This window comes from Bradyrhizobium sp. MI1.7, from assembly GCF_055811795.1.
In genome coordinates this window covers 55,876-102,205 of the sequence record NZ_JBVVPO010000031.1, presented here as the reverse complement: position 1 = coordinate 102,205, position 46,330 = coordinate 55,876, and the positions used below count along the sequence as shown (strand labels likewise).

At 63.9% G+C, this 46,330-nt stretch carries 47 protein-coding genes and 2 pseudogenes (1 of these 49 cut by a window edge); 22 read left to right on the top strand and 27 right to left on the bottom strand.

The annotated features are described in order from the left end of the window. Positions 1-119 precede the first annotated feature (119 nt). Both AC0L3X_RS26055 and AC0L3X_RS26050 read right to left on the bottom strand, forming a co-directional pair. Positions 120-848 carry a glutathione S-transferase family protein gene (locus AC0L3X_RS26055; protein ID WP_028157342.1) on the bottom strand — a complete coding sequence of 243 codons (729 nt, stop codon included), beginning with the start codon at positions 846-848 and terminating at the stop codon, positions 120-122. 68 nt (positions 849-916) lie between these two features. Further along, positions 917-1,189 carry a hypothetical protein gene (locus AC0L3X_RS26050; RefSeq protein ID WP_063980923.1) on the bottom strand — a complete coding sequence of 91 codons (273 nt, stop codon included), beginning with the start codon at positions 1,187-1,189 and terminating at the stop codon, positions 917-919. A gap of 112 nt (positions 1,190-1,301) precedes the next feature. Between AC0L3X_RS26050 and AC0L3X_RS26045 the strand changes: the two genes are divergently transcribed. Continuing rightward, positions 1,302-2,000: a helix-turn-helix transcriptional regulator gene (locus tag AC0L3X_RS26045; RefSeq protein ID WP_063980922.1), complete on the top strand. Its 699-nt coding sequence runs from the start codon at positions 1,302-1,304 to the stop codon at positions 1,998-2,000. A 5-nt stretch (positions 2,001-2,005) separates the two neighbouring features. Further along, positions 2,006-2,329, top strand: a complete 324-nt coding sequence (locus tag AC0L3X_RS26040; protein WP_063986074.1) for a YkgJ family cysteine cluster protein — start codon at positions 2,006-2,008, stop codon at positions 2,327-2,329. On the opposite strand, the gene AC0L3X_RS26035 is transcribed toward AC0L3X_RS26040, so the two are convergent. Then, complete coding sequence (locus tag AC0L3X_RS26035) at positions 2,326-2,739, bottom strand: hypothetical protein (protein WP_028148857.1); 414 nt, start codon at positions 2,737-2,739, stop codon at positions 2,326-2,328. The genes AC0L3X_RS26040 and AC0L3X_RS26035 overlap by 4 nt on opposite strands. Positions 2,740-3,118: 379 nt before the next feature. Next, positions 3,119-3,466, bottom strand: a complete 348-nt coding sequence (locus tag AC0L3X_RS26030; protein WP_038933545.1) for a DUF3307 domain-containing protein — start codon at positions 3,464-3,466, stop codon at positions 3,119-3,121. A 403-nt stretch (positions 3,467-3,869) separates the two neighbouring features. Here AC0L3X_RS26030 and AC0L3X_RS26025 point away from each other — a divergent pair, with 403 nt between their 5' ends. The 4 genes and pseudogenes from AC0L3X_RS26025 to AC0L3X_RS26010 all read left to right on the top strand — a co-directional run bounded on the left by AC0L3X_RS26025 (position 3,870) and on the right by AC0L3X_RS26010 (position 7,714). After that, the gene (locus AC0L3X_RS26025; protein ID WP_063980921.1) at positions 3,870-5,315 is read left to right on the top strand and encodes a TAXI family TRAP transporter solute-binding subunit; all 1,446 of its coding nucleotides are present in this window, start codon (positions 3,870-3,872) and stop codon (positions 5,313-5,315) included. Between the two features lie 114 nt (positions 5,316-5,429). Beyond that, positions 5,430-5,647: pseudogene (locus AC0L3X_RS26020) on the top strand (hypothetical protein). A 159-nt stretch (positions 5,648-5,806) separates the two neighbouring features. Continuing rightward, positions 5,807-6,916: a cyclic nucleotide-gated ion channel gene (locus tag AC0L3X_RS26015; RefSeq protein ID WP_063980920.1), complete on the top strand. Its 1,110-nt coding sequence runs from the start codon at positions 5,807-5,809 to the stop codon at positions 6,914-6,916. A 12-nt stretch (positions 6,917-6,928) separates the two neighbouring features. After that, the gene (locus AC0L3X_RS26010) at positions 6,929-7,714 is read left to right on the top strand and encodes an enoyl-CoA hydratase/isomerase family protein (RefSeq protein WP_063980919.1); all 786 of its coding nucleotides are present in this window, start codon (positions 6,929-6,931) and stop codon (positions 7,712-7,714) included. Here the strand turns inward: AC0L3X_RS26010 and AC0L3X_RS26005 are convergent. Beyond that, positions 7,715-8,136 (bottom strand): annotated as a pseudogene (locus AC0L3X_RS26005) (DUF6157 family protein). Positions 8,137-8,165: 29 nt separating this feature from the next. Next, complete coding sequence (locus tag AC0L3X_RS26000; protein ID WP_063980917.1) at positions 8,166-8,810, bottom strand: glutathione S-transferase family protein; 645 nt, start codon at positions 8,808-8,810, stop codon at positions 8,166-8,168. A gap of 84 nt (positions 8,811-8,894) precedes the next feature. Between AC0L3X_RS26000 and AC0L3X_RS25995 the strand changes: the two genes are divergently transcribed. Beyond that, on the top strand, positions 8,895-9,878 hold the full coding sequence (locus AC0L3X_RS25995; protein ID WP_063980916.1) for a helix-turn-helix transcriptional regulator: 984 nt from the start codon (positions 8,895-8,897) through the stop codon (positions 9,876-9,878). 138 nt (positions 9,879-10,016) lie between these two features. Beyond that, positions 10,017-10,250 (top strand): hypothetical protein, encoded by a 234-nt coding sequence (locus AC0L3X_RS25990; RefSeq protein ID WP_014498305.1) that lies wholly within the window; start codon positions 10,017-10,019, stop codon positions 10,248-10,250. A 56-nt stretch (positions 10,251-10,306) separates the two neighbouring features. On the opposite strand, the gene AC0L3X_RS25985 is transcribed toward AC0L3X_RS25990, so the two are convergent. The 3 genes from AC0L3X_RS25985 to AC0L3X_RS25975 all read right to left on the bottom strand — a co-directional run bounded on the left by AC0L3X_RS25985 (position 10,307) and on the right by AC0L3X_RS25975 (position 13,250). Further along, positions 10,307-11,254, bottom strand: coding sequence for a fatty acid desaturase (locus AC0L3X_RS25985; protein ID WP_063980915.1), 948 nt, complete (start codon positions 11,252-11,254; stop codon positions 10,307-10,309). A gap of 15 nt (positions 11,255-11,269) precedes the next feature. Beyond that, on the bottom strand, positions 11,270-12,289 hold the full coding sequence (locus AC0L3X_RS25980; RefSeq protein WP_063980914.1) for an alpha/beta fold hydrolase: 1,020 nt from the start codon (positions 12,287-12,289) through the stop codon (positions 11,270-11,272). Between the two features lie 157 nt (positions 12,290-12,446). Then, positions 12,447-13,250 carry an MBL fold metallo-hydrolase gene (locus AC0L3X_RS25975; protein ID WP_063986073.1) on the bottom strand — a complete coding sequence of 268 codons (804 nt, stop codon included), beginning with the start codon at positions 13,248-13,250 and terminating at the stop codon, positions 12,447-12,449. Positions 13,251-13,378: 128 nt separating this feature from the next. Here AC0L3X_RS25975 and AC0L3X_RS25970 point away from each other — a divergent pair, with 128 nt between their 5' ends. After that, on the top strand, positions 13,379-13,624 hold the full coding sequence (locus AC0L3X_RS25970; protein ID WP_063980913.1) for a hypothetical protein: 246 nt from the start codon (positions 13,379-13,381) through the stop codon (positions 13,622-13,624). Positions 13,625-13,981: 357 nt separating this feature from the next. Here the strand turns inward: AC0L3X_RS25970 and AC0L3X_RS25965 are convergent, their stop codons facing one another. Then, the gene (locus AC0L3X_RS25965) at positions 13,982-14,122 is read right to left on the bottom strand and encodes a hypothetical protein (RefSeq protein ID WP_245328534.1); all 141 of its coding nucleotides are present in this window, start codon (positions 14,120-14,122) and stop codon (positions 13,982-13,984) included. Here AC0L3X_RS25965 and AC0L3X_RS25960 point away from each other — a divergent pair. Then, complete coding sequence (locus AC0L3X_RS25960) at positions 14,121-14,810, top strand: helix-turn-helix domain-containing protein (protein WP_245328533.1); 690 nt, start codon at positions 14,121-14,123, stop codon at positions 14,808-14,810. The two genes, AC0L3X_RS25965 and AC0L3X_RS25960, sit on opposite strands and share 2 nt — an antisense overlap. On the opposite strand, the gene AC0L3X_RS25955 is transcribed toward AC0L3X_RS25960, so the two are convergent. From AC0L3X_RS25955 to AC0L3X_RS25945, 3 genes are all read right to left on the bottom strand, one after another. After that, entirely contained in the window at positions 14,807-15,814 is a 1,008-nt protein-coding gene (locus AC0L3X_RS25955; RefSeq protein ID WP_063980911.1) for a zinc-dependent alcohol dehydrogenase family protein, read from the bottom strand. The two genes, AC0L3X_RS25960 and AC0L3X_RS25955, sit on opposite strands and share 4 nt — an antisense overlap. A gap of 16 nt (positions 15,815-15,830) precedes the next feature. Further along, a complete protein-coding gene (locus tag AC0L3X_RS25950) occupies positions 15,831-17,444 on the bottom strand; it encodes an acyl-CoA synthetase (protein WP_063980910.1) in 1,614 nt (537 codons plus the stop codon). A gap of 68 nt (positions 17,445-17,512) precedes the next feature. Beyond that, a complete protein-coding gene (locus AC0L3X_RS25945) occupies positions 17,513-18,280 on the bottom strand; it encodes a FadR/GntR family transcriptional regulator (RefSeq protein ID WP_283017990.1) in 768 nt (255 codons plus the stop codon). A gap of 165 nt (positions 18,281-18,445) precedes the next feature. Here AC0L3X_RS25945 and AC0L3X_RS25940 point away from each other — a divergent pair, with 165 nt between their 5' ends. Continuing rightward, positions 18,446-19,651 (top strand): ABC transporter substrate-binding protein, encoded by a 1,206-nt coding sequence (locus AC0L3X_RS25940; RefSeq protein WP_085403529.1) that lies wholly within the window; start codon positions 18,446-18,448, stop codon positions 19,649-19,651. Between the two features lie 42 nt (positions 19,652-19,693). Here the strand turns inward: AC0L3X_RS25940 and AC0L3X_RS25935 are convergent, their stop codons facing one another. Beyond that, the gene (locus AC0L3X_RS25935) at positions 19,694-20,638 is read right to left on the bottom strand and encodes a helix-turn-helix domain-containing protein (protein WP_063980908.1); all 945 of its coding nucleotides are present in this window, start codon (positions 20,636-20,638) and stop codon (positions 19,694-19,696) included. 261 nt (positions 20,639-20,899) lie between these two features. On the opposite strand from AC0L3X_RS25935, the gene AC0L3X_RS25930 reads away from it, so the two are divergent. The 6 genes from AC0L3X_RS25930 (at position 20,900) to AC0L3X_RS25905 (ending at position 29,659) form a co-directional block, all read left to right on the top strand. Next, a complete protein-coding gene (locus tag AC0L3X_RS25930; RefSeq protein WP_063986072.1) occupies positions 20,900-22,801 on the top strand; it encodes an AMP-binding protein in 1,902 nt (633 codons plus the stop codon). A gap of 40 nt (positions 22,802-22,841) precedes the next feature. Beyond that, the gene (locus AC0L3X_RS25925; protein ID WP_014498319.1) at positions 22,842-23,813 is read left to right on the top strand and encodes an ABC transporter permease; all 972 of its coding nucleotides are present in this window, start codon (positions 22,842-22,844) and stop codon (positions 23,811-23,813) included. Between the two features lie 41 nt (positions 23,814-23,854). Beyond that, positions 23,855-24,871: a sugar ABC transporter substrate-binding protein gene (locus AC0L3X_RS25920; protein WP_063980907.1), complete on the top strand. Its 1,017-nt coding sequence runs from the start codon at positions 23,855-23,857 to the stop codon at positions 24,869-24,871. A gap of 77 nt (positions 24,872-24,948) precedes the next feature. Next, positions 24,949-27,072, top strand: coding sequence for an ABC transporter permease subunit (locus AC0L3X_RS25915; RefSeq protein WP_063980906.1), 2,124 nt, complete (start codon positions 24,949-24,951; stop codon positions 27,070-27,072). Further along, a complete protein-coding gene (locus AC0L3X_RS25910; protein ID WP_063986071.1) occupies positions 27,069-28,166 on the top strand; it encodes a hypothetical protein in 1,098 nt (365 codons plus the stop codon). Before AC0L3X_RS25915 ends, AC0L3X_RS25910 begins: the two co-directional genes overlap by 4 nt. Further along, on the top strand, positions 28,163-29,659 hold the full coding sequence (locus AC0L3X_RS25905; protein WP_283017989.1) for a sugar ABC transporter ATP-binding protein: 1,497 nt from the start codon (positions 28,163-28,165) through the stop codon (positions 29,657-29,659). The genes AC0L3X_RS25910 and AC0L3X_RS25905 overlap by 4 nt, the downstream gene beginning before the upstream one ends. Before the next feature lie 10 nt (positions 29,660-29,669). On the opposite strand, the gene AC0L3X_RS25900 is transcribed toward AC0L3X_RS25905, so the two are convergent. The 3 genes from AC0L3X_RS25900 to AC0L3X_RS25890 all read right to left on the bottom strand — a co-directional run bounded on the left by AC0L3X_RS25900 (position 29,670) and on the right by AC0L3X_RS25890 (position 34,824). Beyond that, positions 29,670-30,158 (bottom strand): DUF2059 domain-containing protein, encoded by a 489-nt coding sequence (locus AC0L3X_RS25900; protein ID WP_283017988.1) that lies wholly within the window; start codon positions 30,156-30,158, stop codon positions 29,670-29,672. A gap of 41 nt (positions 30,159-30,199) precedes the next feature. Further along, the gene (locus AC0L3X_RS25895; RefSeq protein ID WP_063980903.1) at positions 30,200-31,420 is read right to left on the bottom strand and encodes an OpgC domain-containing protein; all 1,221 of its coding nucleotides are present in this window, start codon (positions 31,418-31,420) and stop codon (positions 30,200-30,202) included. Positions 31,421-31,767: 347 nt separating this feature from the next. Then, complete coding sequence (locus AC0L3X_RS25890; RefSeq protein WP_283017987.1) at positions 31,768-34,824, bottom strand: ATP-binding protein; 3,057 nt, start codon at positions 34,822-34,824, stop codon at positions 31,768-31,770. A gap of 283 nt (positions 34,825-35,107) precedes the next feature. On the opposite strand from AC0L3X_RS25890, the gene AC0L3X_RS25885 reads away from it, so the two are divergent. The 5 genes from AC0L3X_RS25885 (at position 35,108) to AC0L3X_RS25865 (ending at position 40,101) form a co-directional block, all read left to right on the top strand. Next, positions 35,108-35,602: a hypothetical protein gene (locus AC0L3X_RS25885; RefSeq protein WP_028148879.1), complete on the top strand. Its 495-nt coding sequence runs from the start codon at positions 35,108-35,110 to the stop codon at positions 35,600-35,602. A gap of 241 nt (positions 35,603-35,843) precedes the next feature. Then, complete coding sequence (locus AC0L3X_RS25880) at positions 35,844-36,881, top strand: thermonuclease family protein (protein ID WP_231143851.1); 1,038 nt, start codon at positions 35,844-35,846, stop codon at positions 36,879-36,881. Positions 36,882-37,237: 356 nt separating this feature from the next. After that, positions 37,238-38,770 carry a tyrosinase family protein gene (locus tag AC0L3X_RS25875; RefSeq protein WP_247316142.1) on the top strand — a complete coding sequence of 511 codons (1,533 nt, stop codon included), beginning with the start codon at positions 37,238-37,240 and terminating at the stop codon, positions 38,768-38,770. Positions 38,771-38,779: 9 nt separating this feature from the next. Next, positions 38,780-39,559 (top strand): DUF2182 domain-containing protein, encoded by a 780-nt coding sequence (locus AC0L3X_RS25870; RefSeq protein ID WP_063980901.1) that lies wholly within the window; start codon positions 38,780-38,782, stop codon positions 39,557-39,559. Positions 39,560-39,747: 188 nt separating this feature from the next. Further along, positions 39,748-40,101 carry a hypothetical protein gene (locus AC0L3X_RS25865; RefSeq protein ID WP_063980900.1) on the top strand — a complete coding sequence of 118 codons (354 nt, stop codon included), beginning with the start codon at positions 39,748-39,750 and terminating at the stop codon, positions 40,099-40,101. 10 nt (positions 40,102-40,111) lie between these two features. Here the strand turns inward: AC0L3X_RS25865 and AC0L3X_RS25860 are convergent, their stop codons facing one another. The 10 genes from AC0L3X_RS25860 to AC0L3X_RS25815 all read right to left on the bottom strand — a co-directional run. Beyond that, entirely contained in the window at positions 40,112-40,549 is a 438-nt protein-coding gene (locus AC0L3X_RS25860; RefSeq protein WP_084794956.1) for a VirK family protein, read from the bottom strand. Between the two features lie 75 nt (positions 40,550-40,624). Then, on the bottom strand, positions 40,625-40,936 hold the full coding sequence (locus AC0L3X_RS25855; protein WP_063980899.1) for a chorismate mutase: 312 nt from the start codon (positions 40,934-40,936) through the stop codon (positions 40,625-40,627). Further along, positions 40,933-41,622 carry an urease accessory protein UreG gene (gene ureG, locus AC0L3X_RS25850; RefSeq protein WP_063980898.1) on the bottom strand — a complete coding sequence of 230 codons (690 nt, stop codon included), beginning with the start codon at positions 41,620-41,622 and terminating at the stop codon, positions 40,933-40,935. The genes AC0L3X_RS25855 and ureG overlap by 4 nt, the downstream gene beginning before the upstream one ends. Continuing rightward, positions 41,619-42,317 (bottom strand): urease accessory protein UreF, encoded by a 699-nt coding sequence (locus AC0L3X_RS25845; RefSeq protein ID WP_063980897.1) that lies wholly within the window; start codon positions 42,315-42,317, stop codon positions 41,619-41,621. The genes ureG and AC0L3X_RS25845 overlap by 4 nt, the downstream gene beginning before the upstream one ends. Positions 42,318-42,340: 23 nt before the next feature. Next, a complete protein-coding gene (ureC, locus tag AC0L3X_RS25840; RefSeq protein WP_231143845.1) occupies positions 42,341-44,044 on the bottom strand; it encodes an urease subunit alpha in 1,704 nt (567 codons plus the stop codon). Positions 44,045-44,056: 12 nt separating this feature from the next. Continuing rightward, positions 44,057-44,395: an urease subunit beta gene (locus AC0L3X_RS25835; protein WP_063980895.1), complete on the bottom strand. Its 339-nt coding sequence runs from the start codon at positions 44,393-44,395 to the stop codon at positions 44,057-44,059. Next, positions 44,392-44,970, bottom strand: coding sequence for a HupE/UreJ family protein (locus AC0L3X_RS25830; protein ID WP_063980894.1), 579 nt, complete (start codon positions 44,968-44,970; stop codon positions 44,392-44,394). The genes AC0L3X_RS25835 and AC0L3X_RS25830 overlap by 4 nt, the downstream gene beginning before the upstream one ends. Positions 44,971-44,976: 6 nt before the next feature. Further along, a complete protein-coding gene (locus AC0L3X_RS25825; protein WP_028148889.1) occupies positions 44,977-45,279 on the bottom strand; it encodes an urease subunit gamma in 303 nt (100 codons plus the stop codon). Between the two features lie 26 nt (positions 45,280-45,305). Next, the gene (locus AC0L3X_RS25820; RefSeq protein ID WP_084794955.1) at positions 45,306-46,097 is read right to left on the bottom strand and encodes an urease accessory protein UreD; all 792 of its coding nucleotides are present in this window, start codon (positions 46,095-46,097) and stop codon (positions 45,306-45,308) included. Positions 46,098-46,328: 231 nt separating this feature from the next. Beyond that, positions 46,329-46,330, bottom strand: a 2-nt sliver of a protein-coding gene (locus AC0L3X_RS25815; protein WP_063980893.1) for a beta-propeller fold lactonase family protein. Its footprint extends 1,273 nt past the window's final position; a 2-nt sliver of its 1,275-nt coding sequence is all that appears in the window; its start codon lies beyond the right edge, outside the window; its stop codon straddles the right edge of the window (only 2 of its three bases are visible, at positions 46,329-46,330).

Genomic DNA, 46,330 nt, shown 5'->3' with positions numbered 1-46,330 from the left:
GATGCATCATCAACAACGGGTACCTTTTCCTGGACCACCCCTCTCCCTAGCCCTCCCCCGCAAGGGGGGAGGGAACGCACCTCCGTCGGGGCGCTAGGCGAGTCTCATCTCATCAGGCCTCAGGCCGCCTGCCGCAGCGGGGTCCAGGCGAACTCCGGATAATAATCGTCCATCATGCGGTCGACATAGGCGGTGAGGTTCGCAAATCCCTCGGCGCGCTGACGCAGGCCGGATTCGAAGAAGGGCGTCAGGATTCCGGCGAGCGCGCCGAAGGCGGTGGCATCGACACCGCAGGGCTTGTTGCCCATCAGGTAGGCCTTGTCGCCGAGCTGGACCGAGAGCGCGAACAGCGAACGTACCGCGAGATCGACATCGTCATCGGGCGCGTGGCGGCCGAGGCCGGAGAGCAGATAGTTCTCGGCGACACGGAATTGCGCATCCTCGCGCAACTTTTCGCGATTGTGCTCCGGCGCGCCGTCGAAGAAATGCGCGGGCCCCTTGGCGAAGTTGACCGGATCGACCCAGCGCGCCCCGACCAGCGCCCAGTAGACGTGATGCTCGATCATGCGCTCGAACGCCCAGGCCTGCGCCCGCTCGGCCAGCGACAGCCCGGCATCGAAATCGAAACCATAGCGGCGCTCGATATGGGCGCGGATGAAGGTGGAATCGGCCACCGCCTCGCCGCCATCGTCGATGAACGGCAGCTGCCCCTTGGGCGAGGCCGGCGGCATCGCCCGCTCCTTCCGGTAGGGCAGTCCCGCCATCTTGAGCTGGACCTCGGTCTTGGTGACGAAGGGGCTGATTTCCGGCAGGCCGAAGCCGGCGCCAAAGCCATAAAGCGTGATCATGCGAACTCTCTCCTGGACCTGCGAAATTTGGGCTTGCGAAATTTGGACTTGCGAAACTTTGAGGGAACCTAGTGACCGGCTGCTGCCACCATGGTGGCAGCAGCCGTGATATCTTCTGCGAAACGGGCCCCCCGCCAGGCGCGGGCCATGACACTACGAACGACATGGCGGGCCAGCGCGTCCGCAGCCTGGGTCAGCAAGCGTGCCATCACGCTTGCAAGAGCAAATCGGAGGTCGACGGCCATGAGATCGAACGAAACGAGGCGGCCGAGTGCCCTGGCGGACCAGACCTGTGCCCGCGACATCGGAATCGCCGGGCCAAAATGGGTTGGAATGATCATGGACAAATCCTCTTCAGTCGATGTGTTGTCCCGGTATAGACACCCCCTGCTGCCAACATCCTGTCAGCAGCAGCGCGCCATTTTCTGATCCGTCCCCGATAAGAGAATTGCCATGAGACGCGCCGACCGGCTGTTTCAGATCATCCAGGTGCTGAGGCGCACGCGTAAGCCGCTGACCGCGGACGCGATCGCGGCCGAGCTCGAGACCTCGAAGCGCACCATCTATCGCGACATCGCAACCTTGATCGGCCAGCGCGTGCCGATCCGCGGCGAAGCCGGCATGGGCTACATCCTGGAGAAGGGTTTCGACCTGCCGCCCTTGATGCTGACACCCGACGAGATCGAGGCGGCGGTGCTGGGCGCGCAATGGGTCGCGGGCCATGCCGATTCCGCGCTGGCACGCGCGGCCGAAGATTTGATGGCCAAGATCGCCGACACCGTGCCTGAGCGCTTGCGTCCCTTCGTGCTGGAGCCGGCAAGCCGCGCGCGGCCGAGCTGGAACAGGGAGCCGGATCGCCTCGACATGGCGCGCACGCGCACCCAGATCCACGAAGGCAGGAAGATCATGCTGCGCTACCGCGACGAGCAGGGCCGCCCCAGCGAGCGCATGATCTGGCCGATCTCGGTCGGCTATCTCGAAGCCGTGCGCCTGCTTGCGGCCTGGTGCGAGCTGCGCGGCGACTTCCGCAGCTTCCGCACCGACCGCGTCGTGGATGCGAACTATCTCGACGATAAATATCCGGAGCGGCGCGACGTGCTGCGCGCAAGATGGCGGCAGAGCCTGGTCTGGGGCCCGCCAAAGGACACGTGAGCGCGATGGAAGAGAATTCCCCCGTCGATCTGTCGAGCTGGTGCCAGAGCTGCGGCGCCTGCTGTGGCTATTCGGAGAACTGGCCGCGCTTCTCGATCGAGAGCGACGAGGAGCTTGCCGCAATCCCCGAGACGCTCGTCAACGCGCGCCAATCCGGCATGCGCTGCGAGGGCGATCGCTGTTCGGCGTTGCGGGGGGAGATCGGAAAGCAGACGGCCTGCGGCATTTACGAGGTCCGGCCGGAGGTGTGCCGCACCTGCATGCCGGGAGACGCCGAATGCGCGATGGCGCGGCGGAAATTCGGACTGCCGGTAATCGAGGTCGCTTAGGCTGGAACGGCTACAGCTGGAACGGCCTCGCTGACCTCGTCGTCGAACCCGTCCTCAAGCGGTGCAAGCACCGAGAGCGGCTTGGTCGACAGCGTGATCGGCTTGCGGCCCCCCGACAGCGACGGCGACGATTTGACCGTGCTTTCGCGCGACAGCGCGTAGAGCGTCGAGCCGACGCGGCCGCCATTGTCGATCAGGTCACGCTCGTTGCAGCTGGCCGCGATCGCGACCGCCAGCGAGTGCAGATGGCTGCGGCGATAGCAGAACAGCGCCAGCCTGGCGCGCGCGTCAGGGGAAACACTCTCAACCAGCCTCGGCAGGCCACTCTCGCTGGCGCGATACATCTCGCCAAGGAGCTCGTCGCGGACCGGGCAGAAATCGCTTTCATAGGCGTCGCGGCTTGAAAACATTGCGGTTCTCCTCGTTGCCGAAGATGCAGCGCAATTCTCTAATGAAAGGTTAACCACGCCGCCCGGTAGTCACCCGGGGTCCTTGCGCCCTCGTCGCGAATCGGAGGCGACCGAATGGGGGTCAGGCCACCACATCTGAGCCGAAAAGTCGGGACGCCAATGCCTCCACGGCGTCATGGCTGGGCATAGCCGTCCGAAGGACGGCGTCGCTTCCGCTCGCCTTTGTCCCGGCCATCCACGGCTGGCCACGCGGCACGAAGAACGTGGATGCCCGGGCCTTCGCCGCGCCGAAGCGGCTTCGGCCGCGCAGGCGGGACAAGCCCGGGCATGACGACCTCTTGTGAATGCCGATCGACGACTATCCGCAGGCCCGCCGGCCTCAGTTCGCCGCCATGAAGATGGAAAGGCCGAAGCCGGTCAAATGATGCAGGGCCTGGTCGACGCCGATCAGGGTCCAGAACCAGGGATGCGCCAGGTCGACACCGAAATTGGCGGAGACGAACCCCTTGGCGCGGTCGATGGTGATGTGGATCGCGAAGTCGATGAACGCGACGAACCAGAATCGCGGCGCCACCAACAGGATCAGCGGCAGCGCAACCGCGAGGTGAATCAGGCAATGCACCAGAAGCGGCAAAGCCCAGCCGTGCTTCTGGTCCTTGCCGTGCGCCATCCAGGCGGTCTGGAGCACGAAATCGGCGATGATGTGCTTGAAGGTGAGCAGCAACATCCAGCCAATGAGCGCTTCGACCGGAACCGCCGATGACATGGGTGGAAACGACAAGCTGACGCCCTCATTGACGTGACAAGAAAGACCGGAGCGTTCAGCGCAACTTCTTTTTGGACCGGTCAAATCGCCGGGACGTGTGATTTATGACATCTCCCGCGACGGAATGCAGCCGGGGGGAACTGGAAAATCGCCAACTGTGGCTAACTGGTGATAGGATGACCAATCGCCGCGGCCAGATCGAGTAAGGTTACCTCCGGCTCGAATTTTGCATTCCGGTACCGGCGCGCTATCATTGTCGGCAGAGAATATCGTTCTTTTTTCAGACGTTTAGGAATTGCAGGGCGCCCGCCGCGATCGCATCCGCGAGCCGCCCGCCACTCAGGAATAGGGCCGGAGTGCTGCCATGAGTACTGAAGGCCCAACCTCGTCACCGACCGAACCGCCGCCGCGGCGCCCCAAGGTGATCAAAACCAATCAGCAGCAGGTCTTTCTCTACGTCGTGCTGACGCTGCTGCTGTCGCTCGCCACCGTCTGGGGCGGCCGCGCCATGCTGCACAATTCGGAGACGCTGACCTTTGCCGTCGGCACCCCCAACAGCGACGAAGCGCTGTTCGCCGCCAAGCTCGCCACTTTGCTGAAGAACAACGCCTCGCGCTTCCGGATCAAGATCGTCAACAACGCAGACAATGCCAAGGCGCTCGCACAGTTCGACCGCAAGCAGGCCGACCTCGCCGTCCTTCGCACCGACACCAAGGTGCCGCTGCGGGCGCGCACGCTCGCGATCCTCGAGCACGATCTGGTGCTGCTGCTCGGTCCCGGCAACAAGAAGATCAAGTCGCTCGCCGAGTTGAAGAAGAAGAAAGTTGCCGTCCTCGCCGAGAACGAATCCTCGCTCGCCTTCGTCCGTAGCATCCTCGACATCCCCGACGGTCCGGATGCCGCCAGGATCCAGATGGCGCCGCAGGGTGCAACGCTCGACAAGCTGTTTGCGCCGGCGAGCGGCTTCGGCGCGGTGATCGCCATCGTCCATGCCTCCAGGGCGGTGCGGGACAAGGCCTATGAGCAGGTCGCCAAGCGCGGCGGCTTCACGCTGAACGCGATCGACGAGGCCAAGGCGCTCGCGCGCAAGATTCCCGGCATTTCCAGTGAAACGCTGACTGCGGGCACGCTGTCCGCATCGCCGGAAATTCCCGACGACGACCTCGACACGATCGGGCTCGAATGGCTGCTGGTCGCGCAATCAAGGATGTCGGCGAGCACGGCGGGCGAGCTCGCGCGCGTCGTCTATGAGAACAAATCCGCGCTCGGGCTCGACAACGGCTTCGCCAGCAGAATCGAGCCGGCCTCCGTCGAGAAGGATGCCTACGTGATGGCGCATCAGGGGGCGGCCGACTACATCAACGACGACACCAAGTCGTTCATGGATAAGTACAGCGACCTGATGTATCTGGGCGCCGCCGCGCTCAGCGTGATCGGCTCGATCTTCGCCGCGATCTACGCCAAGATCACCCGCATCGCGCCGGAGAAGGCTGGCGAGCTTTCCACCGCCGTCCTCGACATCGGCGAACGCATCGAGCACGCGCATTCGCTGGACCAGCTCGAATGTCTCCAGGACGAGCTGGAGGGCATTCTGCGCGGCGCGGTCATAGGTCTCAGGGACGGCACGATCAGTACCGACGGGCTCGACACGTTCAAGCTCGGCTACGAGTTCGTCCGCGACGAGATCGGCATGCGCCGCGACTATCTCAAACGCCACTGCGGCGAGGCCGACAAGGTCGCCCAGGATACGGCCCCTCCCCAGCAGGACGAGAGCAAGATCGTCGTGGTGAAGACAGCTCAGAGTGCCTGACCTATCGGTTTGACGGGTCTCGCAGCGGCGCCTTGCCGCGAATCCCCGGGCTGAAACCGGGAACCGTCCCCCATCCACAACCGTTTGCTCCCGGATACAACCGGAGCACGCGCGATGCGTACACTCCTCGTCATAATCCTTCTGGGCATGCTGGTAGCGGCTGGATATTTCGCCTATTCCGCAATGGCGATCGAGGGCGAGCCGATCCCGACGGAAGGCTATGTGGCGTTGGCGCTGGGAGCGGGTTTCGCCATCGTCGTCGGCATCGGCCTGATGATGTTGCTTTTTTCAGCAGCCGCCGCGGCTACGACGAGCCGCCGCATTTCAGGTAGCGCCCCGGATCCACCACGGCATCGGGCTTGCCGCGTGCCTGTCCGACGATGCTGCGGGCAGCCCCCTGCCCGTCGTTGACGGCTCCTGCCCGGGCGGGCACTTTGGCGGCGGCGTCCCAGCCGGGACCGCAAGAGACACGACCGAGCCCGCCTTCCCGCATGTCCAAGCCGCTGATCCCCGCATTGGCCCAGTTCGTGGCCGCCACGGCCGGCCGCAACATGACCAAGGCGGCCTATGTGGCGGTCGGGCTCGGCGTGGTCAGCATGGTGCTGCTGACGGTCAACCCGGCCTATGAGACGGCGCACCGCTGGGTCGACGCCCTGCTGTGGGCCTGCCTCGTCTATTTCGTGTTCGAATGGGTGGTCCGGCTGCGCCACATGGCACAGACGGGGCGCCTGTCGCTCTACATGACCTCCTCGGCCGGAGTGGTCGATGCTCTGGGCGCGCTGGCGGTGCCGGCCGCGCTCCTGATCGGCATCGAGCCGAAGACGGCGTGGCTGCTCAGCGTGCTCTGGGTGTTGAAGGTGGTGCCGGGCATTCCGGGCCTGCGGCAGCTGCGCCGGGTGCTGGTGCTGGAATCGGGCCCGCTGGTCAGCGTGCTCGTGATCTTCCTGATGGTGGTGTTCCTCGCTTCCGTCGCCGAATATTTCCTGGAGCGGGACGTGCAGCCGCAGACTTTCGGCAGCGTCCCCGCCGCGCTGTGGTGGGCTGTCGTCACGCTGACGACGACGGGCTATGGCGACGTCGTGCCGGTGACGCCGCTCGGGCGCATCGTGGCGGCCATGGTGATGATCTCCGGCCTCGGCGTGTTCGGGCTGTGGACTGGTATTCTGGCGACCGGCTTTGCCGCCGAGACCCGGCGCGACAATTTCCTCAAGACCTGGGAATCCGTCAGCAAGGTGCCGTTTTTCGCAGCGCTCGGCCCTGCTGCCATCGCCGACGTCACCCACATGCTGCGCACCATGGAGCTGCCCGCGCGGACCATGATCATCCGCAAGGGCACGCAGGGCGACTGCATGTATTTCATCGCCGCCGGCGAGGTCGAGGTCGACCTGCCCGGCAAGAAGGTCCAGCTCGGCGAGGGCGCGTTCTTCGGCGAGATGGCGCTGCTCGGCAACAACAAGCGCGGCGCCAATGTCTCGACCACGAAGGTGTCGCGGCTGCTGGTGCTCGACCTCGTCGATTTCCGCGTGCTGATGGCGCGGCACCCCGATCTCGCCGAGACCATCGATGCGGAAGCCAAGCGCCGCACACTCGAAAACAAATAAATGGAGACAAGAATGTCGGACACAGCCGACGCAGCCTCAGGCCCCGTGCTCGAACGTGACGGCGCACGCGCCACCATCCGCCTCAACCGGCCCAAACATCTCAACCGGCTCCAGGCCGAGGATCTCGGCGAGCTGGTCAGACTTTTCGACCGGATCGAGGCCGATCCTGATATCCGCGTGCTGGTGCTGACCGGCACGGGGCGGGCCTTCTCCGCGGGCTATGACCTCAACTCGGTTGCCGAGCGCGCGGTCAGCGCCAACGAGCAGCAGAGCGCGGGCTCGGCGTTCGAGGTCGTCGTCAACCGGTTGGAGGATCTCGGCGTGCCGACGATCTGCCGGCTCAATGGCGGCGTCTATGGCGGCTCGACCGACCTCGCGCTCGCCTGCGATTTCCGCATCGGCGTCGACACCGCCGAGATGTTCATGCCGGCGGCGCGGCTCGGGCTGCACTACTACAGAAGCGGCATCAAGCGTTACGTGACGCGGCTCGGCGTCGACAATGCGAAGAAGCTGTTCCTCACCGCGCAGAAAATCAGCGCGCCGGAGATGCTGCGGATCGGATACCTCACGGCCATGGTGCCGGAGGAAACGCTCGATGAAGAGGTTGACAAGCTCGCGAGCGTTCTCGCCGGCAACGCCCCGCAGGCGATGCGCGGCATGAAGCGCGCCATCAATGAATTCGCCCGCGGAGAGCTGGATGAAGCCGCCGCCGACCAGCGCCACCGCGACAGCATGCGCGGCGACGAGATCAAGGAAGGCATCAAGGCGTTCGCGAAAAAACGGCCGCCAAAATTCTGATCACGCCCGCTGCGACCGCATCGCGCGCACCTGCGTGAGCTTGGGATCGCGGACGAGCACTTGGTAGCGTTTGCTGTCGACGGCGTAAATCGCGATCCGGCCCTCACTGTCGGCATGAACGCCCCAGCCGAAGCGCTTGCCCAGGCTCGACGCCCTCTGCACGCCTGGCCCCGGGAGAAAAACGCTTCACGGGCCGCATGCTTCTCCGTCTTCGTCGCCGTCACATCGAGCTCACGTCCCGGCGCAGACGTCGCGAAGATCACGTCGTCGGAGGTGTGCTTGTAGGGTGCCTTGGCGATCATCTCGTATTGCAGGCACGCCACCGTCGGCTTTCCCGCGCGCAGCGGCGGCTCCTCGCCAGTATGCGCGGGACAGTCTTCAGCCACCCGGATGAAGGTGTTGAAGCAGTTGGTCGTGTGCATCGACTTTGCCATCTGCAACCCTGGAACATTCAACCACCCGCAGCCGCGGCATGCTGCGCCGCCATCTCGTCGTCGGCGGCATTGATCCGCTGGAACGCAGGCCGGTTCGTCATCCGTTCGGCATAACGAACGAATACATCTTTTTTCGGCACGATGCCGAACATCATCGTCCAGCTGAACGCGACACCCCACAAGATATCGGCGGCCGTCATGCGCTCGCCGAGCAGATACGGACCCTTCGACAGTTGCGCCTCGAGCGCGCCCAGCATGGTGTCGTAATCGGCATAGGGTGACTGCATGATCGGTGCCGGCTCGCGCTGCATGAACTTGTCGATCAGGGCCGGCTCGAACGATGCGCCGTAATAGGCGATCCAGCGCAGGTAAGGACCGCGCAGCGGATCGTTCAGCGCGGGCGTCAGTCCCGCCTGCGGAAACAGATCGGCGAGATAGATGGTGATCGCGACCTGCTCGGTCACCAGCGCCTCGCCGTGGCGGACCGCCGGCACCTTGCCGAGCGGATTGATGGCGAGATAGGCGCCGTGGCGCTGCTCGCCGGCCTTCATGTTGAGGACGTGGAGATCGTAGGGCGCGCCCAGCTCCTCCAGCAGCACCCGCGTGCCGGTGGCGCGGCTTTGCGGCGAATAATACAGGGTGATGCGGTTTTGATCGGTCATAACAGGTCTCCATCTGGCCGGCTGGCGATGGCGCTTGTAGCGGACCATACCTGACATCCTGTGTCAGGTATGGTTTAAGGGATCATGCGCGCGAGCAGAATGCTGTCGATCCTCACCACCCTCCAGGCCAGGGGGCAGGTCACTGCGCCCGAGCTTGCGGAAGCCTGCGAGGTCTCGGTGCGCACGATCTATCGCGACATCGACGCGCTCGCGGCGTCCGGCGTCCCCGTTTATGCCGACCGCGGCGCGGAGGGCGGCTATCGCCTGCTCGACGGTTATCGCGTGCGTTTGAACGGCCTGTCGCAGAACGAGGCGGAGGCCCTGTTCCTTGCGGGACTGCCGGGACCGGCCGCGGCGCTCGGGCTGGACGCGGCGATGATCGCCGCGCAGAACAAGCTGATGGCGGCACTCCCGGCCAACCTTCGCGAAGATGCCGGGCGGATGCAGGAGCGTTTTCACCTGGACGCCCCCGGCTGGTTCGGCGAGACGGAAGAACCCAAACATCTGCGCACCATTGCCGGCGCGGCTCTGCGCGGGACGCTGATCAGGATCCGCTACCAGAGCTGGCGCGCGGAGAAGCAGCGCCGCGTCGCACCGCTCGGGCTCGTGCTGAAGGGCGGCAGCTGGTATCTCGCCGGTCACGTCGACGGCAGCACGCGCACCTATCGCATCGCGCGCGTGCTGGACTGCACCGCGCTCGACGATCGCTTCGATCGTCCCGCCGCGTTCGATCTCGCCGCCTATTGGCAGGCTGCGACGCTTCGCCTCGAAGCCGAGATGCATCCCAATGTCGCGATCGTGCGGCTGTCGCCGTTCGGCGTCAAACTGCTCGACGCGCTGAGCCAGCCTTACGTCAAGGCGCGCACGCAACTTGAAGAGACCACGGATGCGGACGGCTGGCGCATCGCGCGCGTGCCGACCGGCAAGACGTCATGGCACGCGGCATCCGAATTGCTGCGGCTTGGGTCCGAGGCCGAAGTGCTGGAGCCCGCCGATCTCCGCGAGAAGATGGCGGAGATGACGCAGGCGATGGCTGCGCGCTATCGCGCAGCGGCGCGAAAAGCCTGACAGCGGCGCATTTCACCGAAGCCCACGAAACATTCCTGAAACACGATTCCTGCCTCGCGCCCTGAACGCGTTCGCGTCTCGGCCCGACGGAGAAGCAGGGACACAACAACGGCCTTAGCGCCACACTGGAGAATGAAAATGTTTCGTAAGCTTGCTCTTGGTCTGATCGCTGCTGGTTCGCTCGGTGCTGCCGCTCTCGCGCCCACCGCGGCTTCGGCCCACGGCTTCCATCATCACTGGGGTCCCGGCTGGGGCTTTGGCGGCGTCTACGTCAACACCGGCGTCAGCAATTGCTACCAGGAGCGCGTCGTCCGGACCCGCCATGGCCTGCGCGTCCGCGTCGTGAATGTCTGCGCCTACGGGATCTACTGATATCTGACGTCCTCGACAAAGCTCCGGTCGCATCGCGGCCGGAGTTTTGCATTGGGTTAACCAATCTGCCGATGCCGGCGAAACCAGGCCCAGGTCTCGCGCGTCGTCCTGATGTAGCCGCGGCCGCGATGGACGATCTCGTCGTCGACGATCTCGTTCAGCTTCGGCAGCGCGTGAAACGGGATCGAGGGATAGGCGTGGTGCTCGACGTGGTAGGGCATATTCCACGCGAACCATTTGACGATCGCGCTGGTGTAGGTGGTGCGCGTGTTCTGGAAGGCGCTGCGGGTGCGGTCGCAGCCGGTGTGCTCGGCATAGAGATAGGGCCGCAGGAAGGACTGCCCGATGATCAGCGGGACAATCCAGACCCAGAGCAGCAACGCCGAGGAAAACCACAGCGAGAGCGCGAGCAACAGCGCATAGAGCCCGGCATAGGCGCGCGCCTCGCGCACGATGGTGGCGCGCTTGTTTTCGGGAATCCAGGGCACGGTGACCTTGCCGGTGACGGCGTGGCCGAGCATCAACTGGAGGCGGCCGGCGACCTGAAGCAGGCCGCTATAGGCGAGCGCGAGCTGCGTGTCGGATGTCGGCTTCACGCCGACGATCAGCTCCGGGTCCTTGTCCGGATCCTGGGTGTAGCGATGATGGTCCCAGTGAAACAGGCAGTAATATTCGTAAGGTTGTCCGATGATGAAGGCCGAGGGATAGCCGACCGCAAGGTTGAGGCCACGGCTCCTGAACGCGGTCTTGTGCGCGGTCTCGTGCAGCGCCATGAACAGGAAGGCGACGAAATAGCCCTGCACCGCCATCAGCGGCAGCGCCCATAACACGCCCCAGGCTGAAGAGACCTTCCAGACCAGCGCGCCGACCAGCACTACCAGACCGTAATGGCTGAGACTTTTCGCGGCCCCCCTGAGGTTCGAGCGCACCGACAATTCGCGCAGCATCGCCGGTGTCAGCGGCTTCAGACGATGGCCGGGCTCTGAAACGGTCGCGTCAGTCATGATCGAGGACTCGCCCTATTTGCTGAGAAGCTCTGCGACCTCGGCCTTGAGGAAGGCCTGGTCGCGCGGATTGTTGACGGGGTTGCCGGCGCGATGGCCGTGCAGCGACGGGATCGGATGCAGCACCGCCGATTTTGCGTTGACCAGCCTGCCCAGCTCGTCCTCGTTGTCGCGGACGTCGAAATAGCGGTCGGTCGCACCCGGCATCAGCAGCATGTGCGCCTTGATCGCGGCCAGCGCCCGATCGAGGTCGCCGCCGAATGAAGCGCAACGACTGATGTCACCGCGCTGCCAGATCCCGGCCTGCGCGAGGAGATCGTTGGCATCACGCCGGGCAAAGGTCGCGTCCCAATTCCGGACCAGATAATCCTCCAGCGAGGTGAAGCCCGCCTCGCGCCAGAGCTCGTCGCGATAGAAGCCGTGCGACATCGCCCAGCCGGCATAGACGCGCCCCATGGCGCGATAGCCGGCAACGGGCTTCTCGACGAAGCGGCCGTCGCGGAAGGCGGGATCACCGGTCAGCGCAGCCTTCACGCTTTCGAGGAAGACGTAATTATAGGGCGCGCAGCGCGCACTGCCGCAGACCACCGCGGCCCGCGCGACCATGTCGGGATGCAGCGCCGCCCAATGATAGGTCTGCATGCCGCCCATCGACCAGCCATAGACCAGCGCCAGCTTTGTGATGCCGAAGCGCTCGGTCAGCAGCCGGTGCTGGACCGCGATGGCGTCGTGATAGGTGATTTGCGGGAATGGCGCCTCGCCGGAATTCGACGGCGAGGACGACAGGCCGTTGCCGAACAGGTTCGGGATGATGATGAAGTAGCGCGTAGGGTCGAGCACGCCATCGGGCCCGATCAGCCATTCCGTGTCGTAGTGTTGGGCGCTGAACGAGGTCGGGTAGAGGATAACGTTGTCCCTGGCCGGGCTGAGGGTGCCGTAGGTCTTGTAGGCGAGCTTCATCGCGGGGAAGACGGCGCCGGATTGAAGCATGACGTCGCCGGCCTCAAAGATCTCGTAGTCGCGCTGCCCGGTCATGCGTCCAACTCCCGCTCACGCGGCCGCAACATGCGCCCGCCGAGACAACGATGCATTGTTCGTGCCGGACCGGCAAACGCATCGTTGCGTCGCGCTTAATATCTGTACTTATAGTACAGTTATTAGATCAGAACAAGGGGGGTTTGGTCGTCGCGCGTCAGGCGATGGCCGCAATGTATCGCTGCACGGACGCCGCGAATGCGGCCTTGGCACCGGAGGCGATGTTGCGGCCCCACCAGGCGCCGTAGATGCGGTCAAAGGCGAGCGGCTCCACAGCGGCTGCGATCCGCCGCACCGCGGCGGCGTTGAGTGGCATGTAGTTCGGATAGGAGTACATGAAGCTGACGAAGCGGCGGTCCATCGCCACCTGCGCGATGTCGCCCGTGAGCAGCGCGCCCTCGGCATCCGCACCGCGCGCATGGTGCAGCATGGTGGCGCCCGCGAAATGACCGCCGGTGCGCAGCAGCAGCACATCGTCGGAGATGCGCTGCTGATCGCCGGTCCAGTGCACGATGGCGGGATGCGGCCGCATCACCCACTGGCGGTCATCAGCATGGAGATAGACCGGCACGCCGCCGAACGCCTCGCTCCAGTCGGCAAACGCGCCGTAGAAGTGTGGATGCGAGATCGCGATCGCCTTCAGCCCGCCAAGCGAGCGCACATGCGCGATAGCTTCCGACGTCGCTAGCGGGACGCAGTCCCACATCAGACAGCCGTCGCCGAGCGGCACCAACAGCGCGCGCTGGCCGATGGCGAAGCTCGGCTCGGACCCGACGCCGGTGAGGCCGAAATCGTCCCGCCAGGCAAGGCGGTGCCGTTCCGCCAACGCTTCGCGTGTGAGGAAGGTTTGGCCCTTCCAGTTCACGAACTGCCGCTCGTCCTCGCAGATCGGACAGGATGCGGGCGGATTTCCGCTGTCTGAAAATTGCGCGCCGCAGGTTTCGCAGGTCCAGAGGGGCATGGCCGTGATCCAGAAGAAGAAGGGGACACCCACGAGATGACGCCGTGGCCCTCCCATCGCAAGTGCGGAGGAACCAACCCGGCTAGCACATGTTACTTTCCGGTCCGCCCCGGCGCCATTGGCCGGTCATGTCAGCCCGTCTTGTCAGCCCTGCTTGTGCAAGACCATTTGCGCCGGCAGTCGCTCAACGTCCCGATGGCATCGCGCTCCCCTCCCCGCCTCTGTCGGGCTATCTCGACTACACGTTCGGCTATGTCGCCGTGTTCGCGCTGGCGGCCATGTTCGGCGCCATCGCGATCGCCTGCGTGCTGATGATCCCCGCAAAGGCGATCGACGATCGACGATCGCGCCGCGCGCGGCTGCAAGGAGGATGATCCCGACAGCGCGCCGGATGCGTTCACCATGCTGCTCAAGCACCGGGCGCTGCTCGTGCTGGCGCTCGCGCTCGCGCTTTTTCATCTCGGCACACCGGGCTGCGGCACCAGGTCGCGGTCACAGCGCGTCATCGCGAGTGGCTTATCACGCAATCCGGCGCTTTTGCGGTTGCGGAGCACCGGCCCGACGATACAACCTGCCGTAAATCGCCAACTAACCTGCCCTTCCCGATCGATGATCCAGCCTCAACTCTCATTCGATGGCGACCCGAATGGCCAGGCCTATGAAAGATGGCGCGAGCAGTTTTGCCGCCAGGTCGCCGACGTCGATTTCGTTCCGATCGGGGAAGGACGTGTTCACCGGACCATTTCGCCGGCTATTCTTCCGCGCCTCCGACTCTCGGCCTCGTTCGGCACGCCGATGTCCTTCGTATCGCTGGGGACGAACGACGAATTGGTGATCACGATGTCGCCGAATTCGGCGCTGAGCGGGGCCATGGGACGACGTCCGCTGGAGGTCGCCGCCGGCGACGTCACGATCGGCGACCCCTCGATCAAGGGCGCCCATATCACCCAGACGACGCACGGCAACTTCCAGACCGCGCTACTGCCGCGCAAGGCGCTGCTGCGCGCGTGCCCGAATGCCGAGGACCTGATCGCGCAGTCGATCCCCGGCGCCAATCCGATCACCTCGATGTTCCTGCGATATTATGATCTCGCGCACACTTATGCCGACAAGCTCGCGCCCGCGGAGCTCGATGCGGTCTCGCAGCATTTGTTCGACCTCTCCGTGCTGATGATCGGAGCGCGCGGCGATGTCGCCGAGCAAGCTCGCATGCGCGGCCTTGCGGCGGCGCGTCTCGAAACCCTCAAATCCGACATCCTGGCCCAGCTCGACAACCCCGCGCTGTCGCTCACCGTCCTTTCAGCCGCGCACCGGATCAGCCCGCGCACGATTCAGTTGATGTTCGAGCAGGCCGGCATCACCTATAGCGGCTTCGTGCTGGAGCAGCGGCTGCTGCGCGCCGAGCGGCTGCTTCGAAATCCAAACCTGCGCGCGCGCAAGATCATCGAGATCGCGCACCTCGCCGGCTTTCACGACGTCTCCTACTTCCATCGCGCATTCCGCCGCCGCTTCGGACGGACGCCCGACGACGTCAGGAAGCTTTCTGGCGAGATGGGCTAAGGAAACTCAACCACGATCTTGCCGAAGTGACCGCCCTGCTGCATCAGCCGCAACGCGTCCGGCACGGCATCGAAGCCGAACGCACGGTCGATGACCGGCTTCATGCCATTGCGGCCGATCGCGGCCGTCATCCCCTCGAACATCCGACGGCTGCCGACTGACAAGCCGATGACGTGCAGGTTCTTGGAGAACAGGCTCGGTATCGCGATCTGCTGCGAGAAGCCGGTGAGCACGCCGATCACCAGAATGTTGCCACCGACCCTGATAGCCTCGAGCGACTGTGCAAAGGTATCCTTGCCGCCGACCTCGACGACGTGGTCGACGCCGACGCCGGTCCAGTCGGCCGCCGCCTTGCCCCATTCCGGCACCGTACGATAATTGATGGTGTGGTCGGCGCCGAGCGTTTTGGCACGTTCGAGCTTCTCGTCGCTCGACGACGTCACGATCACGCTCGCGCCGGCGAGCTTTGCGAATTGCAGCGCGAAGATCGAGACACCGCCGGTGCCCTGCACCAGCACGGTGTCACCAGGTTTCACCTTGGCCTCTTCGAACTGCGCGCGCCACGCCGTGAGGCCGGCGCAGGGCAGCGTCGCCGCTTCCAGGAATGAAAGGTGCGATGGAATGCGGCTGACGCCCTCGGCATCGAGCAGCATCACCTCCTGCAACACGCCCGGCCGCGTGCCGCCGAGCGCATAGCGGCGGCTGGTCGCCGATACCTTTCCGTCGATCCAGGACTGGAAGAACATCGGACAGACGCGATCGCCAACCGCGACGCGGGCAACGCCGTCGCCGACCGCGATGACTTCGCCGGCACCATCCGAGAACGGGATCAGCGGCAATCGTGAGACGCCGCCCTTGCCCTGCACCGTGAGCAGATCACGATAGTTGAGCGATGCCGCCTTCATCCGCACCGCGACCTGGCCGGGGCCAGGCGTGGGCTCGGGCAGATCGACCAGCTCCAGCCCCTCGATCGACCAGTCGCGCTCGACCTGCCAGACCTTCATGGCGACCGCTCCGTGCTTACGCCCCAAAATTCTTCTGGATCGCCTTGTCGAGCGTCTCGCCGCCGACGAAGCGTTGGCGCAATTCGCGCTTGAGCAGCTTGCCGCTCGGGTTCTTCGGCAGGCTGTCGACGAAGATGACGCGCTTGGGCACCTTGAAATGCGCCATCTGGCCGGCGCAGTGCTTGATGACGGCGTCCTCCTCCAGCGTCTCGCCGGTCTTGACCACGACGATCGCGGTCACCGCCTCGATCCAGCGCGGATCGGGCAGGCCAACCACGGCAACCTCGGAGACCGCAGGGATGCGGTAGACCATCTCCTCGACCTCGCGACTCGCGACATTCTCGCCACCGGTCTTGATCATGTCCTTGACGCGGTCGACCACAGTGATGTGGCCCTCGGCATCGACGGTGGCGAGATCGCCGGAGTGAAACCAGCCGCCGGTGAAGGCCGCCGCGGTCTTCACGGGGTCATTATAATAGCCGGAGAGAAGATGCGGCGAGCGGTGCACGATCTCCCCGACCTCGGCGACTTTCACGTCTTCCATCGCCGTGTTGACCACGCGCGTCTCGACGTTGAGCACGGGCTTGCCGGCCGAACCGGCCTTGCGCAGCTGGTCCTCGGGCCGCAGCACGGTCGCGAGTGGCGCGATCTCGGTCTGGCCGTAGAAATTCCAGAATTTGACATTGGGCAGGCGGCGCTGAAGTTCGAGCAGCACCTCCACCGGCATGATCGAGGCGCCATAATAGCCCTTCTGAAGCGTCGACAGATCGGTCTTGTCGAAGTTCGGCGAGCGCAGCATCGCGATCCAGATCGTCGGCGGCGCGAAGAAGGACGTGATCTTGTGCGCCTGGATCAGCGCCAGGATATTGTCGGCGGTCGGTTTGCCCGTGATCACGCCGGAGGCACCGAGATAGATCTGCGGCCCCAGGAAGACGTCGAGCTGGGCGCAGTGATAGAGCGGCAGCGCGTGCAGGAACTTGTCGTCCGCGCTCATGCCGCCGTCGATGATGCAGCTCACGTACTGCCACATCACGGCTTCATGGGTCAGCATCGCGCCCTTGGGCAGCGATTCCGTGCCGCTGGTGTAGACGATCTGTGCGAGATCGCGGCTGTCGACGGAGGCCTCCAGGAACGACCCGTCGGGGCTGAGGAGATCGTCGAAATTGGTGAGGCCCGCGGGCGCGGATGCCGGATCCTCGCCCGGCAGCCAGATCATCTTCTCGACCTCGCAATCCCTGGCGCTTGCGGCCTTTGCCGGCTCGACGAAATCGGGGCCGGTCGCAAGCAGCTTCGCGCCGGAGCTTTTCAGGATGAAATTGATCTCATCCGGGTTGAGCATGAAATTGATCGGCACCAGCACCGCACCGATCCGCGCCAGCGCGAAGCGCAACGCCGCAAACGCGTGCGAATTGCGTGAGAGCACGGCAACGCGATCGCCCTTGCTGACGCCGAGACCGAGCAGGCCGCGTCCGAGCCGGTTGCAGATCGCGTCCATCTCGGCAAACGTCCAGCTGACATGGCCGCAGCTCACTGCGAGCTTGTTCGGCTCGCGGACTGCCGAGCGGCGCAAGAGATCGCCGATGGAATGCTCGCGCGCTTTCGAGATGGTAGCCGCGATGTCGCCGGTCATGTGTTCCTCCGTGTAACGTCTTTGTTTGTTGGATTTCTTGGCTGAAATCTTGCGTCTTCATCAGGCGCCTATCTGCGCCGGGCCGCCTGGGCGTGCTCCATGTACATGTGCTCGACCGACCGATCGAGCGAGGCGATTTTCTCGAAACCGCGCCGCCAGTCCTGCAAGTGCCGGCGCGTCCAGAGCACGCCCGCCTCGCGGTCGCGGCGGCGGATTGCGTCGATCAGATGGCGATGCGCGGCGACGAGGCGTGGGCCGCCTTCGGCAACGCCGGTCACGATCATCTCTGTGGTCGGATAGAACAGCTGCGCCGCCGGCTCGCGTGCGAGCTGGAGCACGCGGTTCTGCGAGGCCTTGGCGACCAGCACGTGGAATTCGGCATCGCATTCGGCAAGCGTGGCGGGATCGCCGACCACGGCCTCGCTGCGCACGAGATTGCCGGTGAGCTCGGCGAGGTTCTCTTCGGTCGCGCGCTCCACCGCGCCTTCGATGCTCGCCACCTCCAGCGTCATCGAGGCCTCGTAGAGCTCGCGGAACGTGACCTCGTGCAGCACCAGTGCGCGGCTGAGGCGGCTTGCGAGCTTGGTGTAGCGCGGCAGGCAGGCGTGCAGACGGCGCGAGGAATCGCGGCTGATCAAGCCGCCCTCCTCAAGCACGCGGATGCCTTCGCGAATGGTCGAGCGGTTGACACCGAACTGGCGCACCAGATCATGCTCGGTGCCGATGGGATCGCCGGGCTTGATGCGCCCATTGACGATCTCGCGCTCGATGGCGTCGGCGACTTTCTGATAGGCCGGCGCGACATCGATCGGACGGAAGAGCGGCGAAATCGGCACGGTAACCCCCAATGGCGTTTGTCCGACAAACTATAGGATCGCCCCGAAGACGCGTCAAACTGCGTCATTCATGCCGCAGATGCAGCAAATTGACTCCTTGGGAACCTCGCTCTAACTTTGTCGGACAAAGGGACAGAATAGTCCCGTACAAGAGGAAACGTATCCATGAGACCTATCGCAGCACTCGTGTCTGCGGCCGGCTTGCTGTCGGCTGCCCTGATCGTCCCCGCCTCCGCCCAGCAGACCCCGCTCAAGATCGGCGTGCTCTCCGACTTCTCCTCGGTCTATTCCGACATCGGCGGCCAGGGGAATGTCGAAGCCACCAAGATGGCGATCGAGGATTTTGGCGGCCAGATGTTCGGCAAGCCGATCGAGATGGTCGCAGCCGACGTGCTCAACAAGCCCGACGTCGCCTCCACCATCGCGCGAAAGTGGTGGGAGACCGAGGGCGTCGACATGATCATCGACCTGCCCACTTCCGCCACCGCGCTCGCGGTGATGGAGCTGTCGAAGCAGTACGAGAAGGTGATGATCGTGACCGATGCGGCAAGCTCCGACATCACCGGCAAATCCTGCTCGCCCTACACCGCGCACTGGACCTATGACACCTATTCCAACGCCCACACCGTCGGCAGCGCCATCGTCAAGAACGGCGGCGACAGCTGGTTCTTCCTCACCGCGGACTACGTGTTCGGTCATTCGATCGAGCGCGACACCGGCGATGTGGTGAAGGCAGCCGGCGGCAAGGTGCTCGGCAGCGTCAAGCATCCGCTCAACACGGCCGATTTCTCGTCCTTCCTGCTTCAGGCCCAGGCCTCCAAGGCCAAGATCATCGGGCTCGCCAACGGCGGCGGCGACACCATCAACGCGATCAAGCAGGCCGGCGAGTTCGGCATCGTCGCCGGCGGCCAGAACCTGGCTGCGATCGTGATGTTCATCTCCGACGTGCACAGCCTGGGGCTCAAGCTCGCGCAGGGCCTGATCATCACCGAGGCCTATTACTGGGACCTCAATGACAAGACCCGCGCCTTCGGCAAGCGTTTCCAGGAGCGCATCAAGCGCATGCCGACGATGAACCAGGCCGCGACCTACAGCGCCACGCTGCACTACCTCAAGGCCGTGCAGGCCGCCGGCACCAAGGACACCAAGACCGTGATGGCCAAGATGCGCGAGCTGCCGGTGAAGGATGCCTTCACCGACAACGGCATCCTGCGCGAGGACGGCCGCATGGTGCACAGCATGTTCCTGTTCCAGGTGAAGAAGCCCGAGGAATCCAAGGGCCCGTGGGACTATTACAAGCTGCTCGCCGAAGTGCCGGCCGACCAGGCGTTCCGGCCGCTGAAGGACGGCGGCTGCCCGCTGGTGAAGTAACGCTGACGACCGACCTGCATCGCCTCGCGCGGTGCAGGTCCTCTAGCGGCGCCGCAAATCCGATGGGCTGTGGCCGAACTTCCTGCGGAACGCCGTGCTGAAATAGGACGAGCTGCTGAAGCCCAGCTGATAGGCAACTTCGGTAATCGACAGCGACCGCAGTTCCGGCCGCGTCAGCACGTCGTAGCAGCGCTGCAGCCGGCGATCCAAAATCCATTCGGACACCGAGACATCGGTCAGCCGAAAGAGATAATGCAGATGCCTGAGCGAGACGCCATTGCTCTTCGCAATCTTCTCCAGCGACAGATCCGCATCAGTGAGGTGCGCCTCGATCCAGGCCTTGACCGAGCGCAGGCGGGCCTGCGCAGCGCTCGCATCCTCGGAGAATTCGTCGCGCTCGCCCATGTCGAGCGCGAGCGCCAGCACGTCCATCAGCTCACCGCCCAGTCGCGTTCTCGCGGTCTCGTCCAGCGGCGCGCCTTCCGCGGCGAGCGTCGCACAGAACTCGGCGGCAATCCGGCCAAGGCCGCGGCTCGTGGCCATCGTAGTGACGACCGGCAGCCGCCCCTCGCTGAAGCGCGCCGAGAATTCCGCGCGCGGAATCTCGAGATAGAGCGATCGCACCTTGCCGACGCATTCGAGATCATAGGCTTCGGAGGCCGAGAAGATCGCGCTCACGCCGGGATTCGACAGCAGGGTCTGGCCGGCCTGGAGCACGTTGACCCGGCCCTGCTGGACGAATTCGACATAGTAGCAATCCTTGTCGAGCTTCGCGATATGCCGCTCGCGGCGCGAGATGCGCTGCTCCGACAGCAGGACGTCGGTCATCGTCACCGCGCCGAACCGTGCCTCGCGGATGAAGCCGTGATAGTCGGACCGCTCCTCGGCATTCACGTCGACATGGACGTAGACGTCGCAGATCGCGCCTTGCCACGCGGCGTAGCGTTTGGACGGCTCCAGATCGTCTGTCGAAAACACCAGGTTCATCGTCCGCCCATCCGTTGCGCCGCCATGATGAACGTCGTTTGTGCATCGCACAAGCTGGCCACGCATCGAGATTCTAGAGGGCCGCCGCCTACACGCAAGACCGTTTGCGCGGAGAAGCAAAAGCTTTGCGCTCCGGAGCAAGCCGCGCTCCGGCATGTGGCCTATGAAGAACAAAAAGCAGTCCACAAAATAGGCGGGAAACGTTCGCTTGCGTCAGGTCCAGTCAACTGCTGCACAGCTTGCCGTGCCGCCCGAATGGCGATGCCCGTGAGCAGCGCCTTGTCATCGCAAGTCACAACCCGGTTCACGCAGCCGGTCAAAACCATCGCCGATATCGAGGCGTTGGAGCAGCGGCCTTACGATTCGCTCATCCCTGCCCGCAATCTGCTCGATCTCTTCGAAGCCACGGCGCACCTGCATCCCGATCGGCCCGCACTGACGGTGCTGACCAAAGGCTCGCGCGAGCCGGGCGACGCGACGCTGACGCACCGGCAATTGCTTGCGGAGATCATCCGCGCGGCCAATCTGTTCCGGTCGCACGGGATCGGCGAGAGTGGCGGGACCGCCGCGTTCCTCTGTCCGATCCTGCCGCCACTGTTTCCCGCATTGCTCGGCGCCCAGGTCGCGGGCGTCGCCAGCTCGATCAACTATCTCCTGAACGAAGACGCAATCGCCGACCTGCTCGAGGCGCAGAACGCGACTGTGCTGGTGATCCCGGCCGAAGCGGCCGATCGCGCGATCTGGGCCAAGGCGGCCAACGTCGCGAAACGCGTCCCGTCGCTGAAGACCATTTTTGTGATGGGCGCGAACGGTCCGCTGCCTGGAGGATCTCTAAACTTCAATGAGACGGCCGCGAGCGCGCTCGGCACACTGGACTTCGCACCTTCGACCGATCGCAATGCGATCTGCGCCCTCTTCCACACCGGCGGGACCACCGGACGACCTAAGCTGGTTCGGCTGACACATGGCAACCAGATCCATGCGGCCTGGAGCTTTGCGCAGGTCCACGGACTGGATGAGCTGGACGCCGCCGTGAACGGTTTTCCGCTGTTTCACGTCGGCGGCACCATGACGCTCGGCCTGTCGATTCTCGCTGCCGGCGGTCATGTGATCATTCCCTCGCCGTACAGCCTCAGAAGTCCCGATGCGATTCGCGACTACTGGCACACGGTGGAGCGGTTTCGCGCGACCATCGTGAGCGGAGTGCCGACTTCGATTGCCGCTCTTGCCGAGGTGCCGATCGGGTCCTCCGATGTCAGCACCGTTCGCATGGCGCTCACCGGCGGGGCCGTGGCTCCCAAGGCTGTCAGCGACAGGTTTCAGGCGCGGACCGGGATTACCTTGTTCGAGACCTACGGGATGACAGAAACCGCGGCAGCGATCGCATTCAATCCCGGCCGTGGCACTCCTGTGCAAGGCAGCGTCGGCTTCAGGGCGCCGTTCGCAAAGACCAAAATCGTCGCTCTGGCCGATGCCGAACTGAAGACAGAGTGTCCGCCTCTCACCAGCGGTCTTGTCCTCGTGAGGGGACCGCAGGTGTTTCCCGGATACGTCGATCCCCAGCACGACAAGGGCGTTCTCACCGACGACCACTGGATCGTCACCGGCGACGTCGGCTATCTCACCCCGGATCAACGCCTCGTGCTGACGGGGCGCGAGAAGGACCTCATCGTACGAAGCGGTCACAACATCGACCCTGCCGCAATCGAGGACGTCGCGAACGCCTTCCCCGGTGTCCAGATGAGCTCGGCCGTCGGCATGCCCGACGCCTACGCGGGAGAGGTTCCAGTTCTCTTCGCGGTGCCCTCCCCCGGACAGACAATCGATCTGGCGCAATTGCGCGAGCATCTCGAACACAACGTCAATGAGCCTCCTGCGAGGCCGAAGCGCGTCGTCCTGCTTGAAGCTCTTCCGGTTACCGCCGTCGGGAAGATCTTCAAGCCCACGCTTCGCGATCTCGCCGTCCGGGAAAAGGTCAGGACCGAGATCGATCGCATCTTCGGCCCCGACACCGCGGCGGATATCGTCGTCGGGAAAGACGAGAAGCTCAACACAGTCGTCAGCATCTCGGTCCATTCCGGTGATCTGGATCGAACAAAGATGCTCGTCGAAAGCCTTGCAACGCTTCCACAAACCTATCGCATCGAGAACCGATCGTCCTGACGGTCGCGCAACAGCCGGGTCGAAGAAAGGCAAGACGGGGATGAAGCGCTTTCGTTTCAATCAGCAAGAGATCGTCTTCGCAGTCTTCGCGCTGCTGTTCCTTGTGTTTTCGATCTTCCTGCGCGGCTTTCTGACGCCGGACAACATGCTGACGCTGCTCCAGAACGTGGCAGTGCTCGGCATCCTCGGCCTTGCCATGGCAATCGTCGTGATCGGACGCGGCATCGACATCTCGCTGATCGCGGCCCTTGCGGTGCCGCCGGGACTGGTGCTCCAGATGGTGCAGAACGGTCATTCGCTACCGGCCTCGCTGCTGACCGCCGTCCTGCTCACGATTGCCTTTGGCCTCGTCAACGGCTGGCTGATCGCCTATGCCGAAGTCCCTTCGCTGTTTGCGACGCTGGCAACGGGCCTGTTGCTGGCCGGGCTCGGGCAGACCGCGCTGTTCCAGCTCGACGTCGTGCAATGGAGCCCGGGCATGGACGGCTTCGAGCGGCTCGGACAAGGCACCATTCTCGGCATTCCGACGTCGATCTGGATGTTCGCAATTGCCTGCATCGTGGTCGCGTTCCTGCTGCGCCAGACGCGCTGGGGCGCCTATATCTATGCGATCGGTGACAACCCCTATGCCGCGCGTGTCACCGGCATTCCCTCTCGCCCGATCATCGTCCTGCAATATGTGATCACCGCCCTGATCGGCTGCTTTGCCGGCCTCGTGATGGCGGCATCCGTCAACTCGATGCCGACCCGCATCTTCAACTCGACGCTCATCTATGACGTCATCCTGGTCGTCGTGCTTGGCGGCATCGGGCTATCAGGCGGCCGTGGCGGCGTGCTCAACGTCGTCATCGGCACGCTCGTTATCGGAACGATGCTCAACGGTATGACCATCATGGACATCTCCTACGCCGGGCAGAATCTCATCAAGGGCGTGGTGCTGCTGCTCGCCGTCATCACGGATTCCTTCCTGAATCCGCGCAACGAGGAAACGGCACAACAGGGCGACATCTGAGCGATCCAACAATAACGACAACCACAACCAAGGAGGAAGCAATGAAGCATTTCGGCAACCCGACAAAGGCAATTGTTGCCGCACTGGGTCTTGCGGCAATGACCGCGCCGGCCCTCGCCCAGCAGGGTCTGGATGAGCCGTTCCAGAAGCCGTTCAAGGAGGCGCTGGCCGGCAAGACCGTGGCCTATGTGCCGGTCGCCATGAACTTCGACCTCACGGAGGGCTGGTATGCCGGACTGAAGAAGGAGCTCGAGCCGTTCGGCGTCAAGTTCGTGATCCGCGACGCCAACTGGAATACCAACGCCGGCGCCCAGGCGGTCACCTCGCTGATCTCGGAGAAGCCGGCGGTGATGGTGGTTCATAATCCGGACGTGCAGACCTACGCCAAGCTGCTGCAGCGCGCCGAGAACGAAGGCATCTACGTCATCCAGATCAACATGGGCTCTGCCTATCGCAGCTCGGCCTTCGTCGGCGCCAATTGGGTCGAGATCGGCGAACGCCAAACCGAAGGCGTGGTCAAGGCCTGCGAGGGCAAGTCCAACAAGATCGCGATCATCCAGGGTGCGCTGTCGGCCGCCGCGAGCGCCTATACGCTGAAGGGCGTCGAGAACGTGCTCGCCAAGCATCCTGAAATCAAGGTGGTGTCGAGCCAGGCCGCCGATTGGGACGCCGCCAAGGCCAAGGCGATCACCCAAACGGTGCTGAAGCAGAATCCCGATCTCTGCGGCATCGTCGGCTTCTGGGATGGCATGGACATCGGCACGGCAGCGGCCGTCAAGGAGGCCGGCCTCACCGGCAAGGTGTTCGTGGCAACTTCGGGCGGCGGCGAGCGCAAGGGCGCGTGCGAACTGGTGAAGTCGGGCGCGTTCGATCTCAACATGAGCTACGACGTGCCGACCCAGGCCGCGCAGATGGCCGGCACCATCAAGTGGCTGCTGTCGTCGGGCGTCAAGCCCGGCTCCGTCAAGGGCTCGGAATACACGACGCTGATTCCGATCACCAAGGAGAACGCCGATAGCCAGATGGCCTGCTGGAATCTCAGCGACCTCAAGAAATAATTGTCGCGACGCAAGACCCTGGCGTCCCGGACGATCTCACGTCCGGGACGTAGTCTCGAAACTTGCAAGGTCCCGGAATGCCGATGCGCGACACTCTGACAAGCCTGCGTTACCGCTACTGGCCCGATCATCTCCTCGGTGAAATCCTGTCCAAGCGATGGACCGAGACAGCTATCCCGGTCATCCTCCTCCTGATCGTCGGCCTCGCGCTCAGCCGGTCCATCGACAATTTCCTGTCGCCGGCGAGCCTTGCCGACACCGCGCGCCAGGCTGGAGAGATCGGCTTCATTGCGCTCGGGCTGGCGCTGGTGGTCATCGTCGGCGGCATCGACCTCTCCGTCGGTTCGATCTTCGCGCTGACCGATTTCTGTGCCCTCTATCTTCTCGACGTCCTGGGCTGGCCGGTCCCGGCGGTGGTGGCGGCCACCCTGCTTTCCGGTGCGCTGCTCGGCGCCGTCAACGGCATCCTGATCGGATATTTGCGACTGCGGGCCTTCATCACCACGCTGATCACCCTGATCATCTACCGCTCGGCCTACGATCTCCTGATCCAGCGTTACTCCAACGCGATCGCGTCGGCCTTCCCCGACATTCCGTCCTGGGATTTCATCGGCAGCGGCAGCATCTTCGGCATTCCGACCGTGGCGCTCGTCTATATCGTCATCGCCATCTTCGGCCATATCTTCATGACCCGGCTGCGCCCGGGCTGGCACATCACCGCGATCGGCGGCTCGCGTCGTTCAGCTTACAATTCCGGCATTCCCGTCCGCCGCACCATCGCGCTTTGCTACGTCGCAAGCGGCGTGCTGACCAGCATTGGCGCGCTGTTCTTCGCGTCCCGGCTTGGCACCGTCGGCGGCGACATCGGCGTTGGCCTGGAGGTGATCGTGCTGACCGCGACAGTGCTCGGCGGCATCACGCTCGGCGGCGGCAAGGGCTCGGTCGCCAAATCGGCGGTCGGGGTGCTGATCGTGCTCCTGATCACCAATGGTCTGACCACCATGAACGCGCGCGGTGGCGTCAACCGGATGGCGCTTGCCGGCATCCTGCTCGTTGCTGCCATGGTCGACATCCGCTGGCAGAAGAACCGAACCCGCATCATCAGCAAGGTCTACGTGGCCCCCACCTATCACGCGCTGCCGCCACCGCCGCCGACCGAGATCGGGCAAGGCGGCCCGTTCGAGCAGAACGACAAGCTGCGCAATGTCGAGTCGATCGGCCTCGGCCGCATCGAGGCGCCGGAGGACGTCATCCTCGACCGCCACGACAATCTCTATGCGGGTTCGCGCCACGGCGACATCATGCGCTTCCTCGCGCCCGACTATCAGAAGATGGAGGTGTTCGCCCATATCGGCGGCCAACCACTCGGCATGGCCTTCGACCGCGAGGACAATCTCTACGTCTGCATCGGCGGCATGGGGCTCTATCGCATCAAGCCTGACGGCACGGTGGAAAAGGCGACCGACGAGACCAATCGCAGCATGCGTTCGGTCAATGACGACAGCCGCCTGCGGCTCGCCGACGATCTCGACATCACCGACGACGGCCTGATCTTCTTCTCGGAAGCCACCGTGCGCTACGAGATGGACGAATGGCCGATCGACGGTCTCGAAGCGCGCGGCAACGGCCGCATCATCTCTTATGACACCAAGACCGGCGTGACGCGCACGGAGCTGCGCGGCCTCAAATTCCCCAACGGCATCTGCGTCGCCAGCGACGGCCAGTCGATCCTGTTCGCCGAAACCTTCGGCTGCTCGATCAAGCGCTATTGGTTCGCAGGGTCAAAGAAGGGCAAGGTCGAGGTCGTCATGGACAATCTGCCGGGCTACCCCGATAACATCAACCTCGCCTCCGACGGCAATTACTGGCTGGCGCTGGTCGGCATGCGCAGCCCCTCGCTCGACCTCGCCTGGAAGATGCCCGGCTTCCGCCGCCGCATGGGCAAGCGCGTGCCGGTGGACGAATGGCTGTTCCCCAACATCAACACCGGCTGCGTGGTCAAGTTCAACGAGCAGGGCAAGATCGTCGAATCGTTCTGGGACCTGCGCGGCGAAAACCATCCGATGATCACCTCGATGCGCGAGCATCGCGGCTATCTCTATCTCGGCGGCATCCTCAACAACCGGATCGGCCGCTACAAGCTCGACAATGCCGATCCGAACTTCGTCCAGTACGACAAGCGATGGGGGAAGCAATCGTGATCGCGGCCGTCAGGGAGTTCGCCAACCGCTTTCTCGGGCGCGGCGACGCCACCATCACCGTACCGTCCTTCGACGGCGCATTGAAGCCCAACCAGAAGCTGGAATCCGCCGAAACCTTGCTGACATGCGAGGCGCCGGAGGATCTCGCCACCGACGGAAGCAACCTCTTCATCGCGGCGGGCCAGCGGCTGATGTCTCTGAATGACGGCACGGCATCGGAGGTCCGCAACTTCGAGCGGCCGATCTCGGCATTGTGTGCCCTCCCCGGCGGCGGCCTTGCGGTTGCGCTCGGGGGACGCGAGGTGCGGCTCTACGCAAGCCCCTCGGCCGAGCAGCCAAGCGTGACGTTTGCAGATAGCGCGTTCAATGCCGTCAACGCACTGACGCTCGCGAGCGACAACACGCTGATCGCGACGGACGGCTCGGCGACATGCGGCGTCGATGACTGGGCACGCGATTTGATGGAGCTCAATCGGAGCGGCCGGGTGTTCAGGCTCGATCCCGGCAGCAGGAGCGTGACGCCCCTCGCGCAAGGGCTGGGCCACGCCTTCGGCGCCTGCGCGTATGGCAATGGCGTGCTGGTCAGCGAGAGTTGGCGCCACCGCCTCGTCCTTGTGGCACCGGGCACATCGCCGCGAACCGTCCTTGCTCACTTGCCCGTCTATCCGTCGCGGCTGTCGAAGGCGGCGGGCGGCGGCTACTGGCTCACCGCCTTCACCGCGCGCACCCAGCTGATCGAGTTCGTGCTGCGCGAACCAGCCTACCGTAAGCGAATGATGGCCGAGATCGATCCGGCGTATTGGGTTGCGCCGCGCCTGCGCTCGGGCTTCTCGTTCAAGGAGCCGATGCAGGGTGCACACATCAAGACCATGGGCGTGATCAAGCCGTGGGCGCCGCCGCGCTCCTATGGCCTCGTCATCCGACTCGATGCAGATGGCCAGCCGCTCTATTCGCTGCACAGCCGGGTCGACGGCGCCAATCACGGTATCGTTGCGGCGATCGAGATGGGCGGCGATCTCGTCCTGATCGCCAAGGGACCGGGCCGCGTGCTGCGACTGCCGCTGTCCGGTCTTGCCGAGGAGTTCCGCTCATGAGCGACATCGCACTCTCGCTGCGCAAGGCCACAAAACTTTACGCCGGCGTGCCCGCCATCGACGGGGTCGACTTCGACCTCCGCCGCGGCGAGATCCACGCGCTGGTCGGCGAGAACGGCGCCGGCAAATCGACACTGACCAAGGTGATGGCCGGCGTGGTGACGCTGACGTCAGGGACCATGACGGTCGACGGCGCCGACGTCGCACCACGGACACCGCTGGAGGCGCGCAATCTCGGCATCGCCATGGTGTTCCAGGAAAACAGCCTGGTACCGACCATGACGGTCGCGCAGAATCTGTTTCTCGGGCAGGAGAAATTCTATAACCGCCTGCGCGGCATCTACATCGCTGCGCAGCAGTTCCTGCAATCGCTCAATTTCGACGTCACGCCGACCGCCACCGTCGGCGGCCTCGGCGCCGCCAAGAAGCAGATGGTGGAGATCGCGCGCGCGGTTTTGCACCGCGCCAAAGTCATCATCTTCGACGAGCCGACGGCGTCGCTGACGCCGGAAGAGAAGAAATACTTCTTTGACCTCGTCCGCGATCTCAAGAAGCGCGGGGTCTCGATCGTCTTCATCTCGCACGCCCTGGAAGAAGCCTTGTTGCTCGCCGACCGCATCACGGTTCTGCGCGACGGCAAGCACGTCGTCACCGACGATGCCACCAACTTCGACCGCGCGGCGATCGTGCAGGCCATGGTCGGGCGCGACCTCTCCAACACGCTCTACGGTGCGCGAAAGAGCAGCGTGCGGCCGCCCGGCGCGCGCGTGCTCACCGTGCAGAACCTGAAGATGGCACCGATGGTGAAGAACAATTCGCTGTCGGTGTTCGCGGGACAGATCACCGGCGTGTTCGGCCTCGTCGGGGCCGGCCGCACCGAAACGTTCAAGATCGTCTCCGGCGTGCTGAAGCGCGACTTCTTCCATGGCGGCGAGATCCTGCTGCACGACAAGCCGGTGCGCTACCGGGTGCCGGCGCCGGCGGTGCAGGCCGGCATCGCCTATGTGACTGAAGACCGCAAGGTCGAAGGCTTCTTCGAGACGTCCTCGATCGCACGCAACATCTATCTCGGCCTTCTGTCGAAATTTCCCAAGGGCCGCATGATGCTGTCGCGGCGAGAGAACGAGGCGATCGGCAGGACCTGGATCGAACGGCTCAAGGTTCGCGCGATCGGCAACGACGGCAAGGTGGTCGAGCTTTCCGGCGGCAATCAGCAGAAGGTCGTGATCGCCAAATCGCTGGTTCAGGAGCCCGATCTGATCATCTTCGACGAACCCACGCGCGGCGTCGACGTCGGCGCCATCGTCGAGATCCACGAGTTGATCAACCAGCTCGCCGACGAGGGCAAGGCGGTCGTGGTCATCTCATCCTACCTGCCCGAGATCATGGCGCTCTCCGACCGCATCCTGGTCTCGCGCCAGGGCAAGGTCGTGGAGGAATTCTCCGCATTGGAGGCGACGGAGGAGAGGATCATGTACGCCGCGATTCACTGAGCATGACGGTCTACGGCTTGTGCGCTTTCTGGCGCAGCGCCTCGATGAGGCGTAGCTTTAGTTCATCTGCGGCCTTCTGGTTGACGTCCTGGCCGATCTGCGCGCTCGCCTGCGCCAGCGCATCGGACTTTTCCATAAACTTCCGGCCAGCAGGCTGGGCATAGAACGCTTCGATCTGGCGCAGCTCGTCGACGGTGAAGTTTTGGGCATAGAGCGCGGCGATCTGGTCGATCATCGAGGCAAAGAACGGCGCGTAGATGTCGGAGCCCGGCGCCGTCATTGCGTCATAATCGCGCTCGATCTCAGGCCGGTCCTGTGCGACCACGGGTCTCAGCTTGAGCAGGAGCTGCGGGAGCGCCGCGCGATACTGATCTGCGATCTTCAGCGTGGCGACGAGTTTTCGTGCAGCATCCATCGCCTCGGGCGACGGCCCTTGCGCCGACGCGTTGCAGACGAGGAGCAGGAGGGCGCCGGCAATCGTCAACAAAAATCTCGACATGCATCTCTCCCGAAAAATCGTCCCGGCGACGCGATGTGCTCTCAGCGGCGAGCCGGAGCCGCGCCGATGATCGTTACCGGCGCGCCTTCGGCGGCGGCCTCCCGCTCGTCGTCGACATCCGTCACCTTGACGAAGAGGCTCGGCACCCGCTCGGCGCGGTCGAGCAGCCACGCCGCCCCGAACATGATGACGAAGCCGGCGAACGAGACGGCGAGTTGCTCCCAGACGCCCCTGGTGAATTGCATCAGGATCCAATGCGCCGAGAACGACAGGAACACGCTGAGGCAAAAGATCGGCAGCGAATGCTGGCCGCAGAGGATGACCGGGTGCACCCATTTCGAATGCAACGCCTTCCAGTGGCGCGGGATAAAATAGATCACCCAGACCGCCAGCGCCAGAAAGTGCGTGAAGCGCAGCATGTCGAGGTCGGTCTTGTCGATCGGGTAGATCGCCTTGATCATCCATTTCGGGATCAGCGCCTCGAGCGCAGGGATGTGCCAGGTCATCACGATCAGGAGCGCGAAGGCGAGCCAGGCCGCCGCCAGCGTCATCGCCGCCTTCGACCACACCCATGTTGCGATCTTGTCGATCTGGCCGACGCCACACCAGGCGGCGAACACGAACATCAGCTGCCAGCAGAACGGGTTGAAGTACCAGGTCGTGCCCGGCGGATAGGAGGCGATGTTCCAGTCGAACCGGCGCGCCAACACATACAACACCACGGAGGCAGCCAGCGTCAGGTTCGGCCGGCGCACCAGGCCCCACACGATGAAGGGCGCGGCGAGCACCAGCGTGATGTAGAGCGGCAGCACGTCGAGATTGACCGGCTTGTAGCGCAGCGAGAGCGCCTGACCTATCAGGATGTCCGGATGGTCGAGAAAATTGTGAACGTTGAACTCGTCTGCATACATCGGGTTGTCGAACCTCCTGACCGTGCGCGCGATCTGCGCCGTGAACAACAGGAACAGCATGATGTGGGCAACGTACATCTCGCCCGCGCGCCGCCACAGCCGCTTCAGCGCGGCGAGAAACCAGCCGCCGGCGACGATCGGCCCGTAGATCCAGCCGACCAGATAGCCGGAGATGAAGACGAAGAACTCGGCGGCGTCACTGAAGCCGTAGTTGCGCAAGGTCAGCCAGGCCACGACGTCGTGCGGGATGTGATCGAGGAAGATCATCCACAACCCGACGCCGCGGAAGAGATCGAGCCGCAAATCGCGCTCGACCGGCGCCAACAAAGCTGACTGGTCCCGTGTGCTCATGGCCCCGCCTCGTCCGGTGGGCGTCGCGCCGTCGCGGCGCCGAAAGATCGGATGCTAAAAAATGTAAATCAAAAGTCACCTGGCCCTGCGGCTAGTGCCGACGGTAGCCGACCTTGGCGTCCGTGCAAGGGGCTTCGTCATCGGGGCGCACAGACCGCGTCCGGCAAGTCATGAGACCTTGAACGGCGCCGGCTGGAGGTGGTGGTCCTCCCTGTAAAATGTCGAAAACAACCCCATGCACAGTAGAGACGGTCTCTTAAGTCCTTGCTTTGCCTGCGAAACTCAAACGGCCCGTCGGGCAAAAAATCAGCCCGGCGGTACGATCGCACGCCAGGGAGGGAGCAGGGTCAGGTCAGCTCGCCGCCCCGGGCAAGCATCTCGGTCAGCATCGCCTCGGCCTTGTGCTGGAGCGGCAGCGCGCCGCTCTCGGAGGCGATCGCGATGGCCGCGCGCAAGGCGACGATGATCGCGGCCTTGTTCGCCGCATCCGTCGGCGGCGTCACCACGGCCTCGCCGAGCAGGGCCTCGGCCTCGAGGCCGGAAAACCCCTGCTGGCGAGCGGTGTTGCGCGCCTCGCGCAGCATGTTCTGCGCGGCCTGGACGTCGCCGAGGCGGAAGGTTGCGAGCGCAAGATAGATCGAGCTGCGCAGCACCGCCGAGGTATAGCCGACCGCCTTCGCCTCCTCGCGCGCCTCGGCCAGCATGCCGCGCGCCCGGTCGAACAGCCCCTGCTCCAGATAGGCGATGCCGAGATGACAGGCGAGCACCGGCACGAACAGCCGGATGCCGTGCTTCTGCGCCAGCACGAACCCGTCTTCGAGAATGGCAGCGGCCGCGGCCGGCTCGTTGCGGCCGAGCATCAGCCAGCCGCCGCTATAGGCGGCGGCGACGCGGTCGTAGGGACGGCCCGTCTCCTCCGCGATCGCGGCGGCTTGTTGCTGGAGCTGGCCGGCGGTGTCGAGTTCGCCCATGACGGTGTGCGTGAAGCTCTTCATCATGCAGCAGAGGAGGAGCGTGTATTTTGGGGGAGTTCCGAAGGGCGCGCTTGCGTCCGGCCCCATGAGATTAGCGCGGCCTTGCGCCAACGTCTGCTCCGCTTCGCGATATCGACCGGCGAGAAAATAGGCCTGTCCCAGATTGTATTGTGCAAGGTTGCGCCAACCCGGGTTGCCTGACTTCTCGGCGAGGCCAACGACCTCCTGGCCGAGCGCAACCGCTTCAGTTGGCGTTCCGTAGAAATTCTGTCCACCCGCCATGACGGTCATGGCGGCGACCTTTCTTCCGATGTCGTCAATTCCACTAGCCCGGCGTTCGGCCTCCTTTCCGAGATCGATCCACTCGGCAACCTGACCGGACCAGATGAATGCCATTCGCGCCTCCATCCGGAGGTCAATTGCATCTGCCTCCCGCGAGAGAGTCATCGGCATCTTGTCGAGCGAACTCATCGCGATCCCGAAATAGTCGACCGCATCGGCATACGCCGAGCGCACAAGACATTTCTGCGCGGCACCTCTCCCGTACCCGAACGCTTTCAGCCAATCCTTCGCGCGCATTGCGTGGTAGCAAAGCGTGTCAGGACCGTCGCTCCATGTCTCGTCGCTTTCGAAGGCCGCAAGTATTCGCCCATGTATATTTTCGCGCACCTTTTCGACCATCGACTCGTAGGTCACTTGGCGGACCATCTCGTGCTGGAACTCGATCGAGTCCTCAAGTTCACTATCGATCCTGACGAGGATCTCGGCTCGGTCGAGCGCTCCGAGGCAATCCTGGAGAATGTCTTCGGGCAGCGCGGCGACGTTCCGCAGCATCATCACGCTTGAGCGCGGCCCCAGCGCCGCCGCTATTTGGAGAACCGAGCGCTCCTGCCTCGAGACACGATCGAGCCGCGCCGCAATCACCCCCTGAATGCTGGTAGGGATGCCGAGCTCGTCAATAGGTCGAACGAGCGCAAGGTCACCCCACTGACCGCGAAGCGTGCCACTATCTTTCAGTCCACGGCAGACTTCCTCGAGAAATAGAGGAACGTTGGCAGTATGAGAAATGATCCGGTTCTTCAAATCGGTGTTCATCGCCGACGGTCCGAGCATATCGGCCAACATGGCCAATCCCGAATCGTCATCCAGAGGGCGCATTGCAATCACTTCCGCATGGCAGCGTGCGATCCACTCGGGCATGCCGTTCGGCCTGCTCGTGAGAAAAACTATCAGGTTGGGACTCTGTAACGACGCAATTGCAGCAACAACCGCATCGCTGGCTCGGTCGATCCAGTGCAGGTCCTCGATGAGAAGAACCGTACGCTGTTGAAAGGCCAGGCTTTGCACGATGGCGCAACTTGCATCGGAAATGGCACGCGCGCGCGCGTAAGGCTCCAGCTCACTCCAGCGATGATCCGCGACCGGAATATCCAATATGGAATCGATCGCGAGCTGATGGATTGCCGGCAACTCCTTTCGGATGTCGACCAGACTATCCGAATCTCTGGCGGCAACTTCGATGATCGAAAGTATGGTGCGCTTGAGCGCGCTGAACGGCACGCCCTGAAGGTTCGGACTACACTCGGCGTCAATCAGCCGCCAGCCATCGGCCTTGAGCTCCTGGGCGAACTCATGCGCGAGCCGCGATTTTCCGATGCCTGCATCGCCGATCAGCAGGACCGTCTGCCGGCTTGCACTGGACCTCTCAGCGGCACGTCCCAACAGGGCCCGCTCAGTCGTGCGATCGACAAACCGCGAAACGCTCCGCGCTCGTCGCACCCGCCAGCTTGAAAGGTCGCTCGCTCCGACGACACGGTAGACCGGCAGCGGCTCGTTGAAACCGCGCAGCACCTTGCGGCCCAAGGCTTCGAATCGGACATGTCCATCCGCGAGTTTCTGGCAGGCTTCCGACACGTAGATCTGATTGGCTTCGGCCGCGGCCTCCAGCCTCGCGGCAAGATGCTGAGCGGCTCCTCCGATCTCGTAGACCTTGGAAAACTCGCTGGCGACCATATAGGCGACGACGTGCCCCGAATGGAGGCCGACCCGAACCTGAAGTCCGGGATCGCCAAGACTGCCGACCCGCCGGACAAGCTCGATGGCCGCATGGCAGGCCAGCGGAGCATGGTTGTCGTCGGCGATCGGGGCACCAAAGACAGCGGCCAAGCCGTCCCCCAACTCCTTGCTGACGATGCCGCCAAACTGGCGTACCGCGCCCCTCATGGCCGCCAGCGCTGGCTCCAGGCGTGAGACGGCCTCCTCCGGCTCCAATTCGGCAACAAGCCCCGTGGAGTCGATGACGTCGGCTCGGAGAATTGTCACAAACCGCCGCTCGCTGTCGGGATCAGCACGCCGACGTACCGCCGCCCCACACTTGGAGCACCAGCTATCGTCCGAATCAATCGCCGACTGGCACGCGAAGCAATGCATTCCTGCGCCTTCAAGGATCGCGGCGTCGCTGTCGTCCAGCGCCCGCGAGCAACTCGTGGTAAGAATACCTATCAAGAACCGCTTAGCAATCGGACTTGCCCATCGCCGTTAGCGGAGCACGGTGCGGTTGGCGATCTGGACGAAACACAGTCCTGAGTGGTAGCCTATGCAATCCCAGCAAAGATGGGGCATATATTCGGCGAAGCCGGGGTGGCAAAACTAACCGGCGTCGCGGAGCTGTATGTATTTTCACAAAGCCAAGGACATATTGAGGGAAAAGACGATGGGGTCGAGAACTTACACCGGGGCTTCATTCAAAGATTTGATGAACGACAATTATTTCCCTCTGGAAAACATGCAGAGGAGCGTGGACATCCTCAAGGCGTCGCCGGACATCCACGTGCCGACCCTGGAGTACGGCCAGTACCATCTGATCCTGACGCCGGCGGACAAATGGCCGGACGGGAGCGCGGCGTACTGGCACAAGGAGAAGGGACGAGCTCGCGTCGACCTCACCACGCAGTTGAATACGGTCCCGCTGTCCAAGGACGAGCCCGGCGTGATCCCGCTGACGCGATGCGCGCTGCTCGATGCCTGCGTGCGGAAGTGCTTCAATTCCGAGCCGCCGATCCCGATGAAGACCAATATCATCACTCACGCGGCGAGCGACGCCTATGCCGACCGGCACGAGATCCGGCTGGAGTGGGAGTACGACAACGGTGAGGACCAGGCGCCGACGCTGCTCCACCTGACGATGGTCTGTCCGTACCGCCCCTGATTCCGAGCGGGAGCAGCAGCGCGGAGGCTTCCGCACCAATCGAAGATGGTCCGTCGTCGCCACAGCATGCGTTGCACGACGGACCAATCATGCCCCGCCCTCTCCGCTCGAAGGCCGCGTTGCATTGTCTCGCGGCCGCGCCCTGTCATGGACCTGTCGCACGAAAATGATCCGCTTCCGCCGTGCGCGTGCGAGTCGCCTGCTTGAAGCAGTCGCCGCGTTCGTTTGACAGGAGCGCCCGATGCCCGTTGGACTGCTAGAGGTCTTAGGCACCATCGATGTCGGCCAGTTCTGGCCGGAGGGCCGGTCGGACGCCGACACCACCAAGGTCGTGGTGAATGTCGCCCCAGACGCGATCCGCTTCCGCAAGAACGACTCGGTGCCTTTCCAGCCGACCCACGTCTTCGAGGGCGCCAAGGTCAAGGGCCGGACCGCGACGGCGCCGATCAAGAACGGCAAGCTCACCATTCGCCTTCAGGGCATCGACGCGCCGGAGCTGCATTATCAGCCCTCGCCGCTCTCGGCCGCCGAGAAGAAGGGCCTGAGCGACGCCAAGCGGCAGGCCTATCACGAGGTCACACACCCCTACCGGCAGTTTCTTGGCGCGACGACGAGCAAGGCGCTGCATGACTTCCTCAGCAGCGCCGGCGAGCCCACGCTCGCCTGCCGGGTGTTCACCCATGTCGATGCGCCGAACGAGGTGTTCGACACCTATGGCCGGCTGGTCGGCGACATCGAGGTGACGGTCGCCGGCAAGACCATCGACATCAATCACTGGCTGGTCGAGCAGGGCTTTGCCTATCCAACCTTCTACTCTTCGATGAACGACGACGAGATCAAGGCCTTCCTCGCGCTCGCGAAGCCCGCACGCGCGCAGAAGCTGCCGGTCTGGAAGCATCTCGCCAAGACGATTCCCGCCTTCGACTTCGACCTGCGCGAACCCAGGAAGAACGAGACCGACGTGCTCGCGACCGACAAGGGCCCCGTGATCCTGCCGAAGCTCTATCGCCGCTACACCAACTGGTCGGCGCGCAAGAAGGCGAAGGTGACGAGCCAGACCTTCCAGAAATTCTTGGGCGAAGGCTCCGGCGGCAAGCCCGACACCTGCTACGAGATCGACGACTTCCTGACCAACGGCGTGCACTCGGCCACGCCGCGCAATTTTGCCGACTTCGTCGAGGGCGGCAAGACGATCAAGTTTCAGCCGGAGGGGCTGGTGTTCGGCGAGGCGCCGTCGAGTCTCGTGGGGGCGGACGGCAAGCCGATCACGACGTTCTGAGGATGCGCGCGCGGCCGACCGGGATCAACGGCGTTTTGTCGCAGATTGCTGCCGGCCGTGAGCTCGCACGTTCATGCGCCGCTATTCTCCTGTCGTTGCAGGCATTTCCGGCGGCCGAGCCTGGCCGATCAAGGACCGCTCGCGCTAACGGTTAGAATTCGCTACTACACAACCATAGATTTTTCGTCTATTTTCCTGGCCGCGGCGATTGCAGGGCGTCCTCGGTCGAAGTCCGAGTGACCCAAGATGCCGGCTCTCAAGGCGAGCTGGTGGATGAGAGGAAGATCAATCCGGCGGAGCCGCCTGCCCGTTCTCTCGGCCGGCCGGCGCCGCAGTCAAGCGACAAGGAGAACGGCATGCTGGTTCGACAGAACGTGTGGGAGCTTGGCGGCGACTGGGCGGATCCGATTCTCTGGTACGCGCGCGCGGTTGGCGCATTGAGGCCGAAGCCGCTCAACGATCGAACCAGCTGGCGCTTCTGGGCCGGCATGCACGGCTATCATCAGGGCCTGTGGGAGTTCTACGGCTACAAGGCGCCTGCCGAGCAAGTTCCTGCCCAGGCCGACTTCGACGAGTTCTGGCAGCAATGTCAGCACGGCAGCTGGTATTTTCTGCCATGGCACCGCGGCTATCTGATCGGGTTTGAGAAGCTCATTCGCTCGACCGTCGTGACGCTCGGTGGGCCGCCTGACTGGACCTTGCCTTACTGGAACTACTTCAAACCCGGTCAGGATGGCTTGCCGCCGGCATTCGGCAGCCCGGACTGGCCGGACGGCACCGGCAACAATCCCCTCTTCATTGAACAGCGGTGGGGACCCGGCGATCCCTCGCAGCCCGGCAAGGTCTTCGTCCCGCTCGACGCCGTGAACCTGGACGCGATGGACGTTCACGAGTTCACCGGTGTGGCAAGTGGCGGCGACCGCGGCTTCGGTGGCATCGACACCGGCTTCGAGCACGGCGGCACCAAGCATGGCGACATCGAAAGTCAACCGCACGACCAGGTTCACGGCCTTGTCGGCGGCGAGAAGATGTTCCCGGAGGCGAGCACGAGGCCATTGCCGGGACTGATGTCGTCACCGGTGACGGCCGGCCTGGATCCCATCTTCTGGCTGCACCACGCGAATATCGATCGGCTGTGGCAAAGCTGGAGGCAGAGCGATTCCCAGAACACGGATCCGGAAGAAGCCAGCTGGAAGAAGGGACCTGCCAGCCTCGGCCAGCATAAATTTGTCGTTCCTCTCCCCGACGGCTCGCCGTGGGAGTACACGCCGGAACAGATGTCGGACTTTGCCGGGGTGGGCTATACTTACAGCGATTTCTCGCCGGCAGGCGCGCCGTTGGCGGCCGTCGCCGGCAGGACAGCGACATCATCCGGAGCGGTCGCGATGGCGAGATCGACTGGAGCAACAGTTGAGGTGCTTGGCGCCAATGCCCAATCGCTTCCCGTCGCAGGGAAAGGTGCCGAGACCTCCGTGCAACTCGATGCGCGTACGCATACGAAAGTTGCCGCCAGGCTGGCTGCCGGCCCCGCGCCCGGGGCGCGCGCGGAGCAGGTCTTTCTCAATCTGGAGAATGTGCGCGGATATTCCGACGCCACCGTGCTGCAGGTCTATCTGCAGTTTGCGGGGAAGGACGGCGCGCCGTCCTTCGAGCGGCAGGTCGGGAGCATCGGGCTCTTCGGCATCACCAAGGCGACGGAGAGCGATACCGGGCACGCGGGAGACGGCTTGTCGTACGCGCTGAACATCACCAAGCCCTATTCGGAGTTCGCCGGTTCGGGCACTGCCGATCTCGCAAAGGTCGGCGTTCGTCTCCAGGCCGTCGCGCCGGTGCAGCAGTCGGCCGACGTGAGTGTCGGCCGCATCAGCATCGTCCGACAGGGCGATTGACGGCCGCTCATGACGCCCGCGGCCTACGAGCGTCTGCAAATCCGTATTCCGCTCACCGTCGCGGCAGCCGCCGCGTGGGCGGCCGTCGTGGCGTTGTCGGACCAGCGCAGGCTCGTCGCCTTCTGCAACAGCGATGTCTGGCCGGCACTGTCGCTCGATCAGCTCGCCCTTGCCATGACGTTCTATTCGCCGACAACACTCACCGGCGAATGGATGCTGATGGTAGCGGCGATGATGACGCCGATGCTCGCGGGCGCTCTTGGGCACGTGCGTGCGCGAAGCCTGCCGCGTCGACGCATGCGGTCGATGGCGCTCTTCATGATCGGATACTGGTCCATCTGGGCTGCCTGTGGCGTTCCCATCGTACTGGCCGTGCTGGCGCTGCAACTGATGCAATCATCATCGATCGTCACGATCGCATTGGCGGGATCGCTCGTCCTAGTCTGGCAATTCTCCCCCGTGAAACAGATCTGCCTGAACCACTGCCACGACCAGCCGCCGCTGGCGGCGTATGGGATCAGGGCCGACCTGGCTGCTCTCGGATATGGCGTCACCCAGGGTATCTGGTGTTGCGGAGCCTGCTGGGCGCTGATGCTCGTTCCGTTGGCGACGCAAGGCGGGCATTTGGCGGCGATGGCCGCGACCAGTGCATTCCTGATTGCCGAGCGCCTGGACAAACCGCGGCGCCCGGCGTGGGAGGTGCGATGGCCATCGACCGCTGCCAGGCTGCTATGGTTCAGGCTCGGCCTTTGGCGACGCACGGAGAGCGCCGGAGTGAAGGCAACCTGATCGGTGCCGACGGCACGCGCGACGACGCGATTCGCGCAGGCGACCGGGCAAACTTTGCCGGCGACACCGCCGCACCGGCAATTTTTTCAAGCTGCCGATGAGCGCGAGCCCGGAAACATCGGGAAATCCAACGAAAACATCTGGCACGCACGTTGCTTGCCCTTCGCGATCGTCTCGAGGGGCCGAACATGCAAGTCACGCCAGGAGCATCAATCTTCGGCTACCAGCCTGCAAAAGCCGGCTCAACGACCGGTGCATCGAAGCCGCCGGTGACCGACAATGGTGGGCCCTCGCAAGCCAACGAAGATGGCGCATCGGGCGACAGCAGCGTCGTGCAGGAATTCCTGAAATACGCGAAGATGAATCCCTTCGACCGTATGCGGGCTGCCATTCTGAAGAGCATGAATCTCAGCGAGGCCGACCTCGCCAACATGACCCCGGACCAGAAAGCGGCGGTGGAGCAGAAGATCCGGGACGCCATCGAAAAGCAGCTGGAGAAGAAGGGCCAGCAGCCCGGCAGCCTGGTCGACCAGTCCGCGTAACGACCGCGCATCACCAGTGGAATGTCGCGCCTTTTCCAATCTCGCAATCGAATGCCGTATCCTTGAGAACGGCGTCATTGACGGCATCCAGGACCATCGTGCGCGCCTCGATCCTGCCGTTTGGGTGCACCCTGAACGACAGGAATTCCCTGACCGCCTTGTCCGGTCTCACCGTGAAATGGGTCGTTGCGAAAGCGATCGTCCCGTCAGGCTGGATCATGTATCCGTCAAACCGCATGCTGGCCTTGACCGGAGGTCCCGCCGCGCCCGTGCCGTGAACTTGACAGGCTGAAAGGTCGACGAGCATGCGAAATTCCTTGCCATCGACGATCGCCTTGTTCAGCGCCGCATAGTCGGCGTTTCCGGGTTCGTCCGCGATCGCGGGGTGCGTCCAGAAGCTCGCTACGATCGCCAGAGCGGCGGCGCAGCTGCGCAGATCATTCGACAAATGTGGCTCCCAGGGATGGCGGCTCTCGGCTGGACCTCGTTTCGCCGGAGCAGGCTTGCGATGATATTCGTCGCTCTAGCCGGCTCCCGACTCGAACTTCACCGCCTCATGATTGGTGATGACTTCTCGAACGACCAGGGCATGCAGCTTCCGGGTAAAATCCGGATCGAGCCCGCTCTGTGCGGCGAGGATGCGAAGCCGTTTCAATTGCGCCGCTTCACGTCTGGGATCCCGGGATTCCAGTCCATGCCTGGCCTTGAGCTCTCCGATCGCGTCCGTACAGCGAAAGCGCTCTGCGAGCAGGTGCACCATCGCCGCATCCAGATTGTCGATGCTGCGGCGCAGCCTGGCCAGATCGCCGGCAAACTCCTGGTCATCATCCGTCATCGATCGGCACCTCCAGACAGCGCCGCGGCGGACAACCCGCCCTTCTGCAGAATGAAGCCCGCAATCTCATCGACACCTTGGCCACTCTTCAGATTGGAGAAGATGAACGGTCGCGCGCCTCGCATCCGCCGCGCGTCCGCTTCCATGATCTCCAGATTCGCGCCCACCATGGGAGCCAGATCGATCTTGTTGATCACCAGCAGATCGGATCGCATGATCCCCGGCCCTCCCTTGCGCGGGATCTTCTCTCCGGCGGCGACGTCGATGACGTAGACGGTCAGGTCCGCAAGCTCCGGGCTGAAGGTGGCGGCGAGATTGTCGCCACCCGACTCGACGAAGCAAAGCTCCGCGTCCGGAAACTTCAGGTTCATGTCGTGGATCGCCGCCAGGTTCATCGAGGCGTCCTCCCGTATGGCCGTATGCGGACAGCCACCCGTCTCCACCCCCATGATGCGCTCCGCCGCCAATGCCTGCGCGCGGGTCAGAATGAGCTGATCCTCCTTGGTGTAGATGTCGTTGGTGATGACGTAGATCTCATAGAAATCGCGCAGGTGCTTGCACAGCGCCTCGACCAGCGCCGTCTTTCCGGAACCGACCGGACCGCCGATTCCGACGCGCAGCGGCCCGTTGGTTGCCGCAATGCCGGGTGTGCGGAGAGACCTGCTCTCGTGTTCAATCGTCTTCATGACCGAAACAACCTCGTATATTGGAGCTCGTGTGCGATGGACGCGAGCTCAACCATCAGGCCCGCCGAACCGAGATCGTCGACCGTCTCACGGCTTGCGACTTCACTGCGCGACAGGATCGGCAGCTCGAGCGCCGCGATGGCAAGCTGACCGTCGGTCTGACCGAGAGGCACCAATCGCACGCCCGCGCTCACCAGATTGGCGACATAGCTGTGCAGGAATGCCGGCAGCGCGATGTCGACGGCAATCCGCTCGCGCGCCGCTCGCGCTCCGAGCAGGACGGCCAGCACCGGCGGACATTTCGGATCTGAGAAGATGTCCAGAATTCGATCCGGCCAGACACTGCGAAGGGTCGTAAGGCACGCAGACGATTGCTGGGCGGATTCGAGCACGAATTCGGATGTGCCGCGGGAAGCGGCTGCGAGTTCGGCCAGATCCGGGAGCTGGTCCTCGGCGCCCTCGGCCACGCATCGGTAGGCTTCGCTGAAGAAGATGGCTTCGTTCCGGCCCGAGCCGTAGCAAAGGTCGGCCTCGAGCCAATCGATCAGGCTGCGCCGATCGGAGACATAGCCGGCCTCCACCGCCCACTCCAGTCCGTGCGAGTAGCTGTAGGCCCCGTTCGGGAACGACGGCGAGAGCCAGCTCTGCAGCCTCAGGAACGCCAGCGCCGTATGTCCATAACTCTGGTCTGTCATCGCACCACCATGCCGGCAACGCGTCAGTACATGAAATAGCGCTGCGCCATCGGGACCACATTCACCGGCGGACACGTGAGCAGCCGTCCGTCGGCCCGCACCTCGTAGGTTTCGGCATCGACCTCCATGCGGGGCAGCGCGTCGTTGAGGATCATGGAATGCTTGCCGATCGATCGCGTGTTCGAGACCGGCAGGAGTTGCTTGGCCAGGCCCAATTGTCTCGTCGTTTCGAGCGAGGCCTGACTGACGAAGGTCACAGAATTTCTGCCGGGAGAACGGCCGAAGGCACCGAACATCGGCCGGTAATATTCCGGCTGAGGCGTCGGTATCGACGCATTGGGGTCGCCCATGATCGCGGCGACGATCATGCCGGATTTCAAGACCATGTCGGGCTTGATCCCGAAGAACGCCGGATCCCAGACGACGATGTCCGCGAGCTTCCCGACCTCGACCGAACCGACATGGCGTGACATTCCCTGCACGATGGCCGGATTGATCGTGTATTTTGCGACGTAGCGCCGCGCCCTGAAATTATCGTTCTGCCCGGTCTCCTCCGGCAACCGCCCGAACTGCTTCTTCATCTTGTCGGCGGTCTGCCACGTCCGCGTGATCACCTCGCCGACGCGCCCCATCGCCTGGCTATCCGACGACACGATCGAGAACGCGCCGAGATCGTGCAGGATATCCTCTGCGGCAATCGTCTCCTTTCGGATGCGGCTTTCCGCGAAGGCGACATCCTCCGGAATGCGACGGTCCAGATGGTGGGTCACCATCAGCATGTCGAGTGCTTCGTCGAGCGTGTTCGCGGTGTAGGGACGCGTCGGATTTGTCGAGGCCGGAATGACGTTGCTCTCGCCGCAGACCTTGATGATATCAGGCGCGTGCCCGCCGCCGGCCCCTTCCGTATGGGCCGCATGGATCGTCCTGCCCTTGAACGCGGCGATCGTGCGCTCGACGAACCCGCCTTCGTTCAGGGAATCGGTGTGGATCATGACTTGCACGTCCATGTCGTCCGCGACAGAGAGGCAGCAGTCGATCGATGCGGGCGTTGCGCCCCAGTCCTCGTGCAGCTTCAGGCCACACGCGCCGGCTTCGATCTGCTCGACCAGGCCCGCGGGTAGGCTCGCATTGCCCTTGCCGAAAATGCCGAAGTTCATCGGGAACCCATCCAGCGCCTCGAGCATCCGATGGATGTGCCATGGCCCCGGCGTACAGGTCGTCGCCGTCGTCCCAGCGGCAGGTCCGGTGCCGCCACCCATCATGGTCGTGACGCCCGAGAAAAGCGCCTCGTCGATCTGCTGAGGGCAGATGAAATGAATGTGCGTATCCATTCCGCCGGCGGTGATGATCTTGCCCTCGCCCGCGATGATTTCCGTCCCCGGCCCAATGATGATCGATACACCCGGCTGTACGTCGGGATTGCCCGCCTTGCCGATGGCGGCAATGAGCCCGTCCCTGATCGCGATGTCGGCCTTGACGATTCCCCAGTGATCGAGGATCAGCGCATTGGTAATGACCGTATCGACCGCGCCCTGCGCGCGCGTGAGCTGCGATTGTCCCATGCCGTCGCGAATGACCTTGCCGCCGCCGAACTTGACCTCCTCGCCATAGATGGTGAGGTCCCTCTCGGGCTCGATGAACAGGTCAGTATCCGCCAGGCGCACCCTGTCGCCGACCGTGGGGCCGAACATCTGCGCATAGGCAGCGCGGCTCATCGTGTGGGACATGTCTTCCTGACCTTATTCGTTGGCGCCGGACGCATCGTTTCCTGATTCCAGAGGTCCCATCACGCCGCCGCTGAAGCCGTAGATGCGCCGCGCTCCGGCAAACGGGATCAATGAGACCTCGCGCGACTGACCCGGCTCGAATCGCACGGCCGTCCCGGCCGGGATATCGAGGCGGCACCCACGGGCAAGGGATCGATCGAACGCGAGTACGGCGTTCACTTCGGCGAAGTGATAATGGCTGCCCACCTGGACCGGCCGGTCGCCGGTGTTGGCTACGGCAATCGATGGTCCGGTCCGGTCCCCGTTCAGGACGATGTCGCCGTCAGCCGGAATGACCTCCCCGGGAATCATGCCACGCCTCCAAGCAGCAGCAGCCCGACAAGGCCAGCGCATACGCCCGCCGCGCGAAGCAAGCTTCGTCTGGTCGCGTTTCCTCCTGAGAACCCGATGACCATGCCGGTCAGGAGAAGAGCGGCGGTCGCCGTCGTGAAGCCGATCACATAGGGGACAAGCATCGCGGCGGCTTCAGTTCCGTGGGCGTGACCATGGAAGAACGCGAACAGGCCGACGGCCGCCGCGCCCAGCATGACGGGCATCCTGAATTCGAACGCAACGAACGCTGCCAGCGCCACCACCGAGAGGCTGATCGCCGCCTCCACAAATCCCAGCTCAAGTCCTGCGCTTGCCGCGGCGAAGCCGCCCAGCATCGCGATCAGAAAGGTCAGCGGCCACACGGCTCTCGCGGATCCGCCCACGAGCGCGCTCCACGTTCCCACCAACGTGACCGCAATCAGATGATCGGCGCCGCTGAACGGATGGACGAGACCGGCGTCGAACGAACTGCCCGCGCCCGGAATGGGATGAGCGAAGGCCGGCGCCGCAAGCAGGCTCAACGCAGCGACGCAAATCGGGATGATGCGCATCATCGGCTCCTATCGGATCGGGTTGTGCACCGGGACAAGCTTGGTCCCGTCCGGAAACGTTGCCTCGACCTGGATCTCGCGGATCATTTCCGGGATGCCCTCCATGACCTGGTCGCGGCGCAGCAGCCGGCCACCTTCGGACATCAGATCCGCGACCGATCGTCCGTCGCGGGCGCCTTCCATGATGGCATCCGAAATCAATGCGATGCTTTCGGGATAATTCAGCTTGACGCCTCGCGCGAGCCGGCCGCGCGCAACGATCGCGGCGAGGGCTATCATCAGCTTGTCTCGTTCCCGTGGCGTCAGATTCAAGATGCTCCTCCCACCTGGCCGCGCTGCTAACAGGACCACATCTTCGGCACTCCGAAGGGACCGGATCCGAGCTCATGGTCGAGTTGATCGAGGAAGCGGCGCAGACCTCGCCTGAGGTCCACGCTTGCAATCGCGGCGACCCGGACCACGATGATCGCGCCCACGATCGTGACGCCGCACGCGCATTCCAGCGAAGCACCGATCTCGCGCAATCTCTCGAGCCGGGCCTCGAGACCCGGACCGAAATAGATCATTGTCGCGATCGCCTTCCAGTTCGAGAGCAGCGCCGTCTTCCGAAGCTGCGGGAGCGCCTGGTCTGAGGCGAGGAAGCCATCCGCCCACACCAGACGGCCGTCGACCCTGACGCGCCAACTGTCCAGGATATGTCCGGCAAGAACCTCCTCGCCGCTTTCGATGCGGCCAAGAACCAGCCACTCGAGGGCAATCAATTCGGTACCCGAGTTCACATCGATCTCGGTCTGCCGCGCGATGCGCGCCTGGTTGAAGACGATCGTCTCTTGCGGAAGCCACGCAAGCCGGGCATTTCCCTCAGCCCTTAACCGCGTCCGGATTCGCGCAGGCCGATCCAGCGCCCGATAGACCTTCTCCGCGGCCTGCGTGGTCACCGCGACCGACGCATTCCCTTGAGCGACCACCTCGATCCTGATCTCGTCGCCGCCTGCGACACCGCCCGAGGTATTGATGAGGACCGCCTCCTTGCGCCGACGATCGTCGACATTCGGGAAGGCAACGGCCATCGGAAACTTCTGATAGACGTTGATGATCTCCGTGCCGTTTGCGGCGCCGGAGAACACCACGCGAGCTTCCCCGGCAGCGCGCTGCAGATCGAATTTTTCCGTGGCGCTCTGCCCTTCTCCCGGTTGGCCGGGATGAGCCGCGGATGTCCCGCGAGAGCGCTCGTGAATTGCTTCAAACATCCGTCTCGGGGCTCATGATTGACCGTGTGTGTCTCGCATATCGGCGAGGGAGAGGCCGGGCGTGGAACGGCAATGCCGACCACGCCCGGACCTCATGTCGCGAAACCGGGATC

What these genes read in the sequence shown, in the direction of transcription:
- AC0L3X_RS25985 (WP_063980915.1), bottom strand. Translation starts at nt 11,254, where the DNA reads ATGACTGACGCGACCGTTTCAGAGCCCGGCCATCGTCTGAAGCCGCTG.
- AC0L3X_RS26010 (WP_063980919.1), top strand. Translation starts at nt 6,929, where the DNA reads ATGTCGGACACAGCCGACGCAGCCTCAGGCCCCGTGCTCGAACGTGAC.
- AC0L3X_RS26050 (WP_063980923.1), bottom strand. Translation starts at nt 1,189, where the DNA reads ATGATCATTCCAACCCATTTTGGCCCGGCGATTCCGATGTCGCGGGCA.
- AC0L3X_RS25990 (WP_014498305.1), top strand. Translation starts at nt 10,017, where the DNA reads ATGTTTCGTAAGCTTGCTCTTGGTCTGATCGCTGCTGGTTCGCTCGGT.
- AC0L3X_RS25920 (WP_063980907.1), top strand. Translation starts at nt 23,855, where the DNA reads ATGAAGCATTTCGGCAACCCGACAAAGGCAATTGTTGCCGCACTGGGT.
- AC0L3X_RS25845 (WP_063980897.1), bottom strand. Translation starts at nt 42,317, where the DNA reads ATGACAGACCAGAGTTATGGACATACGGCGCTGGCGTTCCTGAGGCTG.
- AC0L3X_RS25870 (WP_063980901.1), top strand. Translation starts at nt 38,780, where the DNA reads ATGACGCCCGCGGCCTACGAGCGTCTGCAAATCCGTATTCCGCTCACC.
- AC0L3X_RS26040 (WP_063986074.1), top strand. Translation starts at nt 2,006, where the DNA reads ATGGAAGAGAATTCCCCCGTCGATCTGTCGAGCTGGTGCCAGAGCTGC.
- AC0L3X_RS25995 (WP_063980916.1), top strand. Translation starts at nt 8,895, where the DNA reads ATGCGCGCGAGCAGAATGCTGTCGATCCTCACCACCCTCCAGGCCAGG.
- AC0L3X_RS25980 (WP_063980914.1), bottom strand. Translation starts at nt 12,289, where the DNA reads ATGACCGGGCAGCGCGACTACGAGATCTTTGAGGCCGGCGACGTCATG.
- AC0L3X_RS26030 (WP_038933545.1), bottom strand. Translation starts at nt 3,466, where the DNA reads ATGTTGCTGCTCACCTTCAAGCACATCATCGCCGATTTCGTGCTCCAG.
- AC0L3X_RS25880 (WP_231143851.1), top strand. Translation starts at nt 35,844, where the DNA reads ATGCCCGTTGGACTGCTAGAGGTCTTAGGCACCATCGATGTCGGCCAG.
- AC0L3X_RS25975 (WP_063986073.1), bottom strand. Translation starts at nt 13,250, where the DNA reads ATGCCCCTCTGGACCTGCGAAACCTGCGGCGCGCAATTTTCAGACAGC.
- AC0L3X_RS25830 (WP_063980894.1), bottom strand. Translation starts at nt 44,970, where the DNA reads ATGATGCGCATCATCCCGATTTGCGTCGCTGCGTTGAGCCTGCTTGCG.
- AC0L3X_RS25925 (WP_014498319.1), top strand. Translation starts at nt 22,842, where the DNA reads ATGAAGCGCTTTCGTTTCAATCAGCAAGAGATCGTCTTCGCAGTCTTC.
- AC0L3X_RS26000 (WP_063980917.1), bottom strand. Translation starts at nt 8,810, where the DNA reads ATGACCGATCAAAACCGCATCACCCTGTATTATTCGCCGCAAAGCCGC.
- AC0L3X_RS25935 (WP_063980908.1), bottom strand. Translation starts at nt 20,638, where the DNA reads ATGAACCTGGTGTTTTCGACAGACGATCTGGAGCCGTCCAAACGCTAC.
- AC0L3X_RS25960 (WP_245328533.1), top strand. Translation starts at nt 14,121, where the DNA reads ATGGGACGACGTCCGCTGGAGGTCGCCGCCGGCGACGTCACGATCGGC.
- AC0L3X_RS25890 (WP_283017987.1), bottom strand. Translation starts at nt 34,824, where the DNA reads ATGCATTGCTTCGCGTGCCAGTCGGCGATTGATTCGGACGATAGCTGG.
- AC0L3X_RS25915 (WP_063980906.1), top strand. Translation starts at nt 24,949, where the DNA reads ATGCCGATGCGCGACACTCTGACAAGCCTGCGTTACCGCTACTGGCCC.
- AC0L3X_RS25940 (WP_085403529.1), top strand. Translation starts at nt 18,446, where the DNA reads ATGAGACCTATCGCAGCACTCGTGTCTGCGGCCGGCTTGCTGTCGGCT.
- AC0L3X_RS25885 (WP_028148879.1), top strand. Translation starts at nt 35,108, where the DNA reads ATGGGGTCGAGAACTTACACCGGGGCTTCATTCAAAGATTTGATGAAC.
- AC0L3X_RS26045 (WP_063980922.1), top strand. Translation starts at nt 1,302, where the DNA reads ATGAGACGCGCCGACCGGCTGTTTCAGATCATCCAGGTGCTGAGGCGC.
- ureC (WP_231143845.1), bottom strand. Translation starts at nt 44,044, where the DNA reads ATGTCCCACACGATGAGCCGCGCTGCCTATGCGCAGATGTTCGGCCCC.
- ureG (WP_063980898.1), bottom strand. Translation starts at nt 41,622, where the DNA reads ATGAAGACGATTGAACACGAGAGCAGGTCTCTCCGCACACCCGGCATT.
- AC0L3X_RS25835 (WP_063980895.1), bottom strand. Translation starts at nt 44,395, where the DNA reads ATGATTCCCGGGGAGGTCATTCCGGCTGACGGCGACATCGTCCTGAAC.
- AC0L3X_RS26015 (WP_063980920.1), top strand. Translation starts at nt 5,807, where the DNA reads ATGTCCAAGCCGCTGATCCCCGCATTGGCCCAGTTCGTGGCCGCCACG.
- AC0L3X_RS25905 (WP_283017989.1), top strand. Translation starts at nt 28,163, where the DNA reads ATGAGCGACATCGCACTCTCGCTGCGCAAGGCCACAAAACTTTACGCC.
- AC0L3X_RS25895 (WP_063980903.1), bottom strand. Translation starts at nt 31,420, where the DNA reads ATGAGCACACGGGACCAGTCAGCTTTGTTGGCGCCGGTCGAGCGCGAT.
- AC0L3X_RS25970 (WP_063980913.1), top strand. Translation starts at nt 13,379, where the DNA reads ATGTCAGCCCGTCTTGTCAGCCCTGCTTGTGCAAGACCATTTGCGCCG.
- AC0L3X_RS25900 (WP_283017988.1), bottom strand. Translation starts at nt 30,158, where the DNA reads ATGTCGAGATTTTTGTTGACGATTGCCGGCGCCCTCCTGCTCCTCGTC.
- AC0L3X_RS26035 (WP_028148857.1), bottom strand. Translation starts at nt 2,739, where the DNA reads ATGTTTTCAAGCCGCGACGCCTATGAAAGCGATTTCTGCCCGGTCCGC.
- AC0L3X_RS25855 (WP_063980899.1), bottom strand. Translation starts at nt 40,936, where the DNA reads ATGACGGATGATGACCAGGAGTTTGCCGGCGATCTGGCCAGGCTGCGC.
- AC0L3X_RS25875 (WP_247316142.1), top strand. Translation starts at nt 37,238, where the DNA reads ATGCTGGTTCGACAGAACGTGTGGGAGCTTGGCGGCGACTGGGCGGAT.
- AC0L3X_RS26025 (WP_063980921.1), top strand. Translation starts at nt 3,870, where the DNA reads ATGAGTACTGAAGGCCCAACCTCGTCACCGACCGAACCGCCGCCGCGG.
- AC0L3X_RS25965 (WP_245328534.1), bottom strand. Translation starts at nt 14,122, where the DNA reads ATGGCCCCGCTCAGCGCCGAATTCGGCGACATCGTGATCACCAATTCG.
- AC0L3X_RS25930 (WP_063986072.1), top strand. Translation starts at nt 20,900, where the DNA reads ATGCCCGTGAGCAGCGCCTTGTCATCGCAAGTCACAACCCGGTTCACG.
- AC0L3X_RS25865 (WP_063980900.1), top strand. Translation starts at nt 39,748, where the DNA reads ATGCAAGTCACGCCAGGAGCATCAATCTTCGGCTACCAGCCTGCAAAA.
- AC0L3X_RS26055 (WP_028157342.1), bottom strand. Translation starts at nt 848, where the DNA reads ATGATCACGCTTTATGGCTTTGGCGCCGGCTTCGGCCTGCCGGAAATC.
- AC0L3X_RS25955 (WP_063980911.1), bottom strand. Translation starts at nt 15,814, where the DNA reads ATGAAGGTCTGGCAGGTCGAGCGCGACTGGTCGATCGAGGGGCTGGAG.
- AC0L3X_RS25950 (WP_063980910.1), bottom strand. Translation starts at nt 17,444, where the DNA reads ATGACCGGCGACATCGCGGCTACCATCTCGAAAGCGCGCGAGCATTCC.